Origin of the sequence: Nocardiopsis flavescens (assembly GCF_900141985.1) — a bacterium.
Classification (GTDB): domain Bacteria; phylum Actinomycetota; class Actinomycetes; order Streptosporangiales; family Streptosporangiaceae; genus Nocardiopsis; species Nocardiopsis flavescens.
In genome coordinates this window covers 1-57339 of sequence record NZ_FQZK01000014.1, presented here as the reverse complement: position 1 = coordinate 57339, position 57339 = coordinate 1, and the positions used below count along the sequence as shown (strand labels likewise).

The following is a 57339-nucleotide window of genomic DNA, read 5'->3' as shown; positions in this document are numbered from 1 at the left end:
GTGCCCGCCATGCTCGGCCGCCTCTCCTTCGGCCTGCTCGGCCCCGCCCTGGTCCTGTCCGTCACCGCCGCGGCCGACTCCTACGCGGTGGTCGGCGCGGCCACCGCCGCCTACGGCGCCACCGCCACCGTCCTGGCACCCGCCCGTGCCCGCCTCATCGACCGCCACGGCCTGCCCCGCACCCTGGTCCCGATGGCGGCACTGGCCGCGTCGGGCCTGCTCGCCCTGGCCTGGCTGACCTGGCGCCCGGACCCGCCCGCCTGGTCCCTCATCGTCCTGCCGGCCCTGGTCGGCGCGGCGGTCCCGCCGCTGGGGCCGGTCACCCGCACCCTGTGGAGCCGCCTCTTCCACGACCGCGACGACCTGCGCCGACGGGCCTACAGCCTGGACTCCGTCGTGGAGGAGGCCGTCTTCCTCGCGGGGCCGCTGCTGCTCGCGGCCCTGCTGCCGTTCGCGCCGCCCGCGGCCGGCCTGGCCGGCGCCGGCCTCGTCCTGGTGTGCGGCTCCCTGCTGCTGGCGGGCGCGCCCTGGGCCCGGGCGCTGCCGCCGCGCGAGCCCGCCGGAGCCGCGGGCGGCGGACCGGTTCCGCTCCGGGCCCTGCTGCCCGCGATGTCGCTGTCGGCGGCGCTGGGGCTGTGCCTGGGATCGGCGGCCCTCGTCCACGTCGCCTTCGCCGAACGGCACGGCGACGCGGGCCTGCTGGTGTGGTTCGAGGCCGTCCAGACCGCGGGCGGGGTCCTGGGCGGCCTCGCCTACGGCGCGGTGCTGTGGCGGCGGCGCCCCGTCACCCGCCTCGTCGGCCTCGGCCTCGGCGTCGGGGCGGCCACGGCCCTGGCCGCGGCGGCCCCCGGCCCCGTGGTGCTGTGTGCGGTGCTCTTCGCCGCGGGGGCCCTGGCCACCCCGGCGATCACCACCGCCTACCTGGCGGCCGACGGGGCGGCGGGCCCCGGTGCCGCCACCCGGGCGGGCACCTGGGTCAACACCGCCTTCAACGCCGGGTCCTCGGCGGGAGGGGCGGCGGCGGGTGTGCTCGTCACCCTCGTCGCGCCCGCGCAGGGGTACCTGGTCGCCGCGCTGCCCCTGCTGGCCGTGCCCCTGGCCGTCGCCGGGGCCGCTCACTCCCAGCGGAAGAGGCGTGCGGCCAGCGCTCCGCCGACGACCGCCCACACCAGAGGCACCGCGAACGCTGCCAGGGGCGGGAGGGAGCCGTCCGCCAGCACCGCCCGCAGGCCCTCGCCCAGCGCGGTGATCGGCAGCACCGACGACACCGCCTCCAGCGGGCCGGGGAACGCGCTGACGGGGAAGAGCACCCCGCCCAGCCCCAGCAGCAGGACGTAGACCAGGTTGGCGCCGGCCAGCGTGGCCTCGGCCCGCAGCGTCCCCGCCATCAACAGCGCCAGCGAGCTGAACGCGGCGGTCGCCAGCAGCACCAGGGCGGCCGCCGCGGCCACCCCGGCCGCCGACGGCGCGGGGGACCAGCCCAGCGCCAGCGCCACCGCGCACAGCACCGCGATCTGGATCGCCTGCACGCCCAGCACCGCCAGCGTCTTGGCGGCCAGCAGCCCGAACCGGGACAGCGGGGTGGCGCCCAGCCGCTTGAGCACGCCGTAGCGGCGCTCGAACCCGGTGCCGATGGCCAGCCCGGTGAACGACGTCGACATGACCGCCAGCGCGAGCACGCCCGGGGTGAGCGCGTCCACCCGGGGGCCCTCGCCCACGTCCAGCACGGAGGTGAGGCTGAACCCGACCAGCAGCAGCACGGGGATGACCATCGTCAGCAGGAACTGCTCGCCGTGGCGCAGCATGATCCGCAGTTCCATCCCGGCCTGCGCGGCGACCATCCGCCACAGGGGCGCGGCCCCGGGCGCGGGGGCGAACGGTGAGGCGCCGCCGTCGGCCCGACGCGCGGCGGACGGCGCGGGCGCCGTGGTGCTGGAGGTGTGCTCGCTCATGATTCGCGCAGTTCCCGGCCGGTGAGTTCGAGGAAGACGTCTTCGAGGGTACGCCGCCGCACCCGCAGGTCCTCGGCAAGGACGCCGGCGGACGCGCACCAGGCGGTCACCGTGGCGAGGAACTCCGGGCCCAGCGCCGCGGGGTCGTCGGTGCCGATCACGTACTCGTGGCGGCCCCCCGCGCCGCGCGCGGAGGAGATCCGGCTTCCGGCGGGCAGGGCGTCGCGCAGGGCACCGGTGTCGACGGGGGCCGCGGTGGAGAAGCAGACCTCGCGGCGGCCCCCGGCCAGGTCGGCGGGGGTCCCCTCGGCCACGACGGCGCCGCGGTCGATGATGACCACGTGGTCGGCGAGGCGCTCTGCCTCCTCCATGTGGTGCGTGGTGAGGATGACGGCCGCGCCCGCCTCGCGCAGCTCGGCGACCAGGTCCCAGGTCGCCATCCGGGCCTGGGGGTCCAGGCCCGCGGTGGGCTCGTCGAGGAAGACCAGCTCGGGTCGGCCGACCACGGCGCAGGCCAGCGACAGGCGCTGCTGCTGGCCGCCGGACAGGCGGCGGAACGGGGTCCGCGAGACCGAGGTCAGGCCCATGCGCTCCAGCAGCAGGTCCGGCGGTACGGGGGTGGCGTGGAAGGAGGCCATCAGGCGCAGCCACTCGGCGGCGCGGGCCCCGGTGGGCACCCCGCCGGACTGGGGCATGACACCGACCCGCGGCTTGAGGGCCGCGGCGTCGGCGGCCGGGTCCAGGCCCAGCACCCGCACGCTGCCGCCGTCGGCGCGGCGGAAGCCCTCGCAGACCTCGATGGTGCTGGTCTTGCCCGCGCCGTTGGGCCCGAGCAGGGCGGTCACCGCACCCCGGCGCGCCCGGAAGGTGAGGCCGGAGACGGCGGTGGTGGCGCCGTAGCGCTTGACCAGGTCGACGACCTCGACGGCGGCTGTGTCCATGGGCCCAGAGTCTACGTGCGCCCGCGCGAGGCCCTTCACCGCCCCGCGCGCACGGGCGGGGGAGCTCGGGTCGGCGCCGCGCGGGGGATCCGCGCGCCGTCCGCATGATGGGATGTGGATCTCGGCATGCGGGACAATCGACAGAAGGTGGGATGACCTGCGCATATCCGCACGAGGTTTCCGGTCGGTGAACTCCCAGTTAGGCAAGCCTGGCCTTCGTGATCAAGCGCATGAAAGCGGGTTTGCCAGGGTGGACTGATTTACGCCACACTGATGTTGTCTAAACCAGGAGCCGCATCCGGAGGGGAGGGGATCGCCGTGCCCGAGGCCGCCAACGTACCCCGTCCCCTGGCCGGGCCCGAGCGCGGGGCCGAGACCGGTACCCGCGCGCGCGTGGCGCGGCTCATCCTGGAGCAGGGGCCGATCACCGCCTCCGCTCTAGGGGAGCGGCTCGGTCTGACCCCGGCGGCGATCCGCCGCCACCTCGACAACCTGACCGGCGAGGGCATGGTCGAGGCCCGCGACGCCCGGCCCCAGGGCGGCAGGCGCGGCAGGGGCCGTCCCGCCCGCGTCTTCGCCATCACCGAGGCCGGCCGCGACGCCTTCGTCCACGCCTACGACGACCTCGCCACCAGCGCGCTCCGCTTCCTGGCGGAGACCGCCGGTCCCGGGGCCGTCGGCGATTTCGCCCGCAGTCAGGTCGCCGACCTGGAGAGGCGCTACAAGCCGCTGCTCGACGCCGTTCCACCCGAACAGCGCGTCCGGCTGCTGGCCGAGGCCCTGTCCAACGACGGTTACGCCGCCACCGCCGGTCGGGCCCCGGCCCCCGGCGGCGGCGACCAGCTGTGCCAGCACCACTGCCCCGTCGCCCACGTGGCAGCCGAGTTCCCGCAACTCTGCGAAGCCGAGATCGAGGCCTTCGCACGGCTTCTGGGCACCCCGGTGCGCAGGTTGGCCACCATCGCCCACGGCGACGGTGTGTGCACCACGCACGTCACCCCCAGGGGTGACGACGGGGCGGACGGGGGCGGCCACGCCCCCGCCACCACCAGCGCCCGCCGCACGGCGGGCGGAGGATCGCAACACCACTAGGACGTCTGAGTCCAGGAGGAGTCCGCGCATGACGTCTATCGCGCATCCCGAACTCGAAGGGATCGGCAACTATGAGTACGGCTGGGCCGACTCGGACCAGGCCGGTGCCTCGGCCCGCCGCGGTCTGAACGAAGAGGTCGTCCGCGACATCTCCGGCAAGAAGGACGAGCCGGAGTGGATGACCAAGCTCCGCCTCAAGTCCCTCCGGCTCTTCGACAAGAAGCCCATGCCCAACTGGGGCGCGGACCTGTCCAAGATCGACTTCGACAACATCAAGTACTTCGTGCGGTCCACGGAGAAGCAGGCCACCTCCTGGGAGGAACTGCCCGAGGACATCAAGAACACCTACGACAGGCTGGGCATCCCCGAGGCGGAGAAGCAGCGCCTGGTCGCCGGTGTCGCCGCGCAGTACGAGTCCGAGGTCGTCTACCACCAGATCCGCGAGGACCTGGAGGAGCAGGGCGTCGTCTTCCTGGACACCGACACCGCGCTCAAGGAGCACCCGGAGCTGTTCCAGGAGTACTTCGGCACGGTCATCCCGGCCGGCGACAACAAGTTCGCCGCGCTGAACACCGCCGTGTGGAGCGGCGGCTCCTTCATCTACGTTCCCAAGAACGTGCACGTGGAGATCCCGCTCCAGGCCTACTTCCGGATCAACACCGAGAACATGGGCCAGTTCGAGCGGACGCTGATCATCGTCGACGAGGGCGCCTACGTCCACTACGTCGAGGGCTGCACCGCGCCGATCTACAAGTCGGACTCGCTGCACTCCGCGGTCGTCGAGATCATCGTCAAGAAGAATGCCCGCTGCCGCTACACGACCATCCAGAACTGGTCGAACAACGTCTTCAACCTGGTCACCAAGCGCGCCGTCGCCGAAGAGGGCGCGACCATGGAGTGGATCGACGGCAACATCGGCTCCCAGGTGACCATGAAGTACCCGGCCGTCTACCTCATGGGCGAGCACGCCAAGGGCGAGACCCTGTCCATCGCCTTCGCGGGCGAGGGCCAGCACCAGGACACCGGCTCCAAGATGGTGCACTGCGCGCCCAACACCTCCTCCACCATCATCTCCAAGTCGGTGGCCCGCGGCGGCGGCCGCGCCTCCTACCGGGGCCTGGTGCAGGTGCAGGAGGGCGCCCACAACGCCAAGTCCTCCGTCAAGTGCGACGCGCTGCTGATCGACACCGTCAGCCGCTCGGACACCTACCCCTACAACGACCTGCGCGAGGACGACGCCGAGCTCGCGCACGAGGCGACCGTCTCCAAGGTCAGCGAGGACCAGCTCTTCTACCTGATGAGCCGGGGCATGGACGAGGACGAGGCCATGGCGATGATCGTGCGCGGGTTCGTCGAGCCCATCGCGCGCGAGCTGCCCATGGAGTACGCGCTGGAACTGAACCGGCTGATCGAGCTTCAGATGGAAGGAGCGGTTGGTTAAGTTGACCGGCCCCAGCATCGAACCCAAGGCCCACAGCCACGGCCTCGGGGAAATCCCGTTCTCCAAGCTCGCGACCCACGGGTCGTTCGACGTGAACGACTTCCCCGTCCCGGGCGGCCGCGAGGAGGAGTGGCGGTTCACCCCGCTGCGCCGCCTCAAGGGCCTGCACGACGGCAGCGCCGTCGCGGACGGCACCGACCGGCTCGACATCGACGCCCCCGAGGGCGTCACCGTCGAGACCGTGGGCCGCGGCGACGCCCGTCTGGGCACCGCCGGCACGCCCGCCGACCGCGTCACCGCCCAGGCCTACTCCTCCTTCGAGGAGGCCACGGTGGTCACCGTCGCCCGGGGCGCCGCCCTGGAGCGCCCGGTCACGATCGACCGCCAGGCGCAGGGGGGCACCCGCTACGACCAGTTCGTGATCGACGTCCAGCCGCTGGCCGAGGCCGTCGTCGTGCTCAACCAGACCGGCACCGGCGTGCGCGCGGGCAGCGTGGACGTCCACCTCGGCGAGGGCGCCCGGCTGACCCTGGTCAGCCTCCAGGACTGGGACCGCGACGCCGTCGACGTCACCCAGCACAACGCCCAGGTCGAGAAGGACGCCACGTTCAAGTCGATCGTCGTCACGCTCGGCGGCGACCTGGTCCGGCTGTCCCCGAAGGTGGCCTACAAGGGGCGCGGCGGCAACGCCGAGCTCCACGGCCTGTACTTCACCGGCGACGGCCAGCACCACGAGCACCGCTCGCTCATCGACCACAACATCTCCAACACCCGCTCGCGGGTGGAGTACAAGGGCGCGCTGAGCGGCAAGGGCGCCCACGGTGTGTGGATCGGCGACGTCATCATCGGCGAGGGCACCACCGGCACGGACTCCTACGAGCACAACCGCAACCTCCAGCTCACCGACGACACCCGCGTGGACTCGGTGCCGAACCTGGAGATCTTCACCGGCGAGGTGGAGGGCGCCGGCCACGCCGCCGCCAGCGGACGCCTCGACGACATCCACCTGTTCTACCTCCGCTCGCGCGGTATTCCGGAGGACGAGGCCCGCCGCCTGGTCATCCGCGGCTACTTCCTGGAGCTCATCAACCGCATCCCGGTCGAGGGGCTCGCCGAGGAGATCATGGCCAAGGTCGAGCGGAAGCTGGCCGCACATGAGTGACACCGGTCGCTGGGTGAAGGTCGCCGAGCTCCGCGAGATCCCCGAGGAGGGGGTCCTCGGGGTCGAGACCGACGACGAGACGCCCATCGCACTGGTCCGGACCGAGGGCGAGGTGTTCGCGCTGCGGGACGTGTGCTCGCACGCGGAGGTCCGCCTCTCCGAGGGCGAGGTCGAGGACGGCACCGTCGAGTGCTGGCTGCACGGCTCGTGCTTCGACGTCCGCTCGGGGGCGCCGATCAACCCGCCCGCCACCCGTCCGGTTCCCACCTATGACGTGAAGATCGACGGCGACGACGTGCTCGTCTCGTTGGACGAGAAGAATTCCTGAGGCTTGAAATGACGAAGTTCGAAATCCGCGGTCTGCGCGCCGACGTCCTCATCGGTGAGGACGAGCGCCGCGAGATCCTCAAGGGCGTCGACCTCACCATCAACTCCGGTGAGACCCACGCCATCATGGGCCCCAACGGCTCCGGCAAGTCCACCCTGGCCTACGCCGTCGCCGGGCACCCCCGGTACGAGATCACCGAGGGCGAGGTCCTGCTCGACGGCGAGAACATCCTCGACCTGAGCGTGGACGAGCGCGCCCGCGCCGGCGTCTTCCTGGCCATGCAGTACCCGGTCGAGGTCCCGGGCGTGTCCATGTCCAACTTCCTGCGCAGCTCCGTCACCGCGGTGCGCGGCGAGGCGCCCAAGCTCCGGCAGTTCTCCAAGGAGCTCCAGGGCGCGATGAAGGACCTGTCCATCGACTCCGGCTTCGCCGCCCGCGGCGTGAACGAGGGCTTCTCCGGCGGTGAGAAGAAGCGCCACGAGATCCTCCAGCTGGAGCTGCTCAAGCCCAAGATCGCGATCCTGGACGAGACCGACTCCGGCCTGGACGTCGACGCGCTCAAGGTCGTCTCCGAGGGCGTCAACCGCGCCAAGGAGAACAACGACCTGGGCGTCATGCTCATCACGCACTACACCCGGATCCTCAACTACGTGAAGCCCGACCACGTGCACGTGTTCGCGAACGGGCGCATCGCGGAGTCCGGCGGCCCCGAGCTGGCCGACGCCCTGGAGGCCGAGGGCTACGAGCGCTTCGTGAAGGCGGGCGCGTAACCCATGGCCACGGTCCGCGAGTTCGGTGGGGCCCCTGGCCCGCTCGACGTCGCGGCGATCCGGAAGGATTTCCCGATCCTGGCCCGGACCGTCCGCGACGGGCGTCCGCTGGTGTACCTGGATTCCGGGGCCACCTCGCAGAAGCCCCGCCAGGTGCTGGACGCCGAACGCGAGTTCTACGAAAGCCACAACGCGGCGGTGCACCGCGGTGCGCACCAGCTCGCGGAGGAGGCGACCGACGCCTACGAGGCGGCACGGGAGACCATCGCCCGCTTCATCGGCGGCGACCCCGGCGAGGTGGTGTTCACCAAGAACGCCACCGAGGCGATCAACCTCGTCGCCTACGCCATGGGCAACGCCGCCACGGCGGACGAGGGCCTGCGCCGCTTCCGGGTGGGTCCCGGCGACGAGATCGTCGTGACCGAGATGGAGCACCACGCCAACCTGGTGCCCTGGCAGGAGCTGTGCCGCCGCACCGGGGCCACCCTGCGGTGGTTCCCGGTGACGGAGCAGGGCCGCCTGGACCTCTCGGACCTCGACGACCTGGTCAACGAGCGCACCCGGGTGGTCGCGTTCGCCCACCAGTCCAACGTGCTGGGCACCGTCAACCCGGTGGCCGACATCGCCGCCCGGGCGCGCGAGGTGGGCGCCCTGACGGTGCTCGACGCCTGCCAGTCGGTGCCGCACATGCCGGTGGACGCGGCGGCGCTGGGCGTGGACTTCCTGGCCTTCTCCGGGCACAAGATGCTCGGGCCCAACGGCATCGGGGTCCTGTGGGGGCGCCGGGAGCTGCTGGAGGCCATGCCGCCGTTCATCACCGGCGGGTCCATGATCGGCGTGGTCCACATGGAGTACTCCACGTGGGCCGAGCCGCCGCAGCGGTTCGAGGCCGGGGTGCCGATGGCACCGCAGGCGGTGGCCCTGGCCGCGGCCTGCGACTACCTGTCGGCCGTCGGCATGGACCGGATCGCGGCCCACGAGCACACGCTGGTGGAGTACGCGCTCAAGGCCCTCGCCGACGTCGAGGGGCTGCGCCTCATCGGCCCGGCGGAGGCCGTGGACCGGGGCGGCGCCGTGTCGTTCGAGGTGGAGGGCATCCACCCGCACGACCTGGGGCAGGTGCTCGACGACCGCGGGGTGGAGGTCCGGGTGGGCCACCACTGCGCCTGGCCGCTGCACCGCAGGCTGGGCGTGCTCGCGTCCACGCGCGCGTCGTTCTACCTCTACAACACCACGGAGGACGTCGACGCGCTCGTGGCGGCCGTCAGGGCCGCGCAGGAGTTCTTCGGAACCCGGGGCTAGCCGGGTTCCCCGGAGGCCGGGGCGGGCGTAGGGCCCGCTCCCGCCCTCCGGGACCCGAACCGGCCCGGGCGCGGCACGGACCGGCAGAACGACGAGGAAAATCCGCACATGCAGCTGGACGCGATGTACCAGGAGATCATCCTGGACCACTACCGGAACCCGCACCACAAGGGGCTGCGGGATCCGCACGACGCCGAGGCGCACCACGTCAACCCCACCTGCGGGGACGAGGTGACGCTCCGGGTGGCGCTGACCCCGGCGCAGGGGGAGGCGGGGCTGGACGACCGCGCGGTCGTCAGCGACGTCTCCTACGAGGGCATGGGCTGCTCGATCAGCCAGGCCAGCACCTCGGTGCTGACCGACCTGCTGATCGGGCGCACGGTCGCCGAGGGGCTGCGGACCCTGGAGGCCTTCAACGAGCTGATGCACTCCAAGGGCAAGGGCGAACCCGACGAGGAGGTCCTGGAGGACGCCGTGGCGTTCGCCGGGGTCTCCAAGTACCCGGCCCGGATCAAGTGCGCCCTCCTCGGATGGATGGCGTGGAAGGACGCGGTAGCGCAGTCCCTGGAGAAGGAAGGCGTCTGATACCAGTGAGCGAGAACGAGAGCACCACCACCGAGGCCGCCCCGGCCGAGGCCCCGCCGTCCCCCGAGGCCGAGGCGCTCGTCGAGGAGATCGGCGAGGCCCTCAAGGACGTCATCGACCCCGAGCTGGGCGTCAACGTCGTCGACCTGGGGCTGCTGTACGGGGTGAACGCCGACCCGTCGGTGATCACCCTCGACATGACCCTGACCAGCGCCGCCTGCCCGCTCACGGACGTGATCGAGGACCAGGCCACCAGCGCGCTGGAGGAGTTCGACCGCGAGGTCAAGATCAACTGGGTCTGGATGCCGCCGTGGGGTCCGGACAAGATCACCGACGACGGGCGCGACCAGCTGCGCATGCTGGGCTTCAACGTCTGAGCCGTCCGACGGAGAAGGGCCGGGCACCCCACACGGGGTGCCCGGCCCTTCTCCGTGTCAGCGCACCCTCTGGGTGACGGCGACACAGCCCAGGACGACGAGGGCCGCGGGCAGGGCCGCCGCGTCGGGCCGCTCGCCCAGCAGCAGCACCGCCCACAGCAGGGTGAGCAGGGGCTGGGCGAGCTGGACCTGCCCCGCCCGCGCCACACCGATGAGCCCCATGCCGCGGTACCACGGTATGAACCCGCCGAACTGGCTGACCAGGGTGAGGTAGGCGAGCCCGGCCACCGCGGAGGGGGTCGGCGCGGCCGGCTCCAGGACCAGGGCCAGGAGCCCGGCGGGCAGCGTGAGGGGCAGGGCCAGCACCAGGCCCCAGGCGATCACCCGCCAGCCGGGCATGGAGGCGGCCAGCCGCCCTCCCTCGGCGTACCCGTACGCGCAGGCGAGCAGGGCGCCCACGAGCAGGAGGTCCGCGGACCCGGGGGAGCCGCCCGTCCGGGCGAGGGTGAACGCGGCGACGGCCGCGCCGCCGGTCACGGCGGCGGCCCAGAACGCGGGGGAGTGGCGGACCCCGCCGCGCACGGTGGCCAGTACGGCGGTGGTGAGCGGCAGCAGGCCCACCACGACGGCGGCGTCGCCCACTCCGGTACCGCCCAGCGCCAGCGAGGTCAGCAGCGGGAAGCCCACCACGCAGCCCGCGCCGACCGCGGCCAGGGCGGGCAGCTGCGCGCGTCCGGGCAGCGGGGCGCGCACCGCGGCCAGGCACCCGGCGGCGACCAGGCCGGCGAGGCAGGCCCGCAGGACGGCGGTGGTCCACGGGCCGAAGCCCTCCAGGGCCAGCGCGGTGGAGGGGAGGGTGAAGGAGAAGGCGGTCACCCCGAGCAGGGCCAGGGCCGCTCCGCGCGGAACCGCTATCCCGGAAGTGCCGGTAGCGCTATCGTGTGCTCTCATGAACAACGGTAGCAGTGGCCGTGATCTGGCCGACGACCTGCGTCGGGAGTTCGAGCGCTACGCCCCGGGGGAGCGCCTGCCCGCCAGCCGGGCCCTCGTGGAGCGGCACGGGGTGGGGCCGGGGACCCTCTCCCGGGCGATGGCGCGCCTGGTCGCCGAGGGACTGGTGGTCACCCGGCCCGGTGCCGGCTCCTACCGGGCCGGGGAGCCCGCGCGCGGGCCCGCCCGGGACACCTCCTGGCAGGAGGTCGCCCTGGACGCCGGGCCCGAGGCGGGCGGGATCGCGCGCGGCGTGGACGACTCCGGGTTCATCGCCACCCTGGCCCCCGCCCCCGCGGGGGTGGTCTCCCTGCACGGCGGCTACCCGCACGCCTCGCTGCGCCCCGACCGGGAGCTGGCCGCAGCGGCGGGCCGGGCGGCCCGCCGCCCCGGGGCGTGGGGGAGCCCGCCGCTGGAGGGGGTGGCGGAGCTGCGCGACTGGTTCGCCCGGGAGATCGACGGGGCGTCGCTGGACGGCTCGCAGGTGCTCGTCGCGGCCGGCGGGCAGAGCGCGCTGGCCACCGCGCTGCGGGCGCTGGCCCCGCCCGGGTCCCCGGTCCTGGTCGAGTCGCCCACCTACCCGGGGCTGCTGGCGATCGCCCGCGCCCTGGGCATGCGCCCGGTGCCGGTCCCGGTGGACGGGGACGGGCTGCGGGTGGAGCTGCTGGTGGAGGCGTTCGCGGCCACCCGCGCCCGGGTGCTGGTCTGCCAGCCCCTGTTCCACAACCCGACCGGGGCGGTGCTGTCGGGGGAGCGCCGCGCCGGAGTGCTGCGCGCGGCCCGGGAGGCCGGCGCGTTCGTGGTGGAGGACGACTACGCGCGCCGGCTGTCGCACACCGACGCCCCGCCCCCGCCGCCGCCCCTCATCGCCGACGACCGGCACGGAACGGTGGTGCACGTCCACTCGCTCACCAAGGCGGCCTCCCCCGGGCTGAGGGTCGGCGCCCTGGCGGCGCGCGGGCCGGTGCTGCGCAGGCTGCGCGCCGTCCAGGTGGTGGACTCCCTGTTCGTGCCCGGCGTCCTCCAGGAGACGGTCCTGGAACTGGTCGGCTCCCCGGCCTGGGGCCGGCACCTGCGGGCGCTGGCGGAGGGGCTGACCCGGCGGCGCACGGCGGTGGCGGCCGCCCTGCTGGAGCGGGCGCCGCTGGTGGAACCGGTGTTCCGGCCGGGCGGCTACCAGGTGTGGGTGCGCCTGCGCGACGGCACCGACGAGGACGCCGTCGCGGGTGCGGCGCTGCGCGCCGGGGTCAAGGTGGCGGCCGGACGGCCGTTCTTCCCTGGGGAGCCGCCCGCGCCGTACCTGCGGCTGGCCTACGCGAACACGTCGGGTCCGCGCGAGGCCGCCGAGGGGGTGGCACGGCTGGCCGGGGTCCTGCCCTGAGGGGCGCGTCCGCCCCCGCCGGCGGTGGCCGGCGGAGTTCGACGACGCGGCGCCCGCGGCGGGCGCCGCCGGCCCTCGGGGCCGGCACGCCTAGTACGGCCCGCAGGCGTCGGGCAGCCCGGCCAGGGCGTGCACCTCGGCGGCGACCTCCTGCGGTCCCTCCACGGGGCGGCCGAAGGGCAGCCTGACGTCGTGGTCGCCGTCCGGACCCTCGAAGCGCAGGGTCATGCCGTAGCGGTCCACGCCCAGGGGTCGGGGGTGGACCGCGGGGACGTCCCCGGGGCAGGCCAGCGCCAGCGCGGCGAGCAGGTCCGGGTGGTCCTCCTCCAGGTGGCGCAGCCAGGGGCCCTCCCAGCGGCCCAGCGGGTCGGGGCGGGCCCGCAGGAACTCGTCGTTGCCGAGGAGGTTGCAGCCCTCGGTGTCGGAGTGCACCACCAGGTAGGGATCCAGGGAGACCATGGTGCGGCCGTGGCCGATGTCGAGCAGGCGCTCGTCGGGGTCGTCGCGGATCAGCCGCAGGGCCCGCATGCGCGCCGTCGCCTCGTCCAGCGCGGTGAGGGTGCCGCTGATCCACAGCAGGGAGCGCGTGGGGTCGCGCAGGGCCAGGGCGCTGGTGTCGGTGAACTCCACGGTGGCCGCGGTGCGCCCGCGGTCCATCTCGTCCAGCAGGTGGTGCCGGTCGGGGAGCAGCAGGCTCACCGTGCCGCCGGGGTGCACGTGGCAGGCGGGGTCGACCAGGTGGAGGGTGCCGCTCTGGGTCGTGACGGTCGCCGGGTTGGGGCGGGCCAGGACCGCGCGGGCGCGTTCGGCCGGGGACGGGGCCAGGTGCCGGGAAGTGTACAGGGGAACCACCTCAACTATGCTTAGGTAAGGCTAACCTATAAGAATGGCGAGGTGGGGGAGAAGCCCCCGGGGGTAAAAACCAGGCCCCCGGTCGGGGACCGGGGGCCTGGGACGCGAGGGGGCTAGTGCGCGGCGAACAGGCCGGCGCGCAGCTCGCCCGCGATGTCGTTGTCGCCCCGCCGGGTGAGCAGGTCGACCAGCGACGGCGGATCGGAGGGGGCCCGCTCGTCGCTGTCGGTGATCCGGCGGGAGAGGATCTGCAGGGCCTCCTCGGTGGAGGCGGGTGCCGTGTACCCGCTCAGGTGCAGCGCGCGGGCGGTCGGCGAGTAGTTGCTGAGGTCGGTCGCGGGCAGCTTGCGCGCGTCCAGCCGGTCGCCCGACACGGTGATGAACACGCGGTCGCCGGGCTGGGCCGCCTGCCTGCGCAGCAGCGGGCGCAGCGAGTCGAACGCGGGCTGGTCGCGCCAGACCAGCACCAGCAGGTCCGCGCCCGGGGCGGTCAGGCACAGCAGCCGTCCCGGCTGGAGCCCCAGGTGGCCGGCGTACCCGGGGGGGACCGCCACCGGTGCGCCGTTGAGGTGGTCTCCGGTGATGTCGATGCGGTGCCACCAGCGGCCGTCCGGAGCCCGGAAGCAGCGGGCCGCCATGGCCGGGTCGCCCGGAACGGGCCGGCCCGCGGCCGACGGCGCCGGCGGGACCGCCGCGGGGGGCGCCTGCACCGGCGTCGGCGGCGCCGGCATCCGCACGTCCACGGCGGGCGGGAACGGGGCGGGGGCGGGGCGGGCCGGCTCGGGCGCCGGGCCGTCCGGCCTGCGGCGTATCGGCAGGCCGTTCTCGGTGGTGGCCCCCGAGTCGTCGGGCGCGGTGTGGCCGGGCTGGCCGCCGGGGGCCTCCATCGGCACCGACGGGTCGACGTGCACCCGGCCGTCCTGGAGGCTCACCCCGGGGGTGCTGAGCAGCCAGGCGCGCAGCTCCTGCTGGCGGATGCCGATCCGGCCGAGCCGGATCCCGGCCTCGGTCAGGCCGGGCCCGTCGGACAGCAGCTCGCGGGTCTGCCAGCGCAGGCGCCCGGGGTCGTCGGCGATGAGCCAGCCGTTGTGCATGCGGCGGTCGGTGAACAGGGTGATGACCACCCGCCACAGCGGTGTGCTCAGGGTGGGGACCTCGACCGCGTGGTCGGGGTGGGCGTTGATCAGCCGGTCGATCGTCGTGGCGGTGCCCAGCTGCTCCGACATGTCCCGCAGGTGCTTGGTGACGGGCGCGCCCTCGGGCGAGTTCAGCCAGCGCAGCAGCCGCTCCTCGACCCGGCGCTGGGCTGCCCGCAGTTCGGTGACGTCCGCTGCGATCTGCTCTGCCAGCACCCGGATGCTGATGGGGTCGGTGGCGAACAGGCGCTCCGCGGCCACCGTGCGCTCCAGGTCGGGCCAGGACCGGAACATCTCCTCGACCATGTCGACCAGCGGGTGCTCGCCCAGTGCCGGGGCGGGCGGGCGCTCCTCCTGCTCGGTGCGGTGCTTGGGCGGACCGAAGCTGGGCCTGCGCAGGGTCCGGCCCGGGCCCAGCAGCGAGCTGCGGAACTGCGAGCGCAGGTCGCCGCCGCCCGGCGAGGCCTCCGCCTCCAGCGCGGATCCGGGGATCATCGCGGCGGAGCTGACCATGGCCATCGGCACCGGCTCGTGCCCGCCCACGGCGGCGGGCAGGACGGGCTCCTGCCGCTCCTCCTCGCGCTGGGCGCGCAGTGCCCGCAGGGTGCGGATCGCCCGTGTGGCGGGGGTCTGCGGCGGCCCGGGGTCGCCCCCGGGGGCGCCGGCCGCCGAGGGCTGGTCGGAGCCGGTGGCGGTGGTCAGGTAGTCCAGGGCGTTGCGCACGTGCTCGGGGGCGCTCTCGGGCAGCCAGTGGGCGATCGTGCGCACCGCCTCCAGCATCAGAGCGGGGGAGGGGGTGGGCCCGCCGGGCAGTTCGCCGCAGGGTTGCAGGGCGCGCCAGGCCACGGTGCTCACCACGTCCATGACGTGGCAGTCCCCCAGCGCCCAGGCGGCGATCTCCTGCGGCGGGCTGGAGATGAGGTGGTCCCAGTCCCCGGCGGTCGACAGCACCGCGCCGCGCACCGGCTCGGCCAGGTCCTCGCCGTGCACGTCCAGGGTGCGCAGGGTGGGCAGGAACTCGGCCAGGGGCACGTGCCCCCACTGCTCCACGGCCAGGCGCGCGATACCGTGCGCCAGCCACGGCGGACCGGCGATCTCCAGGACCCTGGCGACCGGCAGGGAGTGCCACCAGCCGTCGATGAGCCGGTCGTGGTGGAGCAGGGGAGCCACATCAGGCGACCTCGACCAGCGCAGAGCGGGTGCGAGGTCGACGAGGCAGATCGGAGAGACGGCGTTCATCCGCTGGGGACCTCGACCTCCTGGTGTCTGCACGTGAATTGGGGAGGAACCGCACGGGCCTTCGGTTCGATGCACCACAGTACGCGCCCTTCACCCGCGGGGTGCCCGTTCCGGGAGGGGACGGGGGTCGCCGCGGGTGGGCACGGCGGGCCGGGGGACAGGGGTGCCGTGAGCACTTCCGGTGATCGTACGTCCCCCGGGGCCACATGGGTAGCCCCAGGCCGACCCCGTCCCCGCGGGGTGCGCCGAGCCCGCCCCGTACCCGTCACCTCTGTGCGGGACTTTGCCCACGTGGGGCCGCAGAGGGATGTGATCCACCTCATAAGGGACATTTGGCTCTTCCCGCGGCTCGCAAACGTTGTTGTTCACGGCGCCTTCACGCCCGCTCCGCGTCCCGGAAACGGTGCCGTGCGAGGCCGGGCGGAGCACGCGGGCGCGCCCCGCCGGGGCGCCCGGTCAGCGGCGGTACCCTGGCGGGCCCGGGTATGCTGGACGGGCACTGTCCTCGCCCGAACGACCTTCGAGCCGGGTGGCCGCCCCGCGGCCGCAGGGGTCGACGGTGTTTCGGAGACGGGGGGCGCCACCGCGACCCGTACCAGGATTCCGTACCCGCGCACCCTACGGCGCCCCGTCGGCGTGGGACGGTAGAGCCGGATGATTGGTTGACGTGACAGACCTTGAGATGAATCCCCCCGTGACCGCTCCCGCGCGCAGACCGGACCCCATCCGGTCCTATGTGGCGATCGGTGACAGCATCACCGAGGGGATGGAGGACGACAGCGGTCCCGGGGGCCAGTACCGCGGTTTCGCGGACCGCCTCGCCGAGCACCTGGGCCAGGTGACCGCCGACTTCCGCTACGCCAACCTGGGTGTGCGCGGCCGCCGTATGAAGCACATCTTCGGCGAGCAGCTCGACCAGACCCTGGAGTGGAAGCCCGACCTGGTCACCGTGCTGGCGGGCGGCAACGACGTGCTCCGCCCCGGCACCCACCTGGACGACCTGGCGGAGGAGTTCGAACGGGGCATCCGCCGCCTGCGCGACGCGGGCATCCGCACCGTCATCCTCTCGGGCCACGACACCGGCTGGATCCCCGTGCTGCGCTACTACCGCGGCCGCATCGCCGTGTTCAGCATGCACATGCGCGCGATCGCCGAGCGCACCGGGACCGAGATCGTCGACATGTGGGCGCTCAACGCGCTCACCGACCCGCGCGCCTGGAGCGACGACCGGCTGCACCTCAACGGCACCGGCCACCAGATCGTGGCCGCCCGCATCGCCGACCTCCTGGGCTTTCCGATGGGGCCCCGCGAGTCCTGGGCCGACCCGTGGACCACACCGCCCCGGCAGCTGCCCGCCATCCTGCGCCGCCGCGAGAACCGCCGCTGGGCCCGCCAGCACCTCGTGCCCTGGCTGCGCCGCCGCGCCATGGGCCGCTCCTCCGGCGACGGCCTGCTGCCCAGGCGCCCCGACCTGGACTACCTCAACGACGAGCAGGACCGCGAGCGCATCGCCCGCGCCATCGCCGAGGGGCGCTCGCCGCTGCCCCGGCTGGAGGAGGCCGCCGAGCAGCCCACCAACAGCCCGTCCGGCGTCAAGGGTCCCGAGCCCCGGCACTGACCCCGTGCGCGCGAACGCCCCGTCCCGGCATCCGGGGCGGGGCGTCGTCGTTGCGCGGCGCGGGAGGGGCCGGGGCTCGGGACCAGCGGCGGGACGGACCCGGCGCGTTCGACGGCGAGAGCGCGGCCGCGGCCGGTGGCCGGGAGGGCGTCGGCCGACCCCCGCGGCCGGCTAGCTCCGGGACAGGGACTGGATGAGATCGCTGATGTGCACCATGCCCAGGCACTGGCCGTAGGCGTTGACCACCACGAGGTCGTCGTACACCCGCTCGGTGTCCTGGCCCGCGACGCGCAGCGCGGAGATCGCCGACATCCACGCCGGGACCGTGCGCGGCGACTCGGCGAGCCGGATCGCCGGGCGCTTGGCGTGCAGGGCGTGCCCGTAGCGGCCGGTCACCGACAGCAGGAACCGGGTCCGGTCGATCACCCCCACCGGGCGCTCCCGGTGGTCGATGAGGATCGCGCTGTTGAGGGCGGTGTCGTCGGTGAACGCCTCCAGCACCTGCTCGGTGGTGGTGTCGGCGTCGAAGCCCACCGGCGGGACCATGAACTCGGTGACCCGCGGCCCGTCGTCCGCCGCCTCGTCCCGCCCGGCGGTGGGCTCGGGAACGGGCGTCACCCGCCCCCCGGGCCGCCAGCCCGTCTCGGCGAAGAACGGGCCGGTGCCCACCTTGACCCCGCAGCGGCGCAGCCGCACCACGTCCTCGGCGGTGTCCACCCCCGCGGCCATGGCGTACACCCCGCTGCCGCGGCCGATCCGGGCCAGGCCCTCCACCACGGTGGCGTGCCGCTGGTCGGTGGCCACCCCGGACACGATGCCCGGGTCCATCCGCATCAGGAAGGGCGCCGCCTCGACCACCAGGTCGGGGCGGACCATCGCGGTGCCGAAACCGCACCGGAAGCCCGCGGTGCGCAGCCGGGCCACGCCCGACACCACGATCTTGCGGGGCAGGTCGGCCAGGTCGGCACCGAGCATGAAGGTGATGTCGCGCGGACGCCGCCCGGCCCGGCGCAGCAGGCTGTCGACCAGGTCGACGAACCCGTCGCGGGCCATCAGGGTCCGGGCGGGCAGGGGGAGGACCAGGGGCAGCAGGCTCTCGGTCCCGGCGGACTCGCGCACCAGGGCCAGCAGCCACTCCGCGATGGCCTCCAACTCCTGCGCGGGCATCTCCAGCGAGCCGCTCCGGGCGGCGGCCGGGGCCGGCGAGATGATCTCGACCGCGACGACCGCGCCCGAGTCCAGGTCGACGATCGGCTGGAAGTCCAGGGGCGGTCGGTCGGGACGGGGCGCTGGTCCGGCCGCTCGGGGAGCGGTCACCGTGGGAGCCCGGTGCGGGTGCGCAGTGGTCACCCCTCCATGGTGACGACACGTCCCGTGGACCTGAAGGTGTTTTCGCCGGTGTTCAGCTCGCCTTCACGGCCCGTTGGGGCCCCCGGGCACCTGTTCTTCATCTGTGACCGAGAAGGGCCCCGCCGTGACGGCGGGGCCCTTCGACGCGGCTTCGCGTATGCGCTGACCTGGTCAGGCGCGCCGGAACACCAGGGCGACGTTGTGGCCGCCGAACCCGAAGGACTCGTTGACCGCGGCGACGTCGCCGGAGGGCATGTCCCGGGGCTTGTCGCGGACGATGTCCACCGCCACGTCCGGGTCCAGCTCCTGGATGTTGATGGTCGGCGGGATGCGCCCGTCGTGCAGGGCCAGGACGGTGGCGATCGACTCCACCGCGCCGGCGCCGCCCAGCAGGTGGCCGGTCATGGACTTGGTGGAGGTGACCGCGACCCGGTCGGCGGCGGAGTCGCCCAGCGCCGAGCGGATGGCCCGCGTCTCGCCGACGTCGCCCGCCGGGGTGGACGTGGCGTGCGCGTTGACGTGCACGATGTCCGCCGGGGTGAGGTCGGCGTCGGTCAGCGCCTGGGTGATGGCGCGGGCCTGGCCCGCGCCCTCCGGGTCGGGCTGGACGATGTCGTAGGCGTCGTTGGTGTAGCCGACGCCGGACGCGTGGGCGTACACCCGGGCGCCGCGCTTGGCGGCGTGCTCGGCCGACTCCAGGATGACGATGCCGGCGCCCTCGCCCATGACGAAGCCGTCGCGGTCCTTGTCCCACGGCCGCGACGCCGTCGCCGGGTCGTCGTTGCGGGTGGACAGCGCGCGCATCGACGCGAACGAGGCGATGTTGAGCGGGTGGATCGCGGCCTCGGTGCCGCCCGCGATGACCACGTCGGCGCGGCCGGAGCGGATCATGTCGACGCCGTTGGCGATCGCCTCGGCGCTGGAGGCGCAGGCGCTGACCGGCACGTGCGAGCCGGCGCGGGCCGTGAACTCCAGGCTGATGGCCGCGGCCGGGCTGTTGGGCATGAGCATGGGCACGGTGAACGGGGAGACCCGCCGCCAGCCCCGCTCACGGAAGATGTCGTACTGCTCCAGGATGGTCAGGATGCCGCCGATACCGCTGGAGACGACCACGCCCAGGCGCAGCGGGTCCACCTCCGGGGTGCCGGCGTCGGTCCAGGCCTCCTGGGCGGCGATGAGCGCGAACTGCTGCGTGCGGTCCAGCCGCCGCAGCCGCGGCTTGGGGAGCTTCTCCGAGGGTTCCTGCGCGATGCGCCCGGCGAAGTGCACCGGAAGGCTCTCGTGCCACTCCTCGGGCAGCGAGGTGATGCCGGAACGGCCGTCGAGGAGCGCGGACCATGTGGTCGCGACGTCCCCCCCGAGCGGGGTGGTGGCGCCGAGGCCGGTGACGACGACATCGGTCTTTGCCATGATCCGATCGCCCTTCTCGTGGGTCGGTCCCGGCTGCGGGGCCGGGCGTGGCGAATGACTGGGGTGGTTCCGGCGGTGTGGGGCCGGACGGGCCGCCGGGTCGGGGTCGTGTGTCCCCGGCGACCCGGACGCGTCACTTCTGGATGAAGGTGATGACGTCCTGGACCGTCTTGAGGTCCTTCAGCTGCTCGTCGGGGATCTCCACGCCGAACTTGTCCTGGGCGGCGACGGCGATCTCCACCATGGACAGCGAGTCGATGTCGAGGTCGTCCACGAAGCTCTTCTCCGGGGTGACCTCGGAGGGCTCGGTGCCGACGATCTCCTCGATGATGACGCCGAGGCCTTCCAGGATCTCCTGCTCGGTGTGAGCCATGTCGTTGTTCTCCTTGCGTGTGTTCGTTGAACGGGGATGCGGTCCGGATGGCCGGCCGCGGGTCAGGGGATGCGGATCACCTGGGCGGCGTAGACCAGCCCCGCGCCGAAGCCCAGGGTGAGGACGGTGCTCCCCGAGGGGAGCTCCCCGCGTCCGATCATGCGCGAGAGCGCGAGCGGAATGGACGCGGAGGAGGTGTTGCCAGCGGTGACGATATCGCGGGCCACGAGCGCCTGGGGCGCGCCCAGCTTCTTGGCGATGGACTCGATGATCCGCAGGTTGGCCTGGTGCGGTACGAAGGCGGTGAGCTCCCCGGGGGCCACGCCCGCCCGCTCCAGGGCCTCCAGCGCGGTCTTGTACAGCTCGGTGGTGGTCCACCGGAAGACCGCCTGGCCCTCCTGCCAGAGGTACTTGTGGTCGCGCAGGTAGATCTTGTCGGCGCGCTCGCCGGAGGAGCCCCACACCACCGGGCCGATGGCGTTCTCCTCCGAGGCGGAGACCACCGCCGCGCCGGCGCCGTCGGCGAAGATCACACAGGTGGAGCGGTCGTCCCAGTCCACCCAGTCGGTGAGCTTCTCCGAGCCGATGACCAGCACGTTGCGGGAGCTGCCGGCGCGCACCATGTCCGACGCCACGCCCAGGGCGTAGCAGAAGCCGGCGCAGGCGGCGTTGAGGTCGAACGCGCCCGGGGCCACGATGCCCAGCCGGGCGGCGACCGTGGCCGCGGTGTTGGGGATCTGGTCCTGGGGGGTGCAGGTGGCCACGATGACCAGGTCGATGTCCTCGGGGGACAGCCCGCCGGCGGCCAGGGCCTTGCCGCCCGCGGCCACGGCCATGCTCGCCACGGAGTCCTCGGGACCGGCGACCCGCCGCTCCTTGATGCCCACGCGGCTCTGGATCCACTCGTCGCTGGTGTCGACCCGCTCCTCCAGGTCGGCGTTGGTGACGACCCGGGAGGGCTGGTACTCGCCGAAGGAACGGATCGCCGCGCCGCCGGGGACGCTCGGGGTGGGGAACATGGGGTCAGCCTTCCTGGTCGGTGCCCGCGGCGGAGGTCCCCGCGTGCTCCTTGATGAGGGCGCCCGCGCGCTCGATGTCCTCGGGCGTCTTGACCGCGAGGAGGTCGATGCCGCGAAGGGCGCGTTTGGCCAGGCCGGTGAGCGTGCCCGCGGGGGTCAGCTCGATGAGGGCGGTGACGCCCAGGTCCGCCAGGGTCCGCGTGCAGGCGTCCCAGCGCACCGGGGAGGAGATCTGCGAGACCAGCCGGTCCAGGTACTCCTTGCCGCTCCCGACCACGGCGCCGTCGGCGTTGGACAGGATGGGCACCACCGGGTCGGAGGGCGACAGGAGCCCGGCGGCGGCGCGCACGCGCTCCACGGCCGGGGCCATGTGCCCGGTGTGGAAGGCGCCCGCCACCGACAGGGGCCGCAGCCGCGCCTTCTCCGGCGGGTTCTCGGCGAACGCCGCGAGCTGCGCCGTGGTGCCGGCGGCGACGATCTGGCCCGAGCCGTTGTCGTTGGCCGGGGTGAGCCCGGCGGCGGCGACGGCCGCCAGCACCTGGTCGCGGTCGCCGCCCAGCACGGCGGTCATGCCGGTCTCGGTGCGGGCGGCGGCGTCGGCCATGCCCCGGCCGCGCTCGGCCACCAGGGACAGCGCGTCCTTGGGGGAGAGGATCCCGGCCACCGCCGCGGCGGTGAACTCGCCGACGCTGTGCCCGGCGACCGCGTCCACGTGGGAGGCCTCCGCCGGCAGGGCCGGGGAGGGCGACGTGAGCGGGCCCAGGACCTCGGAGGCCGCGATCAGGCCCGCGCCGACCAGCAGCGGCTGCGCGACGGCCGTGTCGCGGATCTCGTCGGCGTCCGCGGTGGTGCCGTAGCGCACCAGGTCGAGCCCGACGACCTCGGACCACGCGGCGAGCCGGTCGGCGACGCCGGGCAGTTCGAGCCACGGGGAGAGGAATCCGGGGACCTGGGCACCTTGGCCGGGAGCAACGATTACAAGCACGACATCCACCTTGCCCTGTAGGAGATCACCGGTTGGAGGGGGAGGCACACGAACTTCACTCGGGGGTGCTTGTGGGAACCCCACAAACCCGCGTCCCGCGCGCGTCCGCAAGCCCGCGGCCCGGTGAGAGGGGTCACCCTCCGACGTTACATCGCCGCACTCCGGGGGCCCTCCCGCGCCCTGCGGCGCACCTACAGGCCGGTGCGGCGGGGCGGGCCGCAGCCCCCGGGGACCGGGGATGCGAACCTAAGGGGGTGAACACCGATGAGAACGCCGGGACCGACGAGCAGGAGCGCGTCCGCGCCGAGACGGTCCGCCGCCTGGAGCGCTCCATGGGCACGCTGGGCACAGCCGCCGTCGCCCGCATGGAGGACCGCCTCGGCTGGTTCCGCCGTATGTCGGCCCAGGACCGCTCGTGGGTGGGCCTGGTCGCCCAGTCCGGCGTGGCGGCCTTCGTCGACTGGTTCCGCAACCCCGGGCGCGGCCGGCCCGCCATCACCGTCGAGGTCTTCGGCACCGCCCCGCGCGAGCTGACCCGGTCGGTCTCCCTCCAGCAGACCGTCGACATGATCCGCGTCGTCATCGACGTCGTCGAGGCCCAGGTCGACGAGCTGGCTGCGCCCGGCGGAGCCCAGCAGCTGCGCGAGGCCGTGCTGCGCTACACGCGCGAGGTCGCGTTCAGCTCCGCCAAGGTGTACGCGCGGGCCGCCGAGGCGCGCGGGGCCTGGGACGCGCGGCTGGAGGCGCTCATCGTCGACGCCCTGCTGCACGGGGACCGCGAGGACGGGCTCCAGACCTGGGGGTCGGCGCTGGGCTGGGGGCTCACCCCGGTGATCACCCTGGCCGGCGAGGTGAGCGAGGGCGACGACGAGCGCAAGGTCCTGGAGGACCTGCGCGCCGCCGCGCGCCGCCTGGGCCACGACGTCCTGGCCGGGGCGCAGGGCAGGCGCGTGGTCGTCGTGGTGGGTGTGGGCGAGCGCTACCCCGCCGAAGACCTCCCCGGCGCCGCCGCCGAACCCCTGGCCGGCCTGTTCGGCCCGGGGCCGGTGGTGGTCGGCCCGGTGGTGCCCGACCTGCGGTCGGCCGGCGCGTCGGCGCGGGCCGCCGTCAGCGGGCTGCGGGCCGCGGTGGCCTGGCCGGACGCGCCGCGCCCGGTGCCGGCCGCCGACCTGCTGCCCGAGCGGGCGCTCCAGGGGGACGCCGAGGCGCGCGCCCAGCTGGTGCGCGAGGTGTACCTGCCGCTGGCCGGGGCCGGGTCGCCGCTGCTGGACACCCTGTCGGTGTACTTGGAGCACGCGTCGTCGCTGGAGGCGACCGCCCGCATGCTCTTCGTCCACCCCAACACGGTGCGCTACCGGCTGAGCCGGATCGCCGAGCTGACCGGGCGCACCCCCTCCGACGGGCGGGGCTCGTTCGTGCTGCGCATCGCGGTCGCGCTGGGCCGACTCTCCGAGGCGTCCGACGGTTGACGTGGGATGTGTCATTCGTCCTCGACCCGCCCGGACACTGTCCAACGGGGAACCCGGGACGTAACCTGATCGTTAGTCCACCATGCGTGCGCCCTTATCCGAGTTTCACCTGCGCCGGGTATGTCTATTACTGCCCGTGTGCGCCCGGGGACCGCATGAAAAGGGATAGCTTTGTAACGGTGAAGCGCGAGGCCCGCTTGGTTTGAGGGCACTCCCGGGCGAGGGCTTTCGCGCGCCGTCGGGTCACGACGTTCTTGGGGGTCAACGCAGTGGTCGAGCGACCGAGGAAGTGGTCCCGGACCGATAATCCGGTGACCGAGTTCGTTCTCCAGCCGACGCAGGAGGGCGAGCTGCGCAGACGGGTGCTGTTCTGGGTGCCCGCACCGCTTCCCGTGGCCGGGCTGGTCGCCCTGATCGTGGGCGGCTCCCTGTCGGCCGCGGGATGGACGATCCTGCTGGCGACGAGCGTGGGCGTGGGCACTCTGCTGATGTCCCTCATCGTGCAGCCCACCCCGCTGCCCGAGGGGCTGGCCCCGCCGGTCTCTGCCCGCCGGGCGCTGCACCGGTTCCGGCAGTTCACCGGACTGCGCATCGCCCTGGCACTGACCACGATGGTGATCGGCGCCGCCGCGGCCCTGGTGGGGGGCGGGCTCTACCCGTTGATCGCGGCCCTGGTCCTCGGCCTGCCGCAGCTGCTGCTGGCGATGCCGACCTTCTTCACCATCACCCGGGCCCGCCGCGCCATGGAGGCGTGGGGCACCACCGCCTACCTGTGGCACGCGCTCTCCCGGCCGGCCAAGGTCACCTGGCCCGTCATCACCCCGGCCGCCAAGGCCTGGCGCTCCCGCCGGATCGAGCGCTCCCGCGAGTCCATGCGGCAGAAGCTCGTCGAGCGGGCCTGGCGCAGGGCCGTCCGCGAGGAGGCCGAGCCCGAGAGCCGCGAGGAGGCGGTGTCCGCCAACGAGCGCACCGACCTGCTCCGCCCGGTGGCCCCGCCGGCCGCGGGAGCGGACGAGCCCACCGACGTCGTCCCGCACCTGGGCTCGGACCGGGCCGCGCAGGCGGACGACGCGCCGCGGGAGACCGGGGACGCCGGGAACGGGCGGGACGAGGAGCCCACCGCCGTCCTGCCGCACCTGAACTCGGTCGAGCCCACCGCGGTGCTCCCGCACCTGGGCGGGGAGGCCGCCGCCGACGCGCAGGCGCCCGACGGCGGCTCCGAGGACGCCGCCGAGAAGAAGCGCGAGGCCTCCGGGCCGCGCGCCACCGTCAACCGCGCCGCCCGGCAGTTCATCGAGCGGGGCAGCGGAGCACTGGGCCTGGCGGTCCGCAAGAGCCGCCGCGGCCACTCCAGCACCCGGCCCCACCCGCGCAAGCCCTGACCGTCCCGGAGCCGGCCGCCCCGACCCCGCGGCCGCTCCGGGCCGGCCGCCCCCGCCCGTGCACGCCCCCGGTACGGGCCGCCACGGCCGGCTCCCGCCGTCCGGGGACCGCGGCGAAACGCGACCCGCCCGCCACCGACGGCGCGGGCGGGTCGGCGGACGCCCCCGGAGCGGCGCCCGGATTCCCGCGGGCCGCCAGGTCACACGTCCACGGCGGACCGTACTTCGGGCAGGGCCTCGGGCCCGCCCTCCGCCACGTGGTACCAGCTCGCCCGCGCCGTGCGTCCCGCGAAGGCGACCTCGCCGATGGTGTTGCCGAAGTACAGCCCCGACGACAGCCGCCAGCGCAGCGGCGAGGGCGGCACCCGCGCCAGCCAGGTCATGATCCGCCCCGCCAGGTGCACCGGCGCGCTCGCCGACAGCCGCGCCATCCGGCGGAAGTTCGCCGGGAGCCGGTTGCACAGCGGTGAGGAGACCAGTTGGAGGATGGTCGAGCCGTCCCCGCCCACGTCCCGGTGGCGGACCGGGGCGGTGTAGGAGAAGTGGACGTCCCCGCTGAGCAGCAGCACCGACGCCGGCGCGGGGCCGCGCTCGCCGCTCGCCACCCGGCCCACCGCGTCCGCCAGCCGCCCGAACGAGTACCGGAAGGCGCCCCAGTGCTCCAGGTCCAGGGCCTGGCGCAGCCGCTCGGCGGGTCCGCGCAGCCACCCGCCCCAGGCGCCCGCGCACACCGCCTCGTTCCACGCCTCCAGGTGGTGGACCGCGGGCGGCAGCAGCACCGGCACCGTCGAGGCCACCACCACGTGGTCGGGGCCTCCGGTCAGGTTCTCGTCCAGCCAGGCGTGCCCGCCCGGCCCCAGGATGGACCGGGAGCCGTCCGAGGGGTCGCCCTCGCCCAGGGCGCGCCCGCACCGGGTGTCGAGCATCAGCACCCGCACCCCGCCCAGGTCGTGGCGGTGGCTCCAGCGGTAGGACTCCGGCTCCTCGTGCGCCCGCAGGGCGAACGCGTCCACCTCGTCCCCGGCGTCGAGCCGTGCCTCGCGCACCCGCGCCCACAGCGGGTCCTTGTCCCGATCGGCGGGGGAGAGGTTGCCCAGGTGCTGGTACACCCAGTAGGCGCCCAGCCCCGCCGTGACCCGGGTGCGCCACCAGGGGCGGCCGTCCATCTCCCGGCGCCAGGCCGCGGAGGTGTTCCAGTCGTCGCGGATGTCGTGGTCGTCGAACACCATCAGGGTCGGCACCGTCGACAGCAGCCAGCGCACCTGCGGATCGCTCCACGCCCGCCGGTACAGCTCCGCGTACTCGTCGAAGTGCACGACCTCGCCGTCGGGGCCCTCCCCCCCGCTCTCCCGCCGGTGGTCGCGCAGGAACGCCCGCATCGGCTCCTGGATCTCGTCGGCGTAGACCTGGTCGCCGATGAGGAGCATCACCAGGTTGTCGCGCACCGGCTCGCGGGCCAGCCGCCGGGCCGTGGCGCGCAGCAGGTCCGGGCCGTAGCGGACCACGCCCTCCGGGGTGTCACCGGTGGGGGTGCGGCACGACCCGTACAGCAGCCGGGTCGGCGCGTCCGGGTCCAGGGTGCGCAGCGTGCTCGGCGGGAACGCCGAGTCCGGTTCCGGCCACACGCGCTCCTCGTCCAGGAACACCTCGTAGGGCGGTGCCGAGCCCGGCTCCAGGCCGACGACCTCGCACACCGCGTAGTGGTGGCCGTGCACGGTGAACGTGTCCGCGACCGCCGTCACACCGCCCTGCGCCGCCACCCGGACGCGGCCGGGCGCGGACGCCTGGACCCACACCGTGGCGGATGTCGGGCCGACGTGCCGCAGCACGGGCCCCAGCGGTAAAGAGGCGGTCACCGTTCTCCCTCGTTTCGGCCGGGTCGACGCACGTAGTGGACGAGTATGGCCCCTCCCGGACCGTATCGCCATCCACAGGCCGAAAACGGGATGGTTGCACGAGAGCCCCACCTGCGCGAAGGTGGCGCTATGCGGACACAGATCCTGGAGTTGCACACCGGCGGATCGGAGAGCATCACCGACATCACCCGCCAGTGCGACGAGTTCGTCGCCCAGAGCGGCGGCGACGGCCTGCTCAACGTCTTCGTTCCGCACTCCACCGCGGGTGTGGCGATCATCGAACTCGGCGCGGGCTCCGACGACGACCTCCTGGCCAACCTCGACGACCTGCTGCCCGCCGACGACCGGTGGCGGCACGAGCACGGGTCACGGGGACACGGCAGGTCCCACGTCATGCCGGCCTACATCGCGCCCCAGACCACCGTTCCGGTGTTCTCGGGCCGGCTCGGGCTGGGAACATGGCAGTCGATCGCGGTGGTCGACCTCAACGTGGACAACCCGGACCGCACGGTCCGGCTGTCGTTCCTGTCCTCGGGGTGAGCCGCCGGGGCGCCCCGGCGCCGGGAACACGTTGACGGACGGGACCGCTAGCGTGTGAACTAGGCCATCAGCGATGGTCGCGGACGCACGTGACGGGCGGCGGAAAAGGCCCGGCATCGTTGTGACAACTGCTTCGTGCAGGCAAGATTGAGAAAAACCATCTGTGGAGGAGAACTTTCGTGAGCGCGACCGCGGGCCAGGCACAGAGCGAGCGTGACTTGGCTGACCGACTCGGATTCAAGCCGGGTCAGGTGGTGCAGGAATTCGGGTTCGACGACGACGTCGACGAGGGCCTGCGCGCATCCATCGCCGAGCTCACCGGTGAGGAGCTGGTCGACGAGGATTACGACGGCGACGTCGATGCGGCGCTGCTGTGGTGGCGATCCGACGAGGAGGACGACCTGACCGACGCCCTCGTCGACGTGGTGACCACCATCGCGGACGGCGGCACGATCCTGGTCCTGACCCCCAAAGCGGGCCGTGAACTGCACGTGTCCCCCAGCGACGTCGCCGAGGCGGCCAGCACCTCCGGTCTGTCGCAGACCAGTGCTGTGAGCGTCGGGGCGGACTGGTCGGGAACGCGCCTGGTCGTGCCCAAGCGGTGACGGACGTCACCCGTACGGGGTGAGGAATCCGGTGCCGCGCGTCCCGCCTGCGGGCGCGCGGCGCTGAGGGACGCCCGCACACGACCGAACGAACGAGTACATGACGGCCATCACCCCGGGGGACCGCGCCCCCGACTTCACCCTCCAGGACCAGTACGGGCGGGACACCGCACTGTCCGCGCTGCGCGGCCGGCCGGTCCTGGCGGTGTTCTACCCGCTGGCGTTCTCCGGGGTCTGCTCCGGGGAGCTGGCCGAGCTCGGCGCCCGCCACGCGGAACTCGCCGAGCTGGGCACCGTCCTGGCCGTCTCGGTCGACTCGGTCTTCGCCCTGCGCACCTGGTCGGACCGGGAGGGGTTCCCCTTCGCCCTGCTGTCGGACTTCTGGCCGCACGGTGCCGTCGCCGACGCGTACGGGGTCTTCGACCCTGTCCGCGGCACCGCCCGCCGGGGCACCTTCCTCATCGACGCCGCGGGCGTCGTCCGCTGGAGCACCCTCGCCCCGATCTCGGAGCCCCGCGACACGGACGCCTACCTGGAGCACCTGCGCGCGCTGGCGTGAACCCGGGGCCGGGGAAATCCCCGCGCGGGCCGCCGCCCCGAAGCGGTATGATCGCCTGCGACGCAAGGGCGCGTAGCTCAGCTGGTCAGAGCAATTGCCTTACAAGCAATAGGTCAGGGGTTCGAGTCCCTTCGCGCCCACTCCATTCTCGGACGACCCTGTTCGGCGGCCTTCGGCCGCTTCGCGGGGTCGTTTCGTCATTCCTGCCGGGGGGAGACCCCCCGAACCCCCCGAGGTACCCCCCCTGTGGTCGGGGTCGCGCTGATCGGCGGGGTGGGCGGAGCGATCTCTTACAACGCGGGGCTTCGCCCCGGGGGTTGTCGTTGGGTTGCCCAGGGTCCACTCCATTCTCGGACGACCCTGTTCGGCGGCCTTCGGCCGCCTCGCGGGGTCGTCTTGTCGTCTCTTCTGGAGGAAACGCGTGATTGCTCTGGCGCGACGGCCTCACCTGTAGCGCATCGCGGCCTCTGCTCGCTTGGTGAAGTCGGCGGGAGAGATGATGCCCCGCCCCTTCCACCCCTTCGGGCGCCCCAGGACGAGCAGGTCACTGTCGTTGCTGACGATCAGAGATGCATCGGTGAATGCGGCCAGATCGAGGATCAGATTGTCCTCGGGGTCTTCACAGTCATATTGCGTCTGTGGAACGTCGCTGTAGTAGCCGCCTCCGGACAGCTCAGCCAGGTCGCAGATGAGATCGATGTAGGTGTCCACATCCGATTCCCTCCACCCTGTCTCGATCAGCCTGTGGTCGACCATGGCGAGGATGTGCTCACTGACCTCCAAGGAATAGCCGCGCCCCAGGATCCCTCCGTCGCGTATGACTCCGAGGACGTGCAGGCTCGGTGCACCCGGCGGGGAGGAAGTGAGGGTGTGCCGTCGAACTCCAGCGGATCACCGAGAACCGTCAGGTTGTCACCGCTGACGGCGTCGATGTAGACGTTGGCGTCCAGGACGACACCGAGCAGGGAACCTCCGTCGTTCACTTGCGCCGGCTTCTCGCCTTGCGGCGTACCCGCTCCAGGGACGCTTTCTTCTGCTCGGGAGTGGCGGCCCGCCGGCTCTCCTTTGCGCCGTCCTCGGCCGCGGTACCCCTGTCGGAGGAATCCATCGTCCGGGCGACGTGGTCGAGCCCGGTTTCTACACTTTCGGCGAGTCGCGTTCGATGCTCCGCCAACGCGAGCACGTCCGCGGTCAGCAGCCGCCAGTGCGTGCCCACACGTGTCGCGGCCAGGTCGCCGCGCTCGATGAAGCGGTACACCATGGGCCGGGACACGCCGAGCAGCTCGGCCGCCTGCTGCGGGCTGAGCATCACGTCGTGGCTGATGACGGAGACGCGTTGGCCGTTCGCCCTGGCGAGGCCGATCGCCAGGAGGGCCCGCAGTTCTTCCGCGTCGAGGTGGTACTCCGCTCCACCGGGGAGCCTCAGCGCCACCTGTGCCGTGTCGCTGAGGATGCGGCTGACGGCTGCCCGGGTGGCTTCCCTCTGCTCTTCCGACGTCGGCGGAGCGATCTCCTCCACCACTCTGTTCAGTGCTGTGGCCATCTCACCCTCCTGATTAACTGTAATAAGTGTAACCTCCTGGCGCCGTCAGGGCAGGGGGAACCGGCAGAGAGCCGCTGCTCGGGCACAGACCGGAAACCTGGTGGACGACACCGGATCCGCTTCGCGGACCGGAGGTTCCAGCGCATCGGCACACGGTGGCGCTTGAGGAGGGCACTCACCGTTCGGCGGTCGACGTCGAAGTGTTCACCCGGCTTGTAGACGCTCGGGACTGCCTGGTAGGCGGCACTCGGCTCCTCGGCCTCGTGGCGCGTGAGGCGTTCTGCCGTGCCCGTCTTCTCAGTGGTCCTCTTGCGTTCGGTGAGTGGTGCCGCGGGCTACCACCGCGCTCTCGTGCGAACCGGCTCGTGCGGGAACGCGCTCGCGGGGGTGTTGCGGGCCGTCTGCCGGGGGTGACTTCTCCACTCCAGGGAGCCGTGCGGGTCGGCGGGGCCCTTGTGCGCAAGGCGGGGCTTCGGCTCGCGGGTCGCCCGGGGCGGCGGGTGCGGCCGTGGCGGGCACAGGCTGCCGGGCATGCGGATGCCGCACCCGGGGCTGCGGGTCACCGGCCTGGAGAGCTCGCTCGCGTTCTACGCCGCGCTCGGGTACCTGGAGGTCGGGCGCGTGCCGCGGACCCGGTTCGGGAGCCCGACCGTGCTGCGGCTGCCCGACGGCCCGTTCGTGAGCCTCGAACCCGTGCACGACCCCGGCCGGCCGGTCCGGGACACCGGGGCGGTGAACCACCCCGTCGTCCAGGCGGACGACCTCGACGCCCTGGTCGCCCGCCTCGCCGCGGGGGGCGTGGCGGCCGGGCCCCCGGTGGACTCCGGGCCGGGGACGCGCACGGCGCGGGTCACCGGCCCCGACGGCCACCGCATCGAGCCGGTGCGGTGGCCGCCCGGCCACCCCGCCGGGATGACGGAGGCCGACTTCGCCTGACCGGGAGCGGCCCGGGGGACCGCGTCCCCCGGGCCGCCCCGCCGGCCGCCCCGGTCAGCCGGTGACGGTCCAGGTGCCGCGGCGGTGGTTGCGGGCGCCGCCGTCGGGGTCGTAGCCCCCCTCGACGTTGCCCGCGACGTCCACCGCGAACCAGTGGACGGTCGTCGTCTCCTCGATGGTCAGGGTCTCCAGCGCACTGCGCACGCCCGACGCCTCCAGCCTGGGGGAGTCGAAGTCCGGCCGGCTGCCGTCCAGCGTGTAGTAGATCTCGGCGGGCTCGTTGGCCTCGAAGGCGACCTCCACCGGGCCGGGGTGCGCCCCCGCGCGCGGGGAGGCGGCCGAGCGCGGCCTGTACCGGTCCCGCTGGTGCTCCAGGGCCACCTCCAGCATCGTGTACAGGCCGTTGGCGTACTCCATGCCCTGGGCGTGCGCCTCGTCCCACGGCGGCTGGAACCCCGCCTGGCCGAGCTCGAAGTTCCAGGCGAAGATGCCGTTCTCGTACCAGAGGTGGTCGCCGGAGTTGCCCGCCGCGGAGTACAGCACGTCGATGATCGGGCCGGTGCGGGCCGGGGTCACCACGGTGCCGCGGTGCTCCTTGATCGCGCCGAGGATGCTCGCCGACGACTGCCAGAAGTAGGCCTCCTGCATGGCGGTGGGCCGGGGGGTGGGGACCCGCCCCTGGGCGATGTACGCGCCCGGGGACCACATGAAGTAGTCGCCCGAGGAGTGGATGTTCATGGAGAAGCCGATGTTGTCGTGGGTGTCGACCAGCCACACCAGGTTCCGGTTCTCCGGCTGCGACAGCGGGCCCAGCTCCTCGGGTCCGGCGAAGGAGCCGCCCGTGCAGCTGAAGGAGGCGCCGGAGTAGCCGTCCCACAGCGTGTAGGCGCCGTAGTTGCGGTTGTTGTCCACGCCCCACTGCGCGCCCTGCTCCACGGCCCACTGGTCGCGGGGGCCGTCGTCGGGGCAGTAGTTGGTCATGTTCTTGCGGTGCAGCGGCACGTCGTGGAACGAGTAGTTCGCGCCGTCGGGGTTGAACGAGGGCATCAGGAAGATGTCCAGTTCGTCCACCAGCTCGGTGGTGGTGTCGTGGATGCCGTAGTTGCGCACCAGGCGCTCGGCGGTCTCGATGGTCACCAGCGGCGTCTGCCACTCCCGGGCGTGCTCCTGGGCGTAGCCCAGCACGCCGGTCTTGGAGCCGTCCCGGGTGGCGCCGATGCGCAGCGCGTAGACCGGTGCCGGCTCGCGGGACACGTCGTCGGGGGCGTCGAGGAAGTCGTCGGCCCGCACCCGCTCGGGCAGCACCACGCCGTTCCCGGCATCGCCCCGGTACGTGAACGCCCGGACCAGGTCGCCGGCCCCGGCGTTGACCGCGGCCACCGCCTCCGCCGCGGTCGTGGTGACCGCGCCGCCGCCGTCGGTGGCCAGGGAGACGGCGACGGTGCCGCCCGCCACGTCCACCGACAGCGCGGAGTCGGGGGCGCCCGGGTCGAGGAGGTCCACGACGATGTCGTTGCCGCCCTCGTGCCCGTACGCGAGGGACTCCACGACCACCCCGCGGTCCGCGTTCCGGCCGTCCACCCCCACGCCCAGGATCGCCTGGGCGTGGCGCCGGTAGCCGTTGGTGCGGTGCGGCAGCTCGATCACCTCGGCGATGTCCGGGTACTCCTGGGCGATCTGGTGGATCCGGTCGTACAGCTCGCCCGGCGTCATGTACGCGTTGAGGAAGTCGGTGTAGGGCAGCGGGTCCCCGGGGCCGCGGGGGTCGGGCAGCCACTCGGTGACCTCCGCCACGGCGGTGCCGCCGTGCGGGCTCGTCACCCGGATGCGCTCGGGCCGCTCCTGCACGGGGGCCTGGCCCCGGTGGTACATGTACACGCCCACGTCCACGAAGCGGCCCAGGCTCTGCGCGCCCCCGTCGCCGATCTCCGTTCCGGGGCCGGCGTCGCGCTCCACGGTCAGCTGGAAGTTCTCGGCCTGCCCGAAGTCCGAGCGGACCTCCACGGACAGGAACGCGCCGTTGCGGCCCTCGAAGTAGTCCGCGCGCAGGACCTCCAGCCCGTCGGTGCCGGCCAGCGTCCGCGCCGTGTCGTGGGGCCCGTTCTCGGCCCGGAGCCGCGCGATGGCCTCCTCGCGCTCCTCGATGCGCTCCTCGGCGTCGGCCTCGGTGTAGAGCACCTCGCCGAAGGTGAACCCGGCGTCGCCGTAGGCCTCCAGGTCGAAGGGGGAGACCACCGCTTGCGCCACGAACCCGTCGCCGTCCGCCGGGTCCAGCCGGGCGATGTCGCCGCCCAGGTCCACGAGCCGGTCGAGTGCGTCGCGGTCCTCCAGGAGGACCTCCACCACCGACGGCCCGTCGAGGTCGGGCACCGCCGCCGCGGGCTCGGCCGCCGCGGGCACCGCGGCCGGCAGCAGCAGCGCGAGCGCCGCCCCCGCCGCGGTTCCGGCGCGGCGCGCACGCCGCGGTCCGCTCCATGTCACGTATCCCATCCCGGTCCTTCTCACTCGGCGCGGGGCGGGCGGGTGGCCCGCCGTCCGCGGCAGGGGCGCCGCCGCCGTTCGGGCGGGGCGGACGGGCACGCTCGGACCGGCCGCGGGACCACGGGCAGCACTCACACCGGGGGGCTCACTCGGTGACGGGGGGACTGCGGGTGTCGGGGAAGGGGGATGGGGGGGAGGCGCCGGGGTGGACGGCGCGGCCGCCGTCGCGCACCCGAATCTGGCTGTGGGTCAGAGGCTGCCCCGGTGCGGCGGCCGCGTCAAGGACGGTAGAGCGGGAAATGTGAAAGAAGGGCCGCCGGGTGTCGGGTCAGCGGCGGGCGCCCGCGCGGTACCGCGTCGGGGTGACCCCCAGGCTCCGCCGGAAGACGCGGCGCGCGTGGTCGGGGTCGGACCAGCCCGCGAGCCGCGCCGTCACGGCGACGGGGTCGTCCGTCGTCCGCAGCAGGTGCGCCATGCGCTCGGTGCGGACCGTGGCCAGGTACGCCATCGGTCCGCAGCCGAACGCGTCCGCGAACACCCGCCCGAGCTGGGACGGGGACAGGTGCACCCGCCGGGCCAGGCCGTCCAGCGTCCAGGGCTCGGCCGGGTCCTGCCTGAGCAGGGCCGCGGCGCCGCGCGCCTCCGTCCGCAGCGACGCCAGGTGCCCCGGCGGCGGGCCCGCGACCCGGGACCGGCGCCCCCGCCCCCGCGGGGCGAACGACGCGGCCCCGACGAAGGGGCGCACCAGGTCCAGCACGGTGAAGAGGAGCGCCTGCGCACGGTAGAAGCGGGAGGGGGCCGGCTCCCCGGCGCCCAGCCCGGCCAGCTCCTCCAGCGGCGGGAAGACCAGCGCGGCCGTCGCCGCGTCCAGGGTGAGCACCCGCGCGGGGCGGACGTAGACCGCGTCGAGGATGTCGTGCGCCTCCTCCCGGCCGCCCAGCCACGGGCGGTGCTGCCAGTACAGCTGGTCCAGCACGAAGTCGCGGTCCAGGGCCACGGTCACGACCTCGACTGCGGGGTCCGGCTCCCAGCCGCACAGGGTGTGCGCGCCCAGCATGACGACGCCGCCCCGCTCCACCCGCCGCTCCCCGAACCCGCCCAGGAGCACGGCCGCGCCCGAGCGCACGAAGGCGAGGGTGATCCGTTCCGAGGCGGTCGGCCGCACCGGCGCGGTCATGGTCCCGGCCTCGACGGACACCGGTGCCGGCGCGCTCTCCGGGGCCGCCGCCCGCGGCGGCCCGCCGCCGGACGGGCCGCGCCCGGGCCGCCCGTCCCGTGTTCCCCGCTCACCGTGCCGCACGGGACGAGCATAGGCGCGGCCCGCCGCGGGGCGCTCAGGGCCCGGTCCGCTCCCGCAGCAGTGCGGCGAGCAGGTCGGGCCGCTGGAGGGGGATGCCGTGACCGCACCCCTCGACGACCGTCAGGGTGCTGCCGGGCAGGGCCGCGTGGAGCGCGCGGGCGGAGGCCGCCATGACCGCGCGCTCGCGGGCGCCGACCAGGACGTCGGCCCGCCCGGGGAACCGCGCCCACCCCGTGGGCGGGGTGAAGCGGATGTTCTCGCCGACGACGGTGGTGAGGGTCCGCCGGGAGATCCCCGCCGAGGTGCGGAGGTAGTCCGCCACCAGGTGCTCCGGCACGAACAGCTCCCGGGCCTGGAGCCGGGCGAACCGCGGGCTGCGCGCGAGCCCCGCCGCGGCGCCGACCAGCGCCACGGTCAGCGAGGGCAGCGGGGTGGGCACCGCCTGCGCGCTCACCACCACGGCGCGCCCGACGAGGTCGGGCCGCGCCGCGGCCAGCAGCACCGCGAGCTGGGCGCCGAGGGAGAAGCCGAGGACCGTCGCGGTGCCGTCCGCCCGCTCCGCCTCCAGCAGGCCGGCCAGCTCCCGCGCGGTGTCCGCGTGCGAGAGGTAGGGCCCGCCGGAGCCGTGGTCGTGGCCGGGGAGGTCGGGGACGACGAGCCGGAACCCGTCCCCGAGCCGATCCCGCAGCGGTTCCCACATCCATCCGGCGACGCCGCCGCCGTGCAGGAGCAGCACCGCCGGGGCCCCGTGCGGCCCGAACGTCCTGACGTGCACTGCCAAGCCTCCCTCCGCCCGGGCGCCGGCGGTCCCGGCGCCTCCGACGCATTCTGGCCCCGGCCGTGCCGGCGGGGCACCGGAACGGCGCCCCCGCGCGGGGATCCGGCGGTTCCGTGCGGAGATCCCCCGGTTCCGCGTCCGCCCGGCGCTGCCGGGCCGCCCCCGGACGCGCGGCGCCCCGGCCCGGCGGGCCCGCCCGGACACGGTCTCCTTGTTCACACCGGGTGTCCGGCCCCCGCTCCGGGAACCGCGCTCGCGGGCGGGCCGGTTCCCGCCCGGTCGGCGACACGGCGGTCGCGGCCTCCCCGGCGCGCCGGGGCGCCCCGACCGCCGCTCGAAGCGCCCTCCCCGGACGCGGGAGGGGCCCGGCGCCGTGCGACGCACGGCCCCGGGCCCCTCACCGGCGCGGGTCAGCGCTTGAGGCCGTGCTCGATGGCCTCGATGATCCGCGGCCGCAGCTCGGCGGCGCCGATGATGGCGTCCACCGACCCGACCTCGACCGCGCGCTGGATGCTGTGCACCCGGTCGAACTCCGCGGCGACCTCGCCCAGCTTCTCGGCCCGCACGGAGGAGCGGACCTCGGCCAGGCGGGTGTTGAGTTCGGCCCGCTCGGCGCCGCTGGTCTCGGCCACCCGGTTCTGCAGCTCCACCACGCGCGGGTCGCGCGCCGTGCGGTTGTCCACCTCGCCGGAGAACACCACGGCCGCCGCCGGGGCGCCGCCCAGCACCGACGCGAACGAGCCCTCCAGGGCCAGCACCGTCATGTTCGGGTTGAGCGCCTTGGAGAACACCACGAACGCGCCGCCGTGGTACCGGGAGACCACGCAGAACACGATCGGGCCGTCGAAGTTGACGATCGCCCGGCCGATCTCCGCGCCGTACTCCAGCTGGAGCGCGCGCATCGACTCCGGGGAGCCGTCGAACCCGGACAGGTTCGCCAGCACCACCAGCGGCCGGTTGCCCGACGCCGTGTTGATCGCGCGGGCCACCTTCTTGGACGACTTGGGGAACAGGGTGCCGGCGGTGTAGGTGTCCGGGCCGTCCGCGGGCGGGAAGCCGCGCCGCGGCACCGCCCGCGACTCGACGCCCACCAGGCAGACCGGGTGTCCGCCCAGGTGCACGTCCTGCACCACCGCCGTGTCGGCGTCGGCCATGCCCGCCCAGCGCTCCAGCGCCGGGTGGTCCAGGTCGGACAGGGCGCGCATCACCGTGCGGATGTCGAAGGGCTTCTTGCGGTCCGGGTTGTGCTCGGAGGAGAAGATCTCGCCGACGGTGGCGAAGTCGCTGCCCTCGACGCGGTGCGGGTAGTCGGACACGTCGCGGTCGACGGGGTCCCCGGTCCGCGCCCGGCGGGGGGAGTCCTCGCCCGCGGCGACGTAGGTGTGGTCGTAGTGCGCCATCAGCACGTCGCGGGCGGCGCCCAGGTCGGGTGCCCAGTACTGGGCCTGGCCGTTGGGGCCCATCACCCGGTCGTGGCCGCCGATGCCGAAGTTGTCCTCGGCGGAGACGCCTCCGGAGAAGTCCAGGGACTGCTTGCCGGTGAGCACCATCGCCGAGTCCGGCGTCATCACCAGGATGCCCTTGGTGTGCATGAGCATCGTCGCCTCGGCGTTCCAGTACGGCTGCGCGCCGACGTTGATGCCCGCGACCACGATGTTGACCTCGTGCCCGGCCTGGGTGAACTCGACGATGCGCCGGAGCGCGGCCGCCACCCAGTCCATGTTCTCGGTGCCGGAGGACATGGAGATCCGCGCGCCCGCGGACAGGGCGAACCACTCCAGCGGTACGCCCATCCGCTCGGCCAGGTCCAGGGCGGCGATCACCCGCGAGCACTCGGGCTCCGACAGGGCGCCCAGGGCCTTGGTCGGGTCGCCGAACAGCACCACCCGGGTGACGCCCTGCGGGTGCAGCGCGGTCGGCGTGCTGACGACGCCGGCCACCAGCGCAGCGGTGTTGCCGCCCCGGGGGCGGTCCACCGGGACCAGGGCGCCGTTCCCGTCGAGGTCGTGCTCCACGAACGAGCCCTCGGGCCCGGCGAGCATGCCGGTCAGCTCGTAGGGGTAGACGGTGCCGCGGCGGGCCGCGCGCAGCACCTTCTGGCGGTAGTCGTCCAGGACCGGGACCGGCTCCGTCGAGGGCCGGTCGATGTGGACCCGCGGACCCTGGGCGGGGTCGAGGGTGATCCGCACGGCGACCTCGGTCAGCTCGCCCCCGGCGTTGCGCTGGCGGGCCACGAACTGGACCTCCTCCAGCCCCGCGCCCTCGGTGGTGGGCAGGATGCGCTGCACCAGGGTGTCGAGCTCCTCGACGTTGAGCTCGTTCGAGGGCCAGACGTACATGAGGATGCGGTTGGTGTCGAACCGCTTGTTGTGCGGACGCCGGGCCTGGACGTTCCGGATGGCCTCCAGGCAGCCGCTGAGGGTGTCCTCCACGGCGGGCAGCGCGATGAGCCTGCCCTCGGAGTCGCGCAGCGGGGTGAGGTCGCGGACCTGGCTGAGGGCGATGAGCCGCTCGTCGGCCGGGTTGCTGCGGGCCTGGGCCCGGAACAGGTAGATCTCCTCGTCGGCGGAGGGCAGCCGGGTGAGGTCGAACTCCTGGAGCCGCTGGAGCTGGAGCCGCCGGGCCAGCTGCGGGTGCAGGCCGCGGATGAGCCGGTCCTCGACCGGGCCGCCCGCGGAGGGGCGGAACGTGAAGTGGTGGTGCATCACGGTGCCGCCGGCGCCGGCCACGGTGGTGGTGATCCGGCGCACGGCCCCCGGGAGCTCCCGGGCGGACAGCAGCTCGCCCAGGCGCACCGCCATGGCGTCCGCGTCCGGCTGGTCCTCCCAGCGGATGTAGAGGTCGGCGACCAGCCCGCGCCCGGGCGCGCCGTCCGCGGCGGCGGCGACGGCGTCCAGCGCCGCGGGCAGGGCGGAGATGTCCACCGCCGTCGTGAACAGCCGGGAGGTGCCCCGGGCGTCGGCGTGGTCGGCGGTGACCGTGCGGCAGCCCGCCACGTCCCCGACGGCGACCGCGGACAGGCCGCGGTTGCCGTAGTAGCGGCGGGTCAGCACCTCCAGCAGCGGAGCGTGGTCGCGGCCGGGCCGCCCGATCCGCTGCCCGATGAGCCGGACCAGCGGCTCGGAGCCGGCGACCATGGCCTGGATGCGCTCGGCGCGGTCCGGCGCGTCGGGGTTGTGGTCCAGGTGGCGCAGGTCGTCGCGGACCGCCGCGTACACCCTGGCGCGGTTGCGGCGCAGCAGCGGCTGGGTGAACCAGCGGAACACGGCGCCGCGGGCCAGGTCGGACACGGCGGGGAAGCGTACCTGGGTGGCGGCCACCAGCTGCTCCAGGGCGAGCCCGGTGCGCTCGGCCAGGGACTGGGCGGGCATGAACCCGGACAGCCAGGCGCGCAGCAGCCCGGACACGGCCTCCACGTGCAGGCCCATCCGCTGCTGGGCGAGGAAGATCCGGAAGACCGCGTCCTCCAGCTCGGGGGTGCGGTCCAGGTCGGTCACGCCGTAGCGGGCCAGGACGTCGGAGAGCCGGGCCCGGAAGGCCGGGGTGATCCCGGAGCGCTCCGCGTCCAGGCTCTGGAGGTACCCGTGGAAGAGCTCGCGGGGGCTGTGCACCTGGGCGTCCTGCTCGGCGTCCGACGCCCCGGCGGGCCGGTTGCGGCTCAGCTCGGACAGGTCGGAGAACAGCGCGACCAGCTCCAGCTCGCCCTCGGAGGGGCGGTCGCCCAGCTCGGCGCGCGCCGACAGGTAGTCCGCCAGCACCCGGTCGACCGCGGCGCGGTCGAAGTCGTAGCCCAGCAGCGCGGCGCGCAGGTCCCGCAGACCGCGCTCGGCCCGCTGCGCGGCGGTGGGGGCCGCCGCCTCGGCGGGCAGGTCGATCTCGACGGCGGCGGCGGTCTCCTGCTCGGCGTCGGCGCCCTCGTCGGCCAGCGGCTCCAGGCGCATCAGCGGGGCGCCGGTCTCGACCTGGCCGCCCACGGACACCGGGCACTCGCGGACGCGGGCGCGGAACGGCGCGCGCAGCACCGTCTCCATCTTCATGCTCTCCAGGACCAGGATCGGGGCGCCCGCCTCGACCTCGTCGCCGACCGCCAGCGGGGTGGCGACCACCAGGGCGGGGGCGGGGGAGCGGACCACGCCGCCCTCGTCGAGGCTGATCCGGTGGGTGACGCCGTCGATCTCCACCAGGTGGACCGGGCCGTGCACGGCCGAGACCATCCGGTAGCGGTGGCCGTTGACCGTGATCCGGCCGCTGTAGGCGTCGAACCGCTCGACCGAGACGTCGGCGGGGTGGACCTCGCCGCCGCCGGAGACGCCGACGCGGAAGCGGTCCGGGCCGGTCCGGGCGACGTGCACCCGGTAGCCGACCCCGCGGAGCTTGAGGTCCAGCGGGCGGCCCGGGTCGTGCTGCACCTGCGGGCGTCCGCCGTGCGCGGTGGACAGCAGGCGGCGGCGGCTCACCTCCTCGGCGTCCAGGTAGGCGCCGATGGCCGCCGCGGCCAGCGCCACCGCGGAGTGCCGGTGGTCGACCAGCCGGCCCTGGGCGCGCACGCGGTCGATCCAGCCGGTATCGGCGGTCGCCTGGACGACCTCGGGCTGCTCCAGGAGTTCGAGCACGAAGCCCTTGTTGGTGGCCCCGCCCTCGATGACGACGGTGGTCTCGGCCATCGCGCGGCGCAGCCGGGCCAGCGCCTGCTCGCGGTCGCTGCCGTAGGCGATGACCTTGGCGATCATCGAGTCGAAGTCCGCGGGGATCTCGTCGCCCTCGCGCACGCCGGTGTCGACGCGGATGCCGGGGCCGACGGGGAAGCGCAGGTGGGTGATGCGGCCGGGGGAGGGGGCGAAGTCGCGGTCGGGGTCCTCGGCGTTGAGGCGGGCCTCGACGGCGTGGCCCTCCTCGCGGGGCTGGGGGCCCTCCAGGCGGCCGCCGGAGGCCACGTGCAGCTGGAGCCGGACGAGGTCGGTGTCGGTGGTGACCTCGGTGATGGGGTGCTCCACCTGGAGGCGGGTGTTGACCTCCAGGAACGCGAACAGCCTCTCCCCGGGGTGGTAGAGGAACTCCACGGTGCAGGCGCCGCGGTAGCCGACGGCCACGGCGAGGCGCTCGGCGGAGGACTTGAGGTCGGCGACCTGGTCGGCGTCCAGGACGGGGGAGGAGGACTCCTCGATGATCTTCTGGTTGCGGCGCTGCACGGAGCAGTCGCGCACGCCCAGCGCCCAGGCGGTGCCCTGGCCGTCGGCGATGACCTGGACCTCGACGTGGCGGGCGCCGGTGACCAAGCGCTCCAGGAAGACGACGCCGGAGCCGAAGGCGCGCAGCGCCTCCTGGCCGGTGCGCTCGTAGGCCTCGGCCAGCTCCTCGCCGGAGGACACCATGCGGATGCCGCGCCCGCCGCCGCCCGCGGTGGCCTTGAGCATCAGCGGGTAGCCGATCTCCTCGCCCGCGCGCAGCGCGTCCTCCAGGGTGGCGACCTCGCCGCGGCTCCACGGCGCGACCGGGACGCCGACCTCCTCGGCGATCAGCTTGGCGCCGATCTTGTCGCCCAGGCGGCGCATCGCGTCCCCGCTGGGGCCGATGAAGGTGACGCCGATCTTCTCGCACAGCTCGGCGAAGGCGGGGTCCTCGGCGACGAAGCCCCAGCCCACCCAGGCGGCGTCGGCGCCGGTCTCGACCAGGGCGCGCTCCAGGACGGCGTGGTCGAGGTAGGGGCGGGCGGCGGCCGGGCCCAGGGAGTGGGCGATGTCCGCCTCGCGCACGAAGGTGGCGTTGCGGTCGGCGTCGGTGTAGAGGGCGACCGTTTCGATCCGGGCCCCCGTTTCGGCGGAGAGTTCCCGGACGGCGTGGATGAGCCGCATCGCGGCCTCTCCACGGTTGACGATGGCGACACGACCGAACACCGGCCGACCTCCCCGATTGTTTGACGACAGAAGGCGACCTCCGGGTGTGGAGGCCGCCTTTCCCAGCTTGTGCCTCTACTCTGGTCGATCCCCCACGGGCACGCGATATTCCGAATCGCCCACAGCTGGAGCCGAACCTTGTGGGAACTCCACAAAAGGCCCCGGGGTCCTCCCGTGTCACGTGACCGATCCCACCCGGGGCGCGTGCGGTGCGTCCGGGGCGCGCACGCCCCGGCCCGGGGCTCAGGCCGGGACGCTCCCGCGCGCCGCGGCCACCGCGCGCCCCCGCTCGGACTCCGGGAAGCGCGCGATCATCGCGCGCAGCTCGTCAGCGCCTACGTTGGCGCCGAACACCGGGGTGGCCGGCTCCAGGCGCACGCCCGCGGCCAGCGGGCCCGCCGCCACCGGGTCGAACCCCAGCGCGTCCACGATGCCCGACACCAGCTCCAGGGCGGCCGGGTCGTCCCCGGCGACCGCGATCGCCCGGCGCCCGGGCGCCCCCGCGGGCCGGGCGCCGTCCTCCAGGTCGTGGTAGCCCATGTGGTTGAACGCCTTCACTACCCGGGCCCCGGGCAGGAAGTCCCGGACGATCTCGCTGGAGGAGGTGCGCGGGTCCACCAGGTCCTCGCGGATGCCGTCCACCTCCCACCAGTAGTTCATGGCGTCGATGACGGTCTTCCCGGCCAGCGCCCCGGCCGGGACCGTCCGGTGCTTGCCCAGCGGCAGCGCCAGCACCACCACGTCGGCCCCGGCCGCGGCCTCCTCGCCGGTCACGGCCTCGGCCCCCGGCGCGAGCACCGACACCGTCAGCTCGATCCGGGCGGGGTCGCCGGACCCGGCGACCAGCACCCGGTACCCGGCCGCCACCGCCAGCCGGGCCAGCACCGTGCCCACCTTGCCCGCGCCCAGGATGCCCAGGGTCGGGGCGCCCGTCCGCTCCGTGCGGTCCATGGATTCCCCCCTCAACCCGCGAGGATGTCGCGGACCATCGGGACGACCCGCGTCCCGTACAGTTCGACGGCGCGCATGCGGTCCGCGGCCGGGATCGACCCGGAGGAGTAGATGAGGTCGAACCGCTCCACCCCCAGCGCCCGGATCGCCGCGGCCATCTTGCGGGCCACGGTCTCGGGCGAGCCGACGTACATCGAGCCGTGCGCGATCTCGGACTCGAACTCCTCCGGGCGCAGCGGCGGCCAGCCGCGCTGGGCGCCGATCCTGTCGCGGATGACCTTGTACCGGCGGTAGAAGACCTCCTTGGCCCGCTCGTCGGTGTCGGCGACGAACCCGGGGGAGTGCATGCCCACCGGGTGCGCGACGGTGCCGAACTGGGCGGAGGCCCGCTCGTACAGCTCGGTGTAGGGCTTGAACCGCGTCGGGGACCCGCCGATGATGGCCAGCATCAGCGGCAGCCCGTAGCGCGCGGTGCGGATCACCGACTGCGGCGACCCGCCGACCCCGACCCACGTGTTCAGCCGCCCGGAGTCGGTCTTGGGGAACACGTCGGCGTTGTCCAGGGACGCGCGCACCGTGCCGGTCCACGTCACCGGCTTCTCGTCGAGCAGCTTGACGAAGAGGTCGATCTTCTCCTCGAAGAGCTTCTCGTAGTCGGCCAGGTCGTAGCCGAACAGCGGGAAGGACTCGGTGAAGGAGCCGCGGCCCAGGATGACCTCGGCCCGCCCCCCGGACAGCGCGTCCAGGGTGGCGAACCGCTGGAAGACGCGGACCGGGTCGTCGGAGCTGAGCACGGTCACGCCCGAGCCCAGCTTGATGCGCGAGGTGCGCCCGGCGATCCCGGCCAGCACGGTCTCCGGGCTGGAGATCGCGTACTCCGGGCGGTGGTGCTCGCCCAGGGCGATGGCGTCGATGCCGATCTCGTCGGCCAGGACGGCCTCGTCGACGACCTGGCGGATGGCCGCGCCGTAGGAGAGGAGTTCGCCGCCCTCGCCCTCGGGGACGTCGCCGAAGGTGTCGAGTCCGAACAGCAGGTCAGACATGGGTGTCCTCCTTGGTGGGGAGTGCGCCGGCGCGCGGTGCGGTCCGGCCGTCGTGCGGTCGGGCCGTGCGGGTGCGGGCCTCGCGGGGTGGGTGCGCGGTGTCGTGTCCGAGGCCGCGGCGCGGGTCCCGGGGCGCGGTGGCACGGGGCGCGCGGCGGTGCCGCCCGGTCCCGTCCCGCTCTCGGGTTCCCATGTCCGTCCTCTTTTCCGCCAACTGATTGACGCGTCAATTATGCGATCATATGATTGACATGTCAATGAGGAGGACGCCATGGGCGACGACACACCGGTGCGGCGGGGCAGGCGCCTGCCCACCCGCGGGGAACTGCGCGACTGGCGCGTGTTCACCGAGACCTCGGAGGCGCTGCGCGCCGAGCTGGCCGCGCGCCTGCACAACGAGACCGGGCTCTCCCCGTCCGACTACCGGGTGCTGCTCGCGCTCTCCGAGGCGGAGGGGGAGCGGCTGCGCTCCTCGGAGCTGGCCGACGCCGTGGGCTGGGAGCGCAGCCGCCTCTCCCACCACCTCAAGCGCATGGAGCGGCGCGGGCTGATCCGCCGCGAGGACTGCGCCGCCGACAGCCGGGGAGCGGAGATCGTGCTGGAGAAGGAGGGCGCGACGGCCTTCCACGGCGCGACCGTGCCGCACCTGACCGCCGTCCGCGAACTGTTCGTCGACGCCCTCACCCCGGAGCAGATCGCCGCCGCCGGGGAGATCGCCCGCGCCCTCGCCGCCCACCTGGACGCCCGTACGCCCTGACCAGCGCCGCGCGGATCCGGGCGGGAGGGCGCCGCACGCCCTCCCGCCCGGACCGTCCGCTCAGGGCGCGGTGCGCGTCGCGCCCCGCCCCGCCTCCCGGGCGGCCCCGGCCCGTCCCAGCGCCTCGCCCTCCACGTCCACCGACGGCAGCAGGCGGTCCAGCCACTTCGGAAGCCACCAGGCGGCCCGGCCGAACAGCGCCATCAGCGCCGGGACCAGGGTCATCCGCACCAGGAAGGCGTCCGCCAGCACGCCCACCGCCAGCGCGAACGCGATGGGCCTGATCGTCTCGTCGTGGCCGAACACGAACGAGGCGAACACCGCGACCATGATCACCGCGGCCACCGTCACCACCCGCGCTCCCTGCCGGAAGCCCGTGACCACCGCCTCCTCGGCGGCGGCCCCGTGCACGAACTCCTCCCGCATCCGCGACACCAGGAACACCTCGTAGTCGATGGCCAGGCCGAACAGCGTGCCCAGCAGCAGGATCGGCAGGAAGGCCAGCAGGGTCGGCGCGCTCTCCACCCCCAGCAGGGCGGCGCCGTGCCCCTGCTGGAAGACCAGCACCGTGACGCCCAGCGCGGCGCCCGCGCTGAGCACGAACCCCAGGGCCGCCTTGAGGGGGACCAGCACCGACCGGAACACCAGCGCCATCAGGACCAGCGCGAGGCCGACCACGATGCCCAGGAACGGCACCAGCGCCCCGGTGAGCCGCTCGGAGATGTCGATGGCCGCGGCCGTGGACCCGGTGACGGTCACCTCCGCGCCCGTGGCCCGCTCCAGGGAACCGCGCTCCGCGCGGATCTCGTGCAGCAGGTCCTGGGTGGACTCCTCCGAGGGCCCGCCCCCGGGCACCACCGAGATGACGGCCGTGTCCTCCCGCCCGTTCAGCACCGCGGGGGAGACCTCCTCCACCCCCGCCATGCCCTCGACGCGCTCGGCGATCTCCTCGGCGGCCCCGGGCCGGTCGCCGGAATCGGTCAGGTCGGCCACCACCACCAGCGGGAAGGCGCTTCCGGGACCGAACTCCTCGGCGGTGGCCTCGTAGGCCCGGCGCTCGGCGGTGTCCTGGGCCGCAGTCGAGGCGTCGGGCAGGCCCAGCCTCATGTCCAGGGCGGGGACCGAGGCCGCCCCCAGCAGCAGGACCACGGCGACCGCGGGCAGGACCGGGTGCTTCACCAGGAACCGGCTCCACCTGCTGCTCAGCGTGTGCTCCGCGGTCAGGGCCCGCTCCGAGCGCGCACCCAGCCGCGGCACCCGCAGCGCGGACACCCGGGTGCCCAGGACGCCGAGCAGCGCGGGGAGCAGGGTGATCGCCCCCAGCACCGCCGTGAGCACCGTCACGGACGCGGCCACGCCCATGACGCCCAGGAACGGGATGCCCACCACGTTCAGGCCCAGGAGGGCGATGACCACCGTGACACCCGCGAACACCACCGCGCTCCCGGCGGTGCCGATGGCCCGTGCCGCGGACTCGTGCGGGTCCATGCCCCCGGCCAGCTGCTGCCGGTGCCGGGACAGGACGAACAGCGAGTAGTCGATGCCCACGGCGATGCCCAGCATCACGGCGAGCAGGGGGGCGGTCGAGGTGAGGTCCCACAAGGCCGAGGAGGCCAGCACCGCCGCCATGCCCAGCGCCACGCCCACCAGGGCGACGAGCACGGGCAGCCCTGCCAGCACCAGCGCCCCGAAGTTGAGCACCAGGACCACGACCGCCGCCAGGACGCCGACGATCTCCCCGGCGCTCAGTCCGACCGAGGGCAGGGTCAGCGCCTGGCCGCTGAATTCGACGTCGAGTCCGGCGTCCCGGGCCGCGCCGCCGGCGTCCAGTACCGCGTCCACGGTCTCCGGGGCCACCTCGGCGTCCGCCTCGGTCAGCTGGACCTGGAGCAGGAGGGCGCGGCCGCTCTCGGAGAACAGCGGGACCTCCCGGGCGACCCCGGCCTCGTCGAAGGCCGGAGCCTGTTCGGCGACCCGCGCCGCCGCCTCCTCCCCGGCCCGGTCCAGGACCTGCTCCCGGCCGGGCGTGCCCTCGGGGACCTGTTCCCCGGCGGTCTCCCGGGCCTGGGCCCGGGCCTCCTCCTCCGCCTCGGCCAGGCCCTCTTCGTGGCTTCGGCGCGCGTCGTCGACCAGGGCGAAGGGGTCGGTGACCTCCTCGACCCCGTCGATCCCGGCCAGCTCGTCGGCGGTGGCGCCGACGGCGTTCCGGTACCCCTCGTCCAGGACAGACTCCCCCTCGGGCGCGCGCACCAGGACGGTCACGGACCCGCCGCTGCGCTCGGGGAAGCGGTCGGCCAGCAGGTCGGAGGCCTCCTGCGCCTCGGTCCCGGGGATCTCGAAGGTGTCGTTCAGCGGGGCGCGGAACGCCAGGGCGGCCGTCGCCGCGACGGCGACGAGCGCCAGCCAGGCGCCCAGCACCCACCACCGCCTCCGGTAGGAGAACGATCCGATCCGGTACAGCAGCGTCGCCATGCTCTTCCTCTTCCGTGCTTCCCGCGGTGGTGCGGCCGGGGTCCGTGGGCCCAGGTCACCGGCCGCCGGTGGGGAGGCGCTGCGAGGAGGATGGGAATCCGATGGGAATCCGGCCGGGGCGGGGAGGGACGCGTCACCCCCGCCGTCCCGGGGCGGGAAGGCCAGGGTCACGGTCGTGCCGCCCGACACCGACGACCGCAGTTCCGCGGAGCCCCCGTGCGCGGCCATGACCGCCCGCACGATGGACAGCCCCAGGCCGCTGCCCTCGCGCTCGCGCGCGGCCGGGTCGCGGTAGAAGCGCTCGAAGGCGAAGGCCGCGGACTCGCCGCCGATGCCCGGGCCCTCATCCTCCACCGTCAGCACCGGCCGCCCGTCCACCCGCGCCAGCCGGACCGTCGCGGGGCTCTGCGGGGGAGTGTGGGTGAGGACGTTGGCCAGCAGGTTGGAGACGGCCCGGCGAAGCTCCTCGCGGTCGCCGGTGACCAGGCACTCGTCCCGCACCTCGACGGCGATGCGCCGGTCGGGCGCGGCGGCCGACGCCGCGGCGGCGCACTCGCGCACCAGGTCCGCCAGCGGCACCACGGAGGGGCCGGCCGCGCCCGGCACCGCCGGGCGCCCGTCCAGCCGCGACAGGTACAGCAGGTTCTCCACCAGCCGCGACATGCGCTCGGCCTCGGCCTGGGCCCGCGGGACCACGTCGGTCCGCTCCCGGGGGTCGACCACGCCGTCGGCGATGAGCTGGAGGTAGCCGCGCACCACGGTCAGCGGTGTGCGCAGCTCGTGGGAGGCGTCGGCGGCGAACCTGCGCATCCGCTGCTCCGCGTCCGCCCGCGAGCGCAGGGCGGCCTGGAGCCGGGCCAGCATGCGGTTGAAGGACACCGTCAGCCGGCCCGTCTCGGTCCGGTCCCGCTCCGGCGGCTCGGGAACCCGCCGCTCCAGGTCGCCGTCGGCGATCGCCTCCGCGGTGACCACCACGTCGTCCAGGGGGCGCATCCCCCAGCGCAGCACCGAGGAGACCGCGGAGGCCAGCAGGGCCAGCAGGAGCGCCGAGGTGAGCACCCCGGTCAGCACCAGCTGCCCCACCGCCTCGCGGACCGGGGCCAGGGGGACGGCCATCACCAGGTGCGCGTCGTGGCGGGGCAGGTCCAGGTACACGATCCGGTAGTGCTCCCCCTCGTGCTCCACGGTGGTGGGGGACCCGGGACGGGCCTGGGCCATCGCGGTGTCCAGCAGGGGAGAGGAGAAGGCCGGGTCGCGGTAGGAGAACCCCGGGGACTCGGCCTCCACCAGGAAGTCGCGGGGGGCCGAGACGTCCCCGGCGATCTCCGTGGCCCCGTGCCGCAGGATCTCGTCCTGGCGGGCGCGGACGAACTCGGCGATGATCTCCAGCTGTCCGTCCACCTGGTCGGTGAGCCGGTCCCGCACCGTGAGGGCGCCCACCGACACCACGGCGGCCAGGGCCAGGGCGGTGCTCGCCAGCAGCAGGGCCGTCAGCCGGGCGCGCAGGGTCACGGAGAGCCCTCCGTGTCCCGGATCGTGTACCCGAAGCCCCGGTGGGTGCGGATGAGGTCGGGGCCCAGGGCGTTGAGCTTGCGCCGCAGGTAGCCGATGTAGGTGTCCACGACGTTGGAGCCGCTGCGCTGCCCGGTGCCCCACACGCGGTCGAGGATCTGTTCCCGGGACAGCACCCGGCCCTCGTTGAGCATGAGGTAGTGGAGCAGCTCGTACTCCGTGCGCGACAGGTGCACCGCGACGCCGCCCCGCCGCACCTCGTAGCGGTCCGGGTCCAGGGCGACGTCCGCGACGCGCAGCACCGGGTCCGGCGGGGCGGCGGGCGCCCCGTCCGGGTGCAGGCGGCGCAGGACCGCGCGCACGCGGGCGACCAGCTCGTCCATCTCGAACGGCTTGGTGATGTAGTCGTCGGCCCCGTAGGTGAGGCCGGCGACCCGGTCGGCGGGCGCGTCGCGCGCGGTCAGGAAGACGATGCCGGTCCGCGGGCGGGCGGCGCGCACCTCGCGGCACAGCGCGCGGCCGTCGCCGTCGGGCAGCATCACGTCGATGACCAGGAGGTCGGGCTCGTGCGCGGCCAGGACCTCCCGGGCCCCGGCCAGCGAGGTGGCGGTGAGGACGGCGAACCCGTGGAAGGCCAGGACGGTGGCGACCAGGTCCACGATGTCGGGGACGTCGTCCACCACCAGGACGGTGTCTGTGCTCATCGCCCCCATCGAAGCAGGGGAGTATGGGAGTTCGATGAGAACGCGCCCGGACCGGGCGGTTCCGGGCGCGGCGGGGCGCCACGGGGCCGCCCGGGTCCCGGGGCGGTCAGCCCGCGGCGGCGACGGCCCCGGTGTAGAACTCCTGCCAGGTCGCCTCGTCGGCGTCGGTCAGGGACCCCGGCACACCGGTGTCCAGCCACTGCTCCAGGTGGTCCAGGCCGACGTGGAAGCCGGCCGCGGTGCCCGCCGCCGCGCCGGGTTCGGGAACCGTCCGGGTGGTGAAGGTGAGCAGCGTCCCCTCGCCGTCCTCGGCCAGCTCCCAGCGCAGGACGTCCCCGTCCCAGGTCCACTCGAACACCGACGGCGGCTCCCACACCCGGATCTCCCCGTGCAGGGCGGGCTCCTCGATCCCGTACTTCTCCGTGTGCGAGGGCCAGAACGGCAGCTCGACCGGGGCGCCCGCGCGCCGCTCTCCCACGATGTCGCAGGGCAGCCAGTGGGCGAGGTGCTCCGACTCGGTCAGGGCCCGCCAGACCTTGTCCCTGCGGTGGGCCAGCCTCCGGTGGAAGCGGACCTCCCAGCCCTCGCCGGTGCGGTGGACGGTGGCGGCCCGCTCGTCGGTGCTCATGTCTCCTCCATGGTGTCGAGGTGCGATTCGAGTGCGTCGAGCCGTTCGTTCCACGCGTCGCGGAACGGTGCGAGCCACACGTCGATCTCGCGCAGCGGCCCCGGCCTCAGCCGGTACAGGCGCAGGCGGGCCTGCTGCCGCACGGTCACCAGCCCGGCGTCCTTGAGCACCTTGAGGTGCTTGGAGACGCCGGGCTGGGACAGGGGCAGGGCCGCGACGATCTCGCCGGCCGACTTCTCGCCCTCCAGCAGGAGGTCGAGGATGCGGCGGCGGTGGGGTTCGGCGACGACTTCGAGCACACCGGTCATGCAGCCATTATTACTCCAGGGAAATATTTCCGTCAAGGAATACGAGCGGGTCGTGGCCTCGCGGACACCGGGACGGGGCGGTTCAGGAGGCGGCGTCCAGGCGGGCGCGCTGGTCCGGGGTGAGGTGGAGGTCGAGGGCGGCCAGGCTCTCGTCCAGCTGCTCCACGGAGGAGGCGCCGACCAGCGGGATGATCGGGAGGTCGTGGCCGAGCTGCCAGGCCAGGACGACCTGGTTGGGCGTGGCGCCGGTCTCGGCGGCGACCTCCGCGAGGGCCGCGAGCCGGGCCGGGGTGCCGGGGTGGTCGTAGTCGCGGGGGAGCGGCTTGTCGGCGCGGGTGTAGGCGCCGCCGAGCAGCGGGGTGTAGGCGACCAGGGCCAGCTCCGGCTCCGCCCGCACGTAGGTCAGCAGGTCCGGTCCCGCGCCGCCGATGGCGCCGTCCTCGCACAGCGCGTCGCCGATGTCCGTGCGCGGACGCAGGTAGCCGTGCTGGTACTGGAGCACCTCGTAGCCCGGCAGCCCCGCCGCCGCGGCCAGCGCGCGGGCGCGCTCCACCCGCCAGACGGTGTGGTTGCTCACCCCCAGCAGACCCACCGACCCCTCCCGCACCAGGTCCGCGAAGCCCGCGACGGTCTCCTCCAGCGGGGTGGCGCGGTCCTCGATGTGCGCGTACAGCAGGTCGATCCGCTCCACGCCCAGGCGCTCCCGGCTCGCCTCGGCGGACTCCCGGATGGTCCGGGCCGACAGCCCCTCGGCGTTGTCGGTGTAGCCGGTCCCCGGGGCGAGCGGGCGCGCGCCGAGCTTGGTGGCGATGACGAGCCCGTCCGCCCCGCCGCGACCGCGCAGCCAGCGCCCCAGGAGCGCCTCGCTCTGCCCGCCCTGGTCGCCCGCCTCCCAGAACGCGTAGTTGTTCGAGGTGTCCAGGAAGGTGCCGCCGGCCTCGGCGTAGCGGTCCAGGATCGCGAAGGACGTCTTCTCGTCGGTACGCGTGCCCATGGGCATCGTGCCCAGGGCGAGCGCGCCGACCTCGCGCCGGGTCCCGGGGGTGGTTCCGATCGTGCGCCTGCGCATGGGGTTCCTCCCGTTCGCGGCCCGCCCGCCGCGGGCCCCGGACAGGAGTGTGCGGCCTGGAGCGCGCTCCAGGTCAAGTCCGGGGCGGGCCGGGGCCCGCGGCGGGGTACCCGGCCCTTCGGTGGGAGCGGCCGTGGCGCGCGCGGCGGTGGAGCCGCCGACGCGGTCGGGCCCGGTGCGGCCGGTGCCGTTCCCGGCTCGTCGGACGGGCCGACGCCGTCCAGGGCTGCGGCCCCCGGGGTGTCCGACCGTGCCCGGTCCCGGAACGCGGGGTCCTCCGATGGCCGCGGTATTCAAATGATTTCAGTATCCGAGTGCTGACGGCATCTCAACGTAGGATGGGGGGAGGTCACGGACACGGGGGAGGGGCATGGCCCGGCTCACGAGGGTGCAGCAGCAGGCCCGCAACCGCGCGCGGGTGCTGGCCGCGGCGGCGGAGGAGTTCGCCGAACGCGGGTTCCACGACGCCAAGATCGACCGCATCGCCGCGCGCGCCGACCTCACCCGGGGGGCGGTCTACTCCAACTTCCCGGGCAAGCGCGCCCTCTACTTCTCGGTGCTGGCCGACGCCGCGGAGCGCGCCGCACCGCCCGGCGGCCCGGGTGTGCGGGAGCCGGGGCCGGCGGCCGTCCTGGGCGCCTTCGCCCGGGCCCGGCTCTCCCGCGTGCCGCTCACCGGGGCCGACGACCCGCTGGGCACCGCGGCCGGGCTCACCACCGAGGTGCTGTCCGACGCCCCGGTGCGTCGGCTCTTCGCCCAGCTGGCCCGGGTGGAGGCCGTTCTGCTGGCCCTGGCCCTGGAGGCGCTGGCGGGCGACGGGCGGCGCCGGGTCCGGCAGGCGCAGGCCGTCCTCACCGTGCTCCGGGGGGCCGAGCACACGGCCGCGGCGGCCCCGGGCACGGTGGACCCGTTCACGGTCATCCGCACCTGTGAGCACCTGGCCGGGCTGGACCTGGAGGACGCCGCCCCGCCGCACCTGGACCACGTCGGCCCGGCCGCGCGCGCCGACGGCCCGTGGGCGCCCCCGGAGGGGACCGACCCCGCCACCGGGGAACGGGTGGACCTCGGCGCCGACGGAGTGGTGGCCCTGTTGGGGCCCGGCCGCCTGGAGGCGGTCGAGGACGCGGCGCGCGCCGCGGCGGACACGGACGCCGTCACCGCGGTCCTGGTCACCGACGATCCCGCCGAGCACGGCCCGCTGCTGCGCGCCGTCCTGGCGGACCTGCACCGCCACCTGGCCGCGGCGTTCCCCGTGCGGGCCCTGCCCCGGGCGCGCCTGGTCGTGGACGCCGACGGCGCGGTGGCCGCCGCGGCCGGGGCGGCGGTCGCCGAGGACACCGAGGCCGCGGTGCGCGTTGCTGGCGGCCGGGTCCTCGCGCGGGCCGCCGGCCGCGGTGCCGCCCACGCGGTCGCCGCCGCCCGCGCCGCCGCCCGTCCCTGAGGGCCGGGCGTGCGGGTGGGCCCCGTGTCCGCCGGCGCCCCTGCGCGGGGCGCGGGCGGCGCCCCCGCCCAGGGGCCCGTTTCCGGCCGGCGGGCCTGCGCGTTCGTCGGCACGGGCCGTGTGCCCGGCCCCGGGGCCGCGGCCCCGGAGCCGCGGCGGCCCCGGGGGAGTGCGGCTCAGCCGGCGCCGCCGAGGGCGCGCAGCACACGGGCCCGCTCCGGGTCCACCCCCCGGGCACGCAGGCGGACGGCCTCGGCGGGGGAGAACCCCGCGACCGCCCAGGCGGCCACCTCCCCGCGCGGCACCCCCGCGTCCCACCACGTGCGCAGCACCTCCACGGCGTCGGCGCCCAGGGAGCGCGCCTCGGCCGCGGCGAACCCCAGCTCGCGCAGGATCAGCGCCCGTGCGGGGTCGATCCCGGCCCGGGCCCACGGCACCGCCTCCGCCCCGGCCCAGCCGGTGTCGGCGAAGGGGCGTGCCGCGGCGGCGGCGACCCCGGCGGCCAGCAGCACGCCCATCGCCTCCGCGCCCGCGCCCTCCGGGGCGGGCGGGCGGCGGCGCCGCAGGCGGCGCAGCACGCCCCGCGGCTCGGGCCGCTCCCCCGCCAGGTGCCGCTCGGCGGCCTCCGCGCGCGTGTACCCCAGCTCGTGCCAGCGCACCGCGTCGCGCGGGGCCATCCCCGCCCGCAGCAGCGGCCGCACCGTGTACGGGGTCAGCCCGGCGGTCCGCCAGTCCAGCGCCGGGCCGGGCCGGTACACGCCCGACCCCCGCCAGCGCTCGGCGTCGTCCAGCGCGAACCCGGCGCCGATCCAGCGCCTGGCCTCGCCCACCTCGAAACCGCGGGCGGTCCATTCGTGCAGGTCCTCGGGCCGCTCGGGGCCGTCGGGGTCGAACAGCGTGTCCATGGGGTCGTCCCCTCTCCTCTCTCGGAACGGCGGTCGCGCCGTCCGGGTCACGGGCGGGCGGGCAGCGGTACGACGCGGGCCCACGCGGGCGGGTCCGGCACCGTCGGCCCCGCCACGAGGCCGACGACCACCGGCATCCGGGGCGGCCGGTCCGGCCACGGCGTGTCCCCGTCGGTGAGCACCAGCACCAGGTCCGGGCGCAGTCCCGCCGCCGCCGCGATCCCCTCGCGCAGGTCGGTGCCGCCCCCGCCGACCAGGCGGATCTCCTCCGCGCGCCGCACCGTCTGCACGGGGTGGGCGCGCCGGTCGCAGCAGATGACCCGCAGCCGCCGCCCCGGACCGCCGACGCGCTCCAGCACACCGGCGGCCTCCGACACCAGCACGCGCAGGACCCCGTCGTCGACGCTCCCGGAGGTGTCCACCACCACGGCCACTTCGGGGGAGGGCGCCGCCATCGCGGGCAGCAGCACCCGGCCGTGCGGGCCCTGCGGTCCCCGGCGGCGCGCCGGCCTGCGGTAGGTGAAGTCCACCCGCCCGGCGCCCGGGTGCGCTCCGCGCCGCAGCACCGCCCCCAGCCGGGCCCGCCAGTCCACCGCGGGCCGCGTCCGCTCCCGCGCCCAGCGCTGCCAGCCGCCGGGCACGTCCGAGCGCGCCGCGGCCCGGGCCAGGACGTCGCGGGCCAGCGCCGCCTCCAGGACCGCGCGCTCGACCCCGGAGAGGCCGTCGCCGCCGGATTCCCCGGAGGAGCGCTCCAGTCCGTCGGCGGCGCTGCCGCAGTCCACCAGGTCGCCCGCCGACCGGCCGCCCCGGGCCTGCGCCCCGTCCAGGACCTCGATCTCCGACAGGTACTCCTCGGCCAGCCGCCCCGGGGGCAGGCCCAGGGCCCTGGGCGAGACCACGCCCGCGGGCACGTCCAGGCCGGCCGCCTCCAGGTCGTCGTTGACCTCGGCGTCGGCGGCCCGGTTCCACCGCCGGGCCACCGGGTCGCCGGGGCCCGCCGCCGCGGGGGCCCGGTCGCCGTGGCGGCGCACCAGGTGGCCGACACCGTGCAGCAGCCACCACCCGAACTCCTCCACCGGCACGGCCAGCGCGGTCCCGGGGTCGATGTGCACCCGCCAGCCGGGATCGGTCGGGAAGGCCCGCCACTCCGGGTCGGGGACGGGCTCCCCGGTTTCCCCGTCCCGGCGCGGCTCCAGCACCACCGGGGTGAGGGAGAACAGCGCGTGCGCCAGGTAGGGCGCCCGGGAGGCCGCCCACAGGCGGGCCGCCGCGAACCGCGCCGCCACCCGTGCGTCCTCGGAGCTCACGCCGCCTCCCCGGGCATCAGGCCCGCCGCCCGCAGGACGGGGGCCAGCTCCAGCAGCGCCGCCGGCGGGGCGGCCCCCGCCGGACGGCGGGAGGCGAGGTCCCGGGCGGCCGTGGCCGCCACGTCCGGCACGGTCCGGGACACGCGGGCGACCACCTCCCAGGCCCGCTCCCACGCGGGCGCTCCGCCGTCGGCCGCCACGTGGGCGACCAGCGCGCCCAGCAGCGCGTGCAGCCGGTCGGCGCGGTCCGGCAGCGCCAGCCCGGGGTCGGCGAGCAGGTCCTCGGGCGCGGGCAGGTCCAGCGTCCGCAGCCAGGACAGCGCCTCGAACCCGGCTGCCTCGCCCACCGCGCCCACCACCAGGGCGGCCACCGCCGCCTCCGACTCCGGTGCGCCGGGGTTGGCCCGCCCGGCGGCCAGCGCCACGGCCGCCGCCTCCCAGCTGCGCGGGCTGGGCCAGCCGCGGCCCGCCCGTCCGGGGTCCTCGGGCACGGCGAGCACCAGCTCGGGCCGCACCCGCAGGAACGCCCCCACGGCCGCGCGGGCCGCCGCGACCCCTTCCGCGGAGGGGGCGACCGCGTCCGCGGCCCCCGAGTCGGGGAAGCCGTGCGCGAACCCCGCGGCGACGTCGGCGGCCGACACCTCCCGGTCCAGGTGCACCAGCCGGTTGGCCAGCGGGGCCGACAGCTCCCAGCCGTCGGCGGCCAGCCCCGGCGGGTTGGCGGCGGCCACGATCCGCACCCCCGCGGGCAGGACGAGGTCGCCGACCGTGCGCTCCAGCAGCACCCGCAGCATCGCGGCCTGCACGGCGGGCGGCGCCGTGGTCAGCTCGTCCAGGAACAGCAGCCCCTCCCCGGCCGCGGCCAGCCGCTCGGCCCAGCGGGGCGGAGCGAACCGGGTGCCGCCCTCGTGCACGACGGGCAGGCCGGAGAAGTCGCCGGGTTCGCGCACGGAGCCCACGACCACCTCCACCGGCAGGTCCAGCTCGCGCCCCAGTGCCAGGACGGAGGACGTCTTGCCGGTGCCGGGGGCGCCCCACAGCAGGACCGGCAGGTTCGCGCGCACGGCCAGGGCGAGCGCGGTGCGGATACGGGCGGTGTCCTTCACGGTCTCCTCCGGGGTCGGGTCCACGGGTGCGCCGGGACGGCCGCTGGGGCCGCGCCGACATGAGTCAACTTAGGTTGACTCGCCGTGGAAGTCAACAAGGGTTGACTTTCCGTCGGCGGCGGCGCCCCCGCTCACGGGCCCGGCGGCTGGATTGCGCGGTCTCCGAACCGGGGTAGCGTGGAGGACGGAGGCGTCCCCTGCGACGGGGCCGGCGCCCCAGCCCGTGAGGAGACGTTCAGTGACACGCACCGGTGCCGGCGGGCCCCTGCTCAAGTGCTCGTTCTGCGGCAAGGACCAGAGTGAGGTCCGCAGGCTGATCGCCGGACCCGGCCACATCTGCATCTGCGATGAGTGCGTCGGGCTCTGCAACGAGATCATGGAGGAGGAGGACGCGGTCCTCCCCGCCGAGGACTCCTGGGATGCGTTGCCCAAGCCGCGGGAGATCTTCGAGTTCCTGGATTCGTATGTGATCGGTCAGGACCAGGCGAAGAAGGCGTTGTCGGTGGCGGTCTACAACCACTACAAGCGGGTGCGCTCGGAGGGGGAGCGCCCGGGTGGTGAGGATGTGGAGATCGCGAAGTCGAACATCCTGCTGTTGGGTCCGACGGGGTCGGGCAAGACGTTGTTGGCGCAGACGCTGGCGCGGATTCTGAACGTGCCTTTCGCGATCGCGGACGCGACGGCGCTGACGGAGGCGGGGTATGTCGGTGAGGATGTGGAGAACATCCTGTTGAAGTTGATCCAGGCGGCCGATTACGACGTGAAGAAGGCCGAGACGGGGATCATCTACATCGACGAGGTGGACAAGGTCGCTCGTAAGAGTGAGAATCCCTCGATCACGCGTGATGTGTCGGGTGAGGGGGTGCAGCAGGCGTTGTTGAAGATCTTGGAGGGGACGACGGCGAGTGTGCCTCCCCAGGGTGGGCGCAAGCATCCGCACCAGGAGTTCATTCAGATCGATACGACGAATGTGTTGTTCATCTGTGGTGGGGCTTTCGCGGGGTTGGACAAGATCATCGAGTCGCGTACGGGGCGGCAGGGGATGGGGTTCAACGCGGTGTTGCGGTCGAAGGAGGAGTTGGCGGGGGGCGGTTTCGGTGAGGTGATGCCGGAGGACCTGTTGAAGTTCGGGATGATTCCGGAGTTCATCGGTCGGTTGCCGGTGATCACGAGTGTGCATGATCTGGATCGTGAGGCGTTGATCCGGATTCTGACGGAGCCGCGCAATGCGTTGGTGAAGCAGTATCAGCGGTTGTTCGAGTTGGACGGTGTGGGGTTGGAGTTCACGCCGGATGCTCTGGAGGCGATCGCTGAGCAGGGGATCATTCGGGGGACGGGTGCGCGTGGTTTGCGGGCGATCATCGAGGAGGTGTTGTTGTCGGTGATGTACGAGGTTCCCTCGCGTGAGGATGTGGGTCGGGTGATCATTTCGCGGGAGACGGTGATCGACAACGTCAATCCCACGATCGTGCCGCGGACCCAGGTCGAGC

The 57339-nt window shown here is 74.4% G+C and carries 46 protein-coding genes, 1 tRNA gene and 1 pseudogene (1 of these 48 only partly in view); 21 read left to right on the top strand and 27 right to left on the bottom strand.

Annotation, left to right across the window (positions count from 1 at the left end):
• A pseudogene (locus BUE45_RS34020) lies at window positions 1-999 on the top strand (MFS transporter); its annotated part reaches 69 nt to the left of the window's first position; the annotation flags it as partial.
• A gap of 116 nt (window positions 1000-1115) precedes the next feature.
• Here BUE45_RS34020 and BUE45_RS21205 read toward each other — a convergent pair.
• Window positions 1116-1952, bottom strand: a complete 837-nt coding sequence (locus BUE45_RS21205) for an ABC transporter permease (RefSeq protein ID WP_073381136.1) — start codon at window positions 1950-1952, stop codon at window positions 1116-1118.
• Window positions 1949-2893 (bottom strand): ABC transporter ATP-binding protein, encoded by a 945-nt coding sequence (locus BUE45_RS21200; RefSeq protein ID WP_073381135.1) that lies wholly within the window; start codon window positions 2891-2893, stop codon window positions 1949-1951. The genes BUE45_RS21205 and BUE45_RS21200 overlap by 4 nt, the downstream gene beginning before the upstream one ends.
• Before the next feature lie 273 nt (window positions 2894-3166).
• Here BUE45_RS21200 and BUE45_RS21195 point away from each other — a divergent pair, with 273 nt between their 5' ends.
• The 8 genes from BUE45_RS21195 (at window position 3167) to BUE45_RS21160 (ending at window position 9950) form a co-directional block, all read left to right on the top strand.
• On the top strand, window positions 3167-3985 hold the full coding sequence (locus BUE45_RS21195) for a helix-turn-helix transcriptional regulator (RefSeq protein WP_378660498.1): 819 nt from the start codon (window positions 3167-3169) through the stop codon (window positions 3983-3985).
• A 28-nt stretch (window positions 3986-4013) separates the two neighbouring features.
• Window positions 4014-5426, top strand: coding sequence for a Fe-S cluster assembly protein SufB (gene sufB, locus BUE45_RS21190; protein ID WP_073381133.1), 1413 nt, complete (start codon window positions 4014-4016; stop codon window positions 5424-5426).
• 1 nt (window position 5427) lies between these two features.
• Window positions 5428-6588 carry a Fe-S cluster assembly protein SufD gene (gene sufD / locus BUE45_RS21185; RefSeq protein ID WP_073381132.1) on the top strand — a complete coding sequence of 387 codons (1161 nt, stop codon included), beginning with the start codon at window positions 5428-5430 and terminating at the stop codon, window positions 6586-6588.
• A complete protein-coding gene (locus BUE45_RS21180) occupies window positions 6581-6916 on the top strand; it encodes a non-heme iron oxygenase ferredoxin subunit (RefSeq protein WP_073381131.1) in 336 nt (111 codons plus the stop codon). Before sufD ends, BUE45_RS21180 begins: the two co-directional genes overlap by 8 nt.
• Window positions 6917-6924: 8 nt before the next feature.
• Window positions 6925-7686, top strand: coding sequence for a Fe-S cluster assembly ATPase SufC (gene sufC, locus BUE45_RS21175; protein ID WP_073381130.1), 762 nt, complete (start codon window positions 6925-6927; stop codon window positions 7684-7686).
• Window positions 7687-7689: 3 nt separating this feature from the next.
• On the top strand, window positions 7690-8988 hold the full coding sequence (locus BUE45_RS21170; RefSeq protein WP_073381129.1) for a cysteine desulfurase: 1299 nt from the start codon (window positions 7690-7692) through the stop codon (window positions 8986-8988).
• 108 nt (window positions 8989-9096) lie between these two features.
• Window positions 9097-9573: a Fe-S cluster assembly sulfur transfer protein SufU gene (gene sufU, locus BUE45_RS21165; protein ID WP_073381128.1), complete on the top strand. Its 477-nt coding sequence runs from the start codon at window positions 9097-9099 to the stop codon at window positions 9571-9573.
• 5 nt (window positions 9574-9578) lie between these two features.
• Window positions 9579-9950, top strand: coding sequence for a metal-sulfur cluster assembly factor (locus tag BUE45_RS21160; protein ID WP_073381127.1), 372 nt, complete (start codon window positions 9579-9581; stop codon window positions 9948-9950).
• A 57-nt stretch (window positions 9951-10007) separates the two neighbouring features.
• Here BUE45_RS21160 and BUE45_RS21155 read toward each other — a convergent pair whose 3' ends face one another.
• On the bottom strand, window positions 10008-10901 hold the full coding sequence (locus tag BUE45_RS21155) for a DMT family transporter (protein ID WP_073381126.1): 894 nt from the start codon (window positions 10899-10901) through the stop codon (window positions 10008-10010).
• Between BUE45_RS21155 and BUE45_RS21150 the strand changes: the two genes are divergently transcribed.
• Window positions 10900-12321: an aminotransferase-like domain-containing protein gene (locus tag BUE45_RS21150; RefSeq protein WP_073381125.1), complete on the top strand. Its 1422-nt coding sequence runs from the start codon at window positions 10900-10902 to the stop codon at window positions 12319-12321. The two genes, BUE45_RS21155 and BUE45_RS21150, sit on opposite strands and share 2 nt — an antisense overlap.
• 90 nt (window positions 12322-12411) lie before the next feature.
• On the opposite strand, the gene BUE45_RS21145 is transcribed toward BUE45_RS21150, so the two are convergent.
• Together BUE45_RS21145 and BUE45_RS21140 are read right to left on the bottom strand one after the other, a co-directional pair.
• Window positions 12412-13173 carry a DUF2470 domain-containing protein gene (locus BUE45_RS21145; RefSeq protein WP_342746031.1) on the bottom strand — a complete coding sequence of 254 codons (762 nt, stop codon included), beginning with the start codon at window positions 13171-13173 and terminating at the stop codon, window positions 12412-12414.
• Between the two features lie 113 nt (window positions 13174-13286).
• The gene (locus BUE45_RS21140) at window positions 13287-15548 is read right to left on the bottom strand and encodes a hypothetical protein (protein WP_073381124.1); all 2262 of its coding nucleotides are present in this window, start codon (window positions 15546-15548) and stop codon (window positions 13287-13289) included.
• Window positions 15549-16230: 682 nt separating this feature from the next.
• Between BUE45_RS21140 and BUE45_RS21135 the strand changes: the two genes are divergently transcribed.
• Complete coding sequence (locus BUE45_RS21135; protein WP_178378605.1) at window positions 16231-17166, top strand: SGNH/GDSL hydrolase family protein; 936 nt, start codon at window positions 16231-16233, stop codon at window positions 17164-17166.
• Window positions 17167-17337: 171 nt separating this feature from the next.
• Here BUE45_RS21135 and BUE45_RS21130 read toward each other — a convergent pair whose 3' ends face one another.
• From BUE45_RS21130 to BUE45_RS21110, 5 genes are all read right to left on the bottom strand, one after another.
• A complete protein-coding gene (locus BUE45_RS21130; RefSeq protein ID WP_378657815.1) occupies window positions 17338-18516 on the bottom strand; it encodes an EAL domain-containing protein in 1179 nt (392 codons plus the stop codon).
• A 171-nt stretch (window positions 18517-18687) separates the two neighbouring features.
• The gene (gene fabF, locus BUE45_RS21125) at window positions 18688-19926 is read right to left on the bottom strand and encodes a beta-ketoacyl-ACP synthase II (protein ID WP_073381122.1); all 1239 of its coding nucleotides are present in this window, start codon (window positions 19924-19926) and stop codon (window positions 18688-18690) included.
• 133 nt (window positions 19927-20059) lie between these two features.
• Complete coding sequence (locus BUE45_RS21120; protein WP_073381121.1) at window positions 20060-20299, bottom strand: acyl carrier protein; 240 nt, start codon at window positions 20297-20299, stop codon at window positions 20060-20062.
• 62 nt (window positions 20300-20361) lie between these two features.
• On the bottom strand, window positions 20362-21318 hold the full coding sequence (locus BUE45_RS21115) for a beta-ketoacyl-ACP synthase III (protein WP_073381120.1): 957 nt from the start codon (window positions 21316-21318) through the stop codon (window positions 20362-20364).
• 4 nt (window positions 21319-21322) lie between these two features.
• Complete coding sequence (locus tag BUE45_RS21110) at window positions 21323-22303, bottom strand: ACP S-malonyltransferase (protein ID WP_073381119.1); 981 nt, start codon at window positions 22301-22303, stop codon at window positions 21323-21325.
• Between the two features lie 254 nt (window positions 22304-22557).
• On the opposite strand from BUE45_RS21110, the gene BUE45_RS21105 reads away from it, so the two are divergent.
• Window positions 22558-23772: a PucR family transcriptional regulator gene (locus tag BUE45_RS21105; protein WP_073381118.1), complete on the top strand. Its 1215-nt coding sequence runs from the start codon at window positions 22558-22560 to the stop codon at window positions 23770-23772.
• 311 nt (window positions 23773-24083) lie between these two features.
• On the top strand, window positions 24084-25154 hold the full coding sequence (locus BUE45_RS21100) for a hypothetical protein (protein WP_073381117.1): 1071 nt from the start codon (window positions 24084-24086) through the stop codon (window positions 25152-25154).
• Between the two features lie 200 nt (window positions 25155-25354).
• Here BUE45_RS21100 and BUE45_RS21095 read toward each other — a convergent pair whose 3' ends face one another.
• Window positions 25355-27010, bottom strand: coding sequence for an alkaline phosphatase D family protein (locus BUE45_RS21095; RefSeq protein ID WP_073381116.1), 1656 nt, complete (start codon window positions 27008-27010; stop codon window positions 25355-25357).
• A gap of 129 nt (window positions 27011-27139) precedes the next feature.
• On the opposite strand from BUE45_RS21095, the gene BUE45_RS21090 reads away from it, so the two are divergent.
• From BUE45_RS21090 to BUE45_RS21075, 4 genes are all read left to right on the top strand, one after another.
• Window positions 27140-27550, top strand: a complete 411-nt coding sequence (locus BUE45_RS21090) for a secondary thiamine-phosphate synthase enzyme YjbQ (RefSeq protein ID WP_073381115.1) — start codon at window positions 27140-27142, stop codon at window positions 27548-27550.
• A gap of 179 nt (window positions 27551-27729) precedes the next feature.
• On the top strand, window positions 27730-28155 hold the full coding sequence (locus BUE45_RS21085) for a DUF3052 domain-containing protein (RefSeq protein WP_073381114.1): 426 nt from the start codon (window positions 27730-27732) through the stop codon (window positions 28153-28155).
• A 100-nt stretch (window positions 28156-28255) separates the two neighbouring features.
• On the top strand, window positions 28256-28714 hold the full coding sequence (locus BUE45_RS21080; protein ID WP_073381113.1) for a peroxiredoxin: 459 nt from the start codon (window positions 28256-28258) through the stop codon (window positions 28712-28714).
• Window positions 28715-28780: 66 nt separating this feature from the next.
• Window positions 28781-28854 (top strand) — tRNA-Val (locus tag BUE45_RS21075).
• Between the two features lie 304 nt (window positions 28855-29158).
• Here BUE45_RS21075 and BUE45_RS21070 read toward each other — a convergent pair.
• Entirely contained in the window at window positions 29159-29425 is a 267-nt protein-coding gene (locus tag BUE45_RS21070; RefSeq protein WP_143173434.1) for a hypothetical protein, read from the bottom strand.
• Window positions 29426-29693: 268 nt separating this feature from the next.
• On the bottom strand, window positions 29694-30257 hold the full coding sequence (locus BUE45_RS21065; protein ID WP_073381111.1) for a helix-turn-helix domain-containing protein: 564 nt from the start codon (window positions 30255-30257) through the stop codon (window positions 29694-29696).
• 531 nt (window positions 30258-30788) lie between these two features.
• On the opposite strand from BUE45_RS21065, the gene BUE45_RS21060 reads away from it, so the two are divergent.
• Window positions 30789-31193 carry a VOC family protein gene (locus tag BUE45_RS21060; RefSeq protein ID WP_073381110.1) on the top strand — a complete coding sequence of 135 codons (405 nt, stop codon included), beginning with the start codon at window positions 30789-30791 and terminating at the stop codon, window positions 31191-31193.
• A 54-nt stretch (window positions 31194-31247) separates the two neighbouring features.
• Here BUE45_RS21060 and BUE45_RS21055 read toward each other — a convergent pair whose 3' ends face one another.
• The 6 genes from BUE45_RS21055 to BUE45_RS21030 form a co-directional block, all read right to left on the bottom strand.
• Window positions 31248-33683 (bottom strand): M14 family metallopeptidase, encoded by a 2436-nt coding sequence (locus BUE45_RS21055; RefSeq protein ID WP_073381109.1) that lies wholly within the window; start codon window positions 33681-33683, stop codon window positions 31248-31250.
• A 319-nt stretch (window positions 33684-34002) separates the two neighbouring features.
• Window positions 34003-34851, bottom strand: a complete 849-nt coding sequence (locus BUE45_RS21050) for a helix-turn-helix domain-containing protein (RefSeq protein WP_073381211.1) — start codon at window positions 34849-34851, stop codon at window positions 34003-34005.
• Between the two features lie 157 nt (window positions 34852-35008).
• The gene (locus tag BUE45_RS21045; protein ID WP_073381108.1) at window positions 35009-35749 is read right to left on the bottom strand and encodes an alpha/beta fold hydrolase; all 741 of its coding nucleotides are present in this window, start codon (window positions 35747-35749) and stop codon (window positions 35009-35011) included.
• A gap of 413 nt (window positions 35750-36162) precedes the next feature.
• Window positions 36163-41646, bottom strand: a complete 5484-nt coding sequence (locus BUE45_RS21040) for an ATP-binding protein (RefSeq protein ID WP_073381107.1) — start codon at window positions 41644-41646, stop codon at window positions 36163-36165.
• A gap of 243 nt (window positions 41647-41889) precedes the next feature.
• A complete protein-coding gene (locus tag BUE45_RS21035) occupies window positions 41890-42597 on the bottom strand; it encodes an NADPH-dependent F420 reductase (protein WP_073381106.1) in 708 nt (235 codons plus the stop codon).
• A gap of 11 nt (window positions 42598-42608) precedes the next feature.
• On the bottom strand, window positions 42609-43640 hold the full coding sequence (locus tag BUE45_RS21030) for an LLM class flavin-dependent oxidoreductase (RefSeq protein WP_073381105.1): 1032 nt from the start codon (window positions 43638-43640) through the stop codon (window positions 42609-42611).
• Between the two features lie 271 nt (window positions 43641-43911).
• On the opposite strand from BUE45_RS21030, the gene BUE45_RS21025 reads away from it, so the two are divergent.
• Window positions 43912-44397, top strand: coding sequence for a MarR family winged helix-turn-helix transcriptional regulator (locus BUE45_RS21025; RefSeq protein WP_073381104.1), 486 nt, complete (start codon window positions 43912-43914; stop codon window positions 44395-44397).
• A gap of 60 nt (window positions 44398-44457) precedes the next feature.
• Here the strand turns inward: BUE45_RS21025 and BUE45_RS21020 are convergent, their stop codons facing one another.
• The 5 genes from BUE45_RS21020 to BUE45_RS21000 form a co-directional block, all read right to left on the bottom strand.
• Complete coding sequence (locus BUE45_RS21020; RefSeq protein ID WP_073381103.1) at window positions 44458-48381, bottom strand: MMPL family transporter; 3924 nt, start codon at window positions 48379-48381, stop codon at window positions 44458-44460.
• Entirely contained in the window at window positions 48378-49085 is a 708-nt protein-coding gene (locus tag BUE45_RS21015) for a response regulator transcription factor (RefSeq protein WP_073381102.1), read from the bottom strand. Before BUE45_RS21015 ends, BUE45_RS21020 begins: the two co-directional genes overlap by 4 nt.
• Before the next feature lie 106 nt (window positions 49086-49191).
• The gene (locus tag BUE45_RS21010; protein WP_073381101.1) at window positions 49192-49713 is read right to left on the bottom strand and encodes an SRPBCC domain-containing protein; all 522 of its coding nucleotides are present in this window, start codon (window positions 49711-49713) and stop codon (window positions 49192-49194) included.
• Complete coding sequence (locus BUE45_RS21005; RefSeq protein ID WP_073381100.1) at window positions 49710-50021, bottom strand: ArsR/SmtB family transcription factor; 312 nt, start codon at window positions 50019-50021, stop codon at window positions 49710-49712. The genes BUE45_RS21010 and BUE45_RS21005 overlap by 4 nt, the downstream gene beginning before the upstream one ends.
• 82 nt (window positions 50022-50103) lie before the next feature.
• Window positions 50104-51090 (bottom strand): aldo/keto reductase, encoded by a 987-nt coding sequence (locus BUE45_RS21000; RefSeq protein ID WP_073381099.1) that lies wholly within the window; start codon window positions 51088-51090, stop codon window positions 50104-50106.
• A gap of 370 nt (window positions 51091-51460) precedes the next feature.
• Here BUE45_RS21000 and BUE45_RS20995 point away from each other — a divergent pair, with 370 nt between their 5' ends.
• A complete protein-coding gene (locus BUE45_RS20995) occupies window positions 51461-52531 on the top strand; it encodes a TetR/AcrR family transcriptional regulator (RefSeq protein ID WP_073381098.1) in 1071 nt (356 codons plus the stop codon).
• A gap of 176 nt (window positions 52532-52707) precedes the next feature.
• On the opposite strand, the gene BUE45_RS20990 is transcribed toward BUE45_RS20995, so the two are convergent.
• The 3 genes from BUE45_RS20990 to BUE45_RS20980 are packed head-to-tail and all read right to left on the bottom strand — an operon-like array spanning window position 52708 to window position 55849.
• Entirely contained in the window at window positions 52708-53436 is a 729-nt protein-coding gene (locus BUE45_RS20990) for a hypothetical protein (protein ID WP_073381097.1), read from the bottom strand.
• A 47-nt stretch (window positions 53437-53483) separates the two neighbouring features.
• Window positions 53484-54743, bottom strand: coding sequence for a vWA domain-containing protein (locus BUE45_RS20985; protein ID WP_073381096.1), 1260 nt, complete (start codon window positions 54741-54743; stop codon window positions 53484-53486).
• Window positions 54740-55849 (bottom strand): ATP-binding protein, encoded by a 1110-nt coding sequence (locus tag BUE45_RS20980; RefSeq protein WP_073381095.1) that lies wholly within the window; start codon window positions 55847-55849, stop codon window positions 54740-54742. The genes BUE45_RS20985 and BUE45_RS20980 overlap by 4 nt, the downstream gene beginning before the upstream one ends.
• A 238-nt stretch (window positions 55850-56087) precedes the next feature.
• Between BUE45_RS20980 and clpX the strand changes: the two genes are divergently transcribed.
• Window positions 56088-57339 (top strand): ATP-dependent Clp protease ATP-binding subunit ClpX (gene clpX / locus BUE45_RS20975; protein WP_073381094.1); only part of this gene is annotated, 1252 nt, incomplete at its 3' end.

Excerpts from the sequence above, each read along its gene's own strand:
- BUE45_RS21140 (WP_073381124.1), bottom strand. The coding sequence starts at position 15,548 with ATGAACGCCGTCTCTCCGATCTGCCTCGTCGACCTCGCACCCGCTCTG.
- BUE45_RS21080 (WP_073381113.1), top strand. The coding sequence starts at position 28,256 with ATGACGGCCATCACCCCGGGGGACCGCGCCCCCGACTTCACCCTCCAG.
- fabF (WP_073381122.1), bottom strand. The coding sequence starts at position 19,926 with ATGGCAAAGACCGATGTCGTCGTCACCGGCCTCGGCGCCACCACCCCG.
- BUE45_RS21195 (WP_378660498.1), top strand. The coding sequence starts at position 3,167 with ATGTTGTCTAAACCAGGAGCCGCATCCGGAGGGGAGGGGATCGCCGTG.
- BUE45_RS21005 (WP_073381100.1), bottom strand. The coding sequence starts at position 50,021 with ATGACCGGTGTGCTCGAAGTCGTCGCCGAACCCCACCGCCGCCGCATC.
- BUE45_RS21205 (WP_073381136.1), bottom strand. The coding sequence starts at position 1,952 with ATGAGCGAGCACACCTCCAGCACCACGGCGCCCGCGCCGTCCGCCGCG.
- BUE45_RS21200 (WP_073381135.1), bottom strand. The coding sequence starts at position 2,893 with ATGGACACAGCCGCCGTCGAGGTCGTCGACCTGGTCAAGCGCTACGGC.
- BUE45_RS21000 (WP_073381099.1), bottom strand. The coding sequence starts at position 51,090 with ATGCGCAGGCGCACGATCGGAACCACCCCCGGGACCCGGCGCGAGGTC.
- BUE45_RS21050 (WP_073381211.1), bottom strand. The coding sequence starts at position 34,851 with ATGACCGCGCCGGTGCGGCCGACCGCCTCGGAACGGATCACCCTCGCC.
- BUE45_RS21035 (WP_073381106.1), bottom strand. The coding sequence starts at position 42,597 with ATGGACCGCACGGAGCGGACGGGCGCCCCGACCCTGGGCATCCTGGGC.
- BUE45_RS21010 (WP_073381101.1), bottom strand. The coding sequence starts at position 49,713 with ATGAGCACCGACGAGCGGGCCGCCACCGTCCACCGCACCGGCGAGGGC.
- BUE45_RS21115 (WP_073381120.1), bottom strand. The coding sequence starts at position 21,318 with ATGTTCCCCACCCCGAGCGTCCCCGGCGGCGCGGCGATCCGTTCCTTC.
- BUE45_RS21065 (WP_073381111.1), bottom strand. The coding sequence starts at position 30,257 with ATGGCCACAGCACTGAACAGAGTGGTGGAGGAGATCGCTCCGCCGACG.
- BUE45_RS21180 (WP_073381131.1), top strand. The coding sequence starts at position 6,581 with ATGAGTGACACCGGTCGCTGGGTGAAGGTCGCCGAGCTCCGCGAGATC.
- BUE45_RS21170 (WP_073381129.1), top strand. The coding sequence starts at position 7,690 with ATGGCCACGGTCCGCGAGTTCGGTGGGGCCCCTGGCCCGCTCGACGTC.
- BUE45_RS21155 (WP_073381126.1), bottom strand. The coding sequence starts at position 10,901 with ATGAGAGCACACGATAGCGCTACCGGCACTTCCGGGATAGCGGTTCCG.
- sufU (WP_073381128.1), top strand. The coding sequence starts at position 9,097 with ATGCAGCTGGACGCGATGTACCAGGAGATCATCCTGGACCACTACCGG.
- BUE45_RS20990 (WP_073381097.1), bottom strand. The coding sequence starts at position 53,436 with ATGGACACGCTGTTCGACCCCGACGGCCCCGAGCGGCCCGAGGACCTG.
- BUE45_RS21135 (WP_178378605.1), top strand. The coding sequence starts at position 16,231 with ATGAATCCCCCCGTGACCGCTCCCGCGCGCAGACCGGACCCCATCCGG.
- BUE45_RS21030 (WP_073381105.1), bottom strand. The coding sequence starts at position 43,640 with ATGTCTGACCTGCTGTTCGGACTCGACACCTTCGGCGACGTCCCCGAG.
- sufC (WP_073381130.1), top strand. The coding sequence starts at position 6,925 with ATGACGAAGTTCGAAATCCGCGGTCTGCGCGCCGACGTCCTCATCGGT.
- BUE45_RS21025 (WP_073381104.1), top strand. The coding sequence starts at position 43,912 with ATGGGCGACGACACACCGGTGCGGCGGGGCAGGCGCCTGCCCACCCGC.
- BUE45_RS21150 (WP_073381125.1), top strand. The coding sequence starts at position 10,900 with ATGAACAACGGTAGCAGTGGCCGTGATCTGGCCGACGACCTGCGTCGG.
- BUE45_RS21090 (WP_073381115.1), top strand. The coding sequence starts at position 27,140 with ATGCGGACACAGATCCTGGAGTTGCACACCGGCGGATCGGAGAGCATC.
- BUE45_RS21060 (WP_073381110.1), top strand. The coding sequence starts at position 30,789 with ATGCGGATGCCGCACCCGGGGCTGCGGGTCACCGGCCTGGAGAGCTCG.
- BUE45_RS21055 (WP_073381109.1), bottom strand. The coding sequence starts at position 33,683 with ATGGGATACGTGACATGGAGCGGACCGCGGCGTGCGCGCCGCGCCGGA.
- sufB (WP_073381133.1), top strand. The coding sequence starts at position 4,014 with ATGACGTCTATCGCGCATCCCGAACTCGAAGGGATCGGCAACTATGAG.
- BUE45_RS21120 (WP_073381121.1), bottom strand. The coding sequence starts at position 20,299 with ATGGCTCACACCGAGCAGGAGATCCTGGAAGGCCTCGGCGTCATCATC.
- BUE45_RS20995 (WP_073381098.1), top strand. The coding sequence starts at position 51,461 with ATGGCCCGGCTCACGAGGGTGCAGCAGCAGGCCCGCAACCGCGCGCGG.
- BUE45_RS21015 (WP_073381102.1), bottom strand. The coding sequence starts at position 49,085 with ATGAGCACAGACACCGTCCTGGTGGTGGACGACGTCCCCGACATCGTG.